The organism is Pseudomonas sp. IT-P2 (assembly GCF_949767575.1).
In the GTDB taxonomy this organism is placed as follows: Bacteria; Pseudomonadota; Gammaproteobacteria; order Pseudomonadales; family Pseudomonadaceae; genus Aquipseudomonas; species Aquipseudomonas pharyngis.
Window position 1 is genome coordinate 228,698 of record NZ_CATKQA010000022.1, and the last position, 57,671, is coordinate 286,368.

The following is a 57,671-nucleotide window of genomic DNA, read 5'->3' on the forward strand; positions in this document are numbered from 1 at the left end:
TCTGTGCCAGTTGATGGAAAAACTCCACGGGGAACTGGCTGAACGGTTTGAACAACGACCAGGTGCCGTCCGGACCAAGCGTGTAATACCCACTGCCGCCGGGATGGGCGACGACCCAGTCCAGATGGCCATCACCCGTGAGGTCGGTGAGGATCTGCACCAGCGGTTTGTTGCTGTCGGCGTTCGGAATCAGCGGCAGCAGGGTCCAGGGGCCGTAGACGATTTCGTCCGTGCCGGGAGTGCCACGCAGGGGTTCGCGGTAGTACCAGGCGTTGTCGTATTGGCAGAGAAAACCGGGCAGGCCTTCGCCGTAAAGATCGACGCAATGGTAAGGCTGACCGTCATTGAGGCCTGGCATGTGGTCGAGTGCCAGAAAGGCCTGGGGGAACGTGTTGAGTTCGAATGCGTTGTAGCAGTACTCGATTGGAGGGGAGTGTTTGACGCGGCCCTTATCGTCGTAACTCATGTAATGCGCCGCTGCCAGGTGGTTGTATCGATGCGATGTCGGTTTATGTTCCAGCAATAGACGATTGACCAGCACCCGCTTGGAGCCAATGTTGTTGAACAACAGAGTTTGCTTGCACAGGCGCCGGGTGCCGACTGGAAAACCGTAGCGATGCATGCGAAACGGATCACTGCGCAGCGGCCATTTTTTTCCGTCTGGTTCGTCAAACGGTGGTACGTCATCCAGTTCGACGGAACGTTCGCCATAGTCAATGATCAGGTGAAAAAACCAATCCAGAGTCTCTGGTTTTTCATGTTTGAGGCACAACAGTTCGTCACTGGCGGTCTTGTTGCCATAACAGACCTGACACAGGTAACGCTGGGCCGAATAGTCGAATCGCGGATCAGGGTCTTTATCGTCAGGCTTGTACTTGTAAAAGATGTGCTCACCCAGGGCATTCATGATTTCCACCAGTAACCACACGGCAATGTGGGTCGGGGCGTCAGGATCGTGAATGCACGAATCCAGAGTGTTGCCGTAGCAGTGCTGTGAGCCGTCGGCGTGCAGGACTATCCAGAAGGCGTGGCCGTCGTCACCGGTCCAGAGCTCGTAGCGGGCGAAGGTACTTTCCAGACGAGGGATATAGCGCACCACCGAAAACTTTCTGGCCTGCCGGCCTTTGCCGCGTGTACGGCGGGTCGACTTGATCTTGCCGCGCGTCGTCCGTTCGGGCTGCAGGTCGGTGCCGTCAGCATGCATGACGTCGCCGTCCGTATATTCAGGTACGCCCTTGCTGGTCTTGTGCGAGATGACTGCATACGGCAGATCCCAGCCAAGTCCGTACGTGCTGTTGCCCCCATTGCCGTCATAAACCAGTTGCAACTCGGGAACCAGCGTGCGGCCGGGGGCAGACAGTGATGGCAGCGGCAAGGTGTGAGAGCGCTGCCCGGTCTCACCCATCTCACTCCAACTGCGCCCATTCGTTGCAATGGACGCTGTCTTGGCGATGGACGGAGGAGTGACGAGCGCATCTGCATCAAGGGCCATGGCACCGCAACCTGTAAACGTCGAGGTTCCACGCTAACAGAGGGCATAGGGCGTGACACCTGTCAGATCTGACAGGTGCCGACTGACGGCAGGCGAAAAAAAACCGGGCGGTCATCGCTGACCGCCCGGTTTTTTACAAGCAGATGAAGCGCTTACTGCACTTCCACCGCCAGGCTTTCGCTGATCTTCTGTTGCCAGATCGCAGGACCGGTGATGTGTACCGATTCACCTTTGCTGTCCACCGCTACGGTGACCGGCATGTCCTTGACCTCGAACTCGTAGATCGCTTCCATGCCCAGCTCGGCGAACGCCAGAACCTTGGACTTCTTGATCGCCTGCGCCACCAGGTAAGCGGCACCGCCGACGGCCATCAGGTACACAGCCTTGTTGTCCTTGATCGCGTCGATCGCGGTAGGGCCGCGCTCGGACTTGCCGATCATGCCCAACAGGCCGGTCTGCTCGAGGATCTGACGGGTGAACTTGTCCATCCGCGTGGCGGTGGTCGGGCCCGCCGGGCCAACCACTTCGTCACCGACCGGATCAACCGGGCCGACGTAGTAGATGAAGCGACCTTTCAGATCAACCGGCAGGGTTTCGCCCTTGTTCAGCATCTCGACCATGCGCTTGTGCGCGGCGTCGCGACCGGTGAGCATCTTGCCGTTGAGCAGGACGGTTTCGCCCGGCTTCCAGCTCTGCACGTCTTCCGGGGTCAGAGTGTCGAGGTTGACGCGACGGGCCGACGGGCCGGCTTCCCAGACGATTTCCGGGTAGGCGTCCAGCGGTGGCGCTTCCAGCGAGGCCGGGCCGGAACCGTCGAGCACGAAGTGCGCGTGACGGGTGGCGGCGCAGTTCGGGATCATGCACACCGGCAAGGAGGCGGCGTGGGTCGGGTAATCCATGATCTTCACGTCGAGCACGGTGGTCAGGCCACCGAGACCCTGGGCGCCGATGCCCAGCTGGTTGACCTTCTCGAACAGCTCCAGACGCATTTCTTCGATGCGGTTCTGCGGGCCACGGGCTTTGAGCTCGTGAATGTCGATGGATTCCATCAACACTTCTTTCGCCATGACGGCGGCTTTCTCGGCGGTGCCGCCGATGCCGATGCCCAGCATGCCCGGCGGGCACCAGCCGGCGCCCATGGTCGGAACGGTCTTGAGTACCCAGTCGACGATCGAGTCGGACGGGTTGAGCATGGCCATTTTCGACTTGTTCTCGGAACCGCCGCCCTTGGCCGCCACGTCCACTTCCACGGTGTTACCCGGAACGATGGAGTAGTGGATGACCGCCGGGGTGTTGTCCTTGGTGTTCTTGCGCGCACCGGCCGGGTCGGCCAGGATCGAAGCACGCAGGACGTTTTCCGGCAGGTTGTAGGCGCGGCGCACGCCTTCGTTGATCATGTCGTCCAGGCTCATGGTCGCGCCATCCCAACGCACGTCCATGCCCACCCGCACGAACACGGTCACGATGCCGGTGTCCTGGCAGATCGGCCGGTGGCCGGTGGCGCACATGCGCGAGTTGATCAGGATCTGCGCCATCGAGTCACGGGCCGCTGGCGATTCTTCGCGCAGGTAGGCTTCGTGCATCGCCTGGATGAAGTCCACGGGGTGGTAATAGGAAATGAACTGCAGGGCGTCGGCAACGCTCTGAATCAGGTCGTCTTGCTTGATCACGGTCATGAGTCGCGCTCCTCTAAAAGACGGGAACATTCTTTAAGGGCAGCTGAAAGTCGCGAGCTTCGAGCGGCAAGCTGAAGCAGTGTGTACTGCTTTGAACTTGCCGCTCGAAGCTCGGAGCTCGAAGCTGCCCTTCAGGGTCGGCACGCCGGGGCTGCTGGCGCGACGCTAAAAAGGCGCGGCAGTATACCGCGCCTCGGTGGCGGGCACATCTGCCGGGAGTTATTCGTTGGTCGCATGGCTGCAGGTTTTTGACGCCAAATACCCGGCCCGAAAATCAATGGTCATTTATCGACTACGCCACTAAAGTGGCAGCCGGTCTGTGGAGTAGGACACTCGGTCAGCCTCTTATCGCACGGTGAGTCAACGATTGACCCATAACGCCATTCAACGTCTTTTGCTCAAACGCTTCGCCCTCGCTGCAGCCACCTATGGATTGGCTTTGCTGCTGCTGTGGCTGGCGTATTTCACCGGTCACTACAACGACTCGCTGGCCGGTGTCGCCGTCGGCAGTGCGCTGGTGGTGATCAGCCAGGCGATCCTGTTCGCCCTGTTCTTTTCCGGCTGCAACCTGCGCTTTTCCGACCCTAGCCTGACCGAAGCACAAGTGCTGCTGGGCCTTGGCTGGCAGACGTGGCTGATTGCTCATCTGGAAGAAGCCCGGGGCGAGTTTCTGGTGTTCTATGTGCTGGTCCTGCTGTTCGGCCTGTTCCATCTGTCACAGCGGGCGTTCGTGCGCTGCGCCATGCTGGTGTTCTTCAGCTTCTGCGCCATCACACTGTGGGACGGTTACCACTTGCGGCTGCACGATCCGGCGCTGTCCGCGTTGCAGGCGTGCATTCTGCTGATCGTGCTGGCCTGGCTGGTGATCTACGCGCGCTTCGTCCAGACCTCCCGGCAACGCATGCGCCAGCGGCGGTTTGCCTTGCAGGCGCATCAGGACACTCTGCGCGGGATGATGCGCCAGCTCGAAGACCTGGTGGCCACCGACGAACTGACCGGGCTGTTCAATCGCCGGCATTTCCTGCGCCTGGCCACCCGCGAGCTGAATGCGATGGAGGCCGACGTGGTGCACGGACTGGCGCTGATCGACCTCGACCACTTCAAACGCATCAATGACATTCACGGCCACGCCGCTGGCGATCAGGTATTGCAGGCTTTCGCCGGCGTCGCCGGGGCCTGTCTGCGCGACGGCGACGTGCTGGCGCGTTATGGTGGTGAAGAGTTCGTGGTGCTGCTGCCCGATTGCAACGCCGAGCGCCTGACCGCCTGTTGCGAACGCCTGCGCATCGCCTTCACCGACGTTGAACTGGTGGGCCTGAATGTGAAAAACCTGAGTCTGTCTGCCGGCATGACCCTGCTGGAACTGGGCGATGATCTGGACGAGGCCTTGCAGCGTGCCGATCAGGCGCTGTACCGGGCCAAGCGCGACGGCCGCAATCGCTGCGCGGCGGCGTGGGAGAACGTCGATGCCTGAACTGCGGGTCGGTGATCGACAGTGGTCGGTGGCGGCGGGCAGCAACCTGCTTGATGCCCTCAATCAGAACGGCGTGGCGGTGCCTTATAGCTGTCGCGCCGGCAGTTGCCATGCGTGTCTGGTGCAATGCGTGCAAGGCTTGCCTGCTGACAGTCGCCCCGATGCCCTGAGCGCCGAACAGCGTGATCAGGGCTGGCGGTTGGCCTGTCAGTGCCAGGTGATTGAGGATTTGCAGGTGCATACTTTCGATCCCGTCACCGATGGTCGCCCGGCCACGGTCGAAGCGCTGGACTGGCTCGGCGACAGTGTGTTGCGTCTGCGCCTGACACCCCAGCGGCCGTTGCGCTACAGCGCCGGTCAGCATCTGGTGCTGTGGGCCGGCCACGTTGCGCGGCCGTATTCGCTGGCGAGCCTGCCGGAAGAAGACCGTTTTCTTGAATTCCATCTCGATTGCCGCCAGCCCGGCGAATTCAGCGATGCCGCGCGACGCTTGCAGATCGGCGACCCGATCCGTCTCGGTGAACTGCGTGGCGGCGCCTTGCATTACGACCCGGACTGGCACGACCGGCCGCTGTGGCTGCTGGCTGCCGGCACCGGGCTCGGCCCGTTGTTCGGCGTGTTGCGCGAAGCCTTGCGGCACGATCATCGGGGCGCCATTCGCGTCATTCACCTGGCCCATGATGCCGAAGGGCATTACCTGGCCAAACCCCTTGAGGCACTGGCCGCACAGCGGGACAACCTCAGCGTCGAAGGGTGGACGGCGGCCGAGTTGCCGGCCGCTTTGGCGCAACTGCGCCTTGTCTCCCGGCAAACCCTGGCCTTAGTCTGCGGCTCGACGGCCAGCGTCGACGCGTTTGCCAAGCGTCTGTTCCTGGCCGGACTGCCGCGCAATCAACTGCTGGCCGATGTCTTCCTGAGCCGTGGTTGAACGCTGATTCTTCAGACGCGAGACACACCATGACCGACGCCATCCTGCTGCACCGCGAACGCGGTTTGCTGACCCTGCGCCTCAACCGCCCGGACAAGAAAAACGCCCTGACCCGCGCCATGTACAGCCAGTTGGCCGACGCGCTGAAACAGGCTGACAGCGACCCCGAAATCAACGCCGTGCTGATTACCGGCAGCGCCGAGTGTTTCACCGCCGGCAATGACATCGCCGACTTCATCCAGCAACCGCCGAGCGACCTCGACAGCCCGGTGTTTCACTTCATGCTCAATTTGCTGGAGTGCCGCAAACCGGTAGTCGCCGCCGTGGCCGGGGCGGCGGTGGGGATTGGCACGACGCTGTTGCTGCATTGCGATCTGGTGTACGTGGCGCGGGATGCGCGGCTGCGTATGCCGTTCGTCAATCTCGGTTTGTGCCCGGAGTTCGGTTCCAGCCTGATCCTGCCGCGTTTGCTCGGGCAGGCCAAAGCGTCGGAGTTGCTGCTGCTCGGTGAGGGCTTTACCGGTGAGCAGGCGGCGCAATGGGGGATCGCAACCGAGGCGCTGGGCAGTGGCGAAGCCGCGTTGGCCAAGGCGCGGGAGATGGCGTTGCGGTTTGACGAGTTGCCGGCTGAAGCGGTGCGCATCAGCAAGCAGCTGATGCGCGCGCCGGATCGCGAATTGATTCGCAAGGTGATCGAGGAGGAGGGCGCACTGTTCACCCAGCGGCTGCGCTCGCCGGAGGCGTTGGCGGCGTTGACCGGGTTCATCAAACGCCATTGAGATATCCGCCGACCGCTCCGCGCATCGAACGCGGCCACACTGCGCGCACGGACCGCCGCCGCACTCCGCGCACCGATCGTTCCCACGCTCCGCGCACCGATCGTTCCCACGCTCCGCGTGGGAATGCAGTCCGGGACGCTCCGCGTCCCATGCCGAAGCGGACGCGGAGCGTCCATTGAGGCATTCCCACGCAGAGCGTGGGAACGATCAACAACGATCAGTCTGAAATGAAAAAGCCCCGCCATTCACATGGCGGGGCTTTTCGTTTTCAGCAGCCGGTCACTCAGACCTGCGGGTCGCCCACGTGCAGGATCTTCATGCCATTGGTGCCGCCGGTGGTGTGGTAGCTGTCGCCCTTGGTCAGGATGACCCAGTCGCCTTTCTCCACTACGCCGCGCTTGACCAGTTCGTCGATGGCCTTCTGGCTGACTTCGTGCGGTTCCAGCGAAGCCGGGTCGAACGGTACGGTGTACACGCCACGGAACATTGCTGCGCGAGCCTGGGCTTCACGGTGCGGGGTGAAGCAGTAGATCGGCACCGAGGAGCGGATACGCGACATGATCAGCGGGGTGTAGCCGCTTTCGGTCAGCGCGATGATCGCCTTGACGCCCGGGAAGTGGTTGGCGGTGTACATGGTCGCCAGCGCGATGCTCTCGTCGCAGCGCTCGAATTCCTTGCCGATGCGGTGGCTGGAAGTTTTGCTGGTCGGGTGCTTTTCAGCGCCGACGCAGATGCGCGCCATCGCCTGCACGGCTTCCAGCGGATAAGCGCCGGCAGCGGATTCGGCAGACAGCATCACGGCGTCGGTGTAGTCGAGCACGGCGTTGGCCACGTCGGATACTTCGGCGCGGGTCGGCATCGGGTTCTGGATCATCGACTCCATCATCTGGGTCGCCACGATCACCGCCTTGTTGTGGCGGCGTGCGTGCAGAATGATTTTCTTCTGGATGCCCACCAGTTCAGCGTCGCCGATTTCCACACCCAGGTCACCACGGGCAACCATCACAGCGTCGGAAGCCTTGATCAGACCGTCGAGGGTTTCGTCGTCGGCCACGGCTTCGGCGCGTTCGATCTTCGCCACCAGCCAGGCGGTGCCGCCGGCTTCGTCGCGCAGTTGACGGGCGTAGTTCATGTCGGCAGCGTCACGCGGGAAGGACACGGCGAGGTAGTCGACTTCCATTTCAGCGGCGAGCTTGATGTCGGCCTTGTCTTTTTCAGTCAGGGCCGGAGCGGTCAGGCCACCACCGCGACGGTTGATGCCTTTGTGGTCGGACAGCGGGCCGCCGATGGTCACGACGCAGTTCAGCTCGGTCGCGGTGGCGGTTTCAACGCGCATGACCACGCGGCCGTCGTCGAGCAGCAGCTCGTCGCCCACGCCGCAGTCCTTGACCAGGTCCGGGTAGTCGATGCCGACCACTTGCTGGTTGCCTTCGGTCAGCGGATGGCTGGTGGAGAAGGTGAACTGGTCACCGATCTTCAGCTCGATGCGCTTGTTGGCGAATTTGGCGATACGGATTTTCGGGCCTTGCAGGTCACCCAGCAGGGCGACGAAGCGGCCGTGCTTGGCAGCGAGGTCACGCACCAGCTTCGCGCGAGCCTTGTGCTCGTCGGGGGTGCCGTGGGAGAAGTTCAGACGGGCGACGTCCAGGCCAGCCAGAATCAGCTGTTCGAGAACTTCCGGCGAGTTACTGGCCGGGCCAAGGGTAGCGACGATTTTGGTACGACGGACGGACATGCAAAGACTCCTCAGGTTCAAGCGCCAGCGAAGGCTACTATGCTCGAAGGGTGTAGTCATTGTTCGTTTGCACTACTTATTGGTTTCTTTATTGAAACGAACATTTTTGAACATTCGGCCGGCGTAGGCCTACCGCTCGTCGAGACTGTTATTTCTAACAGGTGGCGTGCATTTTTCGGATCGATATAAGAAGACCGAACTCGTCAATGGTTGACGAGCCCATGAGGTGATGGATATGAGCGCAGCCAACAGTTCACCGGTAACACCGGTGGTAGATGTTCCGCAAGATGGCAGCAAAACGGGGCTCTTCGTTAGATTCGAAGGCACGGGAACTCCTGGAAACTCTGTGCGTGTTTACAGCACGAAGGATTCCTTGAATCCATTATTTTCACAGGTAGTCAGCCCGTTGGGTTCGTGGCTGAACCATCAGGACTTTTCCTCATTGAGTTTTTATGCGGTCGAAGTGTCAGCTGACGGAAAGGATATTTCGCCTCCCTCACCCATCGTGAACATCTCGCTGACGTAAATCTCGTTGAGCACCCAACATGGCGCCGAGCCTCAGCCCTCGGCGACCATTACACTGCAATGGTGATTGAAGATTTTGTGCAAGGGGTCGATACAGAGCACAAGACAGGAGAACCCCCATGCGATTCGTGCCCATTGCCGCCCTTGCCCTCAGCGTCCTCGCCGCTTCGGGCTGCACCCGTTGGTCGATGAACCATCATTTGAACAACGCCTACAGCGCCTATGACCGGGGCAATTGCGAGCAGGTGATGCTTGAACTGTCCAAGGTCGAACGCGCCAGCCGCGCCCGCCCTTATGTGTGGCCGGAAGTGTCGATGATGCGCGGCCAGTGCCTCGAGCGGCAGAAAATGTTCGTCGATGCGGCGCAGACCTATCAGTTCATCATCGCCTCGTACCCTGACAGCGAATACGCCTACCGCGCCCGCGCACGTCTGGAAACCCTGCAGAGCCTGGGTCACTACCCGACTCGCAGTGCCGCCGCCGTGGTGCGTCCAACCCGGTTCTGATGGCGGTCGTCATACAAAGTCTGGCTGGTTGTACAAGGTGAGCTATAGTCCAAGGACACCGGTTTAGAGCCAGAACTCCAGATCGGCGCAACACCTGCGACTGGCATGTGAAGTACGTGGCAAGCGCCACACCGGGAGCGGGGAGAGCGGGCCTGAAGATCAGGTTCGTTCCGAAGCACAATGCGGCCCGGGCATCGGGCCATGCATGGCGATACGTTCATGTTTACCGACCGTCGAATCGAACGGCACCAGCTGCCGTATTTTCTGCGAGTGTTCAACAGCGTCACCGATAAACCCGTCGGGTTTCTGGGCAACGTCTCTGAAGACGGTTTGATGCTTATCAGCCAGTTGCCGATGATGATCGGTGCGGAATTCAATCTGCGCCTGAAAATTCCCCTGGGGGAGGGCCGCCAGCAGGTCATCGACCTGACGGCGTGCTGTCTGTGGTGCCACGAAGACGCGACCCCTCAGCATTACGACGCCGGCTTCAGCCTGTACCGCACGCCGCCCGAGTATGGGCAACTGGTCGAAGCGTTGAAGCAGTACTTCAGCTTTCAGCCGCTGCCGGCCTCGGCCTGACTCGAAACCTTCAAAAACATCGTCGGAACGCCGCCCGGAGCAAGCCCGCTCCCACAGTTCCTGCGGCAGTCACAATTTTTTGTGAATGACACGAAACCCTGTGGGAGCGGGCTTGCCCGCGAAGGCGCCAGTACTGACACCGTCTATTTGACGGCTGGCTAGCCGATAGCAATCGCCCGCTCGTTATCCAGCGTCCTCTCCGCCAGCAGCAATCCCATCTCGCTCAACTGATAGATCGCCATCGCCAGGTGCCGCGGCTTGTCGTCCAGGCTGTCCGCCAGATCCAGCAGCAGGATGCTGACCGAGGAAAAGGTCTCGTAGGTCTGGATGGCAATCGCTTCGGGGTTGATCTCGGGATCGACCTTGAACATCTGCATGCCGCGATCGACGGAGTTGCGTGGTTTTTCAGGTTTGGGATTGAGGTAGAAGTCGAGAGCCTTGTGGGCGGCGTCGTGGAGTTTTTTCGAGTCGTTGGAGGTGTAGGGGGAGACCGGGTCGGATTGATCGGTCGGGTCCTTTGGATCGGTGTCCAGCGGTGGATTTGGAGTTGCTTTGAACATGCCTAACTTCCTTTTAAGTTGGGCCGCCACCTCGTCGCGACTAAACGAGGGGGTGGCAGCTGTAAGCAGGTTAGTCGACCGGGGAAGTAAGGCTTTTTCCGGCGCGTCCGAGGACGCCCTGCTCACAGCCACCATCGAGTGCGGGGATAGGGAGTACCCGACTTTATGGCGCGTTTGCAAACCTTACCTTACCCCGGGCGACTAAACCCGGCCGCTGATTGGCAGCGACGGGAGTCAAGTTACGGGGCAACGCCAAGGCGCACAAGCCGGCGGATTCTGAGGGATTTGTAGGCAATGGCACAAGGTGTCGTAGCCCGCTGTTACGACTTGCAGGACGCTGCCGGACCGGGTTGTGGGAAGAGTTACCGTTTGTCGGGACTGTCAGATCTGTCAGGTGTGGGAGTACAAAAAGTTGCCATTAATGAGTGAGCCAATTTTTCGCATGCACCGGCACCTTCCTGAACCGTGTTGGAGAAGATCATGGATACCGACGACGAAAAAGATGTTCCTGACAGCGGGGTGGAACCAAAGAGCAAGGACGACGATGATTTCGAATCCTCGGGACCCGATGAAAACCGACTGTTTGTCGCCAAAACGTTGAGGGCCGAGAAGTCAGGACTCTGGGCAGAGCTTAAAGTCGAATATTTTTGGAATGCCAATGGCACCTCGTTTGATTGCCGAGCAAAACAATATCGTGCCAAGAACGGCGGTACTAGCGGCAGGCTTTGGTTTTCTCTCTACCAGAGCCCTCCAGGATCGACTGAAGGTTACTCAACGAATCAGAATGCTTCACAGAATGGCAGCTGGATGAATTTGAACTTGGGAGCCGATATACCCATTAGCACACGGAAAGCGCGAATAGGTTTTACTTTTACTTATCGGGATACATCGTCCGGGATTGAAATTCCAGTCGATTTGGAAACTGCCGAATATATTACTTGGACACCTCCAACTCCACCCCCGACACCGGTGATTGGCTCCCGGAACTTCGCTAATTCAACATTTGATGTCACTGGAACGCAAGGTCTTGCCGGGGCCCTTATGGTACTTGATCACGGAGGTGGAACGTTGGCAGCGCGCGTTCAGCCAACCGGCGGAGAATGGTTAGTGCCGCTGACTGTTGCGGACAACAGAAACTCTCAGAAGATGGTGGCGTATCAGCAAGTTGAAGGTGTAAATTCGCCTCGTAGTGAGTTGACATACATGTATCGAGCAAAACTGACCTACCCAACGGCTGGAGCCGTGGTGCCAATGAAGGACCTTGTCTATAAAGCCATCGGTGCACCAGGGTCGGCAATGCTCGCATTGAATGCTTCGAATATTTATGAAAGTTGGGCAAATCGAGATCTAATTGATCCGTCCGGATTATGGGCAGGCCCCTCTATCAAAGTCTTGCCCTCTGGCGACGCAGTGGTAAAAGTCCGTTTCTACGACGATCCAGCCAACAATCGCTATGGCTACACCGAGTCAGTTGCATTCAAAGTACTGGGCTATCCGCGAATTACTCTCCCCACAGCGGCTTCGACTCAGAACCCAAACTTTGATCTCAGTGGCGATAATGGTTTGGCTCAAAGTAAGGTCGCTGCCTATTACGATCTGACGAACGATTCTGTCGGTGAAAGTCAGGTGAGAAGTGACGGTACCTGGACCATACCTGTGACAGTCAGATCGGGTCCGGTTTCATTGGTGGTCGAACAATCTTTTGGAGGCAAGAGTTCCGGACGCGGTAATTTGCGCACGTTCAAGATACCCCCTCCAACACCGACCAAACTGACGGTACAGGTCGATGCCCAAAGCAATGTGACCCTCGGAGGTGTCGGATATATCGGGGCGACGTTCCATCTCTACGTTCAGAGCAACATGACGGCTTTCCACTCTTTTCCCGTAACAACTTCGCCCTGGACGGTTCTCTTTCCTGATTGGTTGCCGGGTGATTCGCTGATCGGCGGTCGACAAAGTCTGCTCGACACTACAGGGCAGCCGATCTATTCGGATTGGGCGCCGGAGAACACCCGGGTCGTGGTGCCTGTTCCCCCTCCGACCTTGACTTTCAGCGTCAGCCCGGACGGCATTCCCAGGTTCTCCGGTACGGGCAGGAACTGGTCCGATCAACCGCGCTCCCTTGTAGAGGTCCGGTTGGTAGGCGGCAGTTCTGCGAACGTGCCAATCGCCGAGGTTGGCACGGATACGCGATGGTCCGCCACGGCAACCGCACGCTGGGCTCCCGGTACGTATGCGATTACGGCCATTCAGTGTTTCAAGGCGCTGCAATCAGAACCGGTTTATCCTGTTTCCGTGGTCATCCCCGCGCCCCTTGCCGTTATCGAAAAAGTGATCCCGAAGGGTTTGTTTGCAGAGGTCGTTGGCCAATGCTGGCGGGGAGCCGAGTTGACGATCACGTTCAGCGACAATCCTGCCTTACATACGGTTGTGGATACGGACGAAAACGGGCAGTGGGAGTTCCAGCGCTCCACGGCGTTTCGCCCCGGCAGGCACACGGTCTCAGTCAAGCAGACTTTCGGTGGGGAAACCTCCAACCCGGTGTCCATGCCCTTCGAGATAGCGGTGAGCGTACCGGTAATCAATCCGCCACCCGGTGGGCAGACGGATCATTTGCCGGTGTTGCACGGCACCGGCGGGATCGACGGTTTCACGATCATGGTTTTCGATTACGTGACTCGAGAGCCGCTGGGAGAGGCGATCGCAACAGGGGATGTCTGGTCGGTACCGCTCAAGGAACTCGACTATCTGACATACGCCGTTTTCGCCATACAGGTGCAGGGTGACCTGCGATCGCCACCCAGTAATCCGGTCGATTTCACAGTGGTGTTGTTTGCACCAAGGATCACCTTTCCAGAAACAGGCAAATCGGTCCCCCAGACATTTACGGTAGAAGGCTCTGCCAGAGCGGGAAATGGATTCGACCGGACTGAGGTCAATGTGTACGTCGACGGCGTTCCCCATCCTGTTTATCCGCATTTTGACGATGGATATTTCAACAAGGTTTTCACACTGCCTTTGGGGTCATGCGTACTGAACGCCAAGCAGTACTTCAAGGATCAGGAGTCGCCGCTTGGCCAGGATGTAGTTGTCACTGTTGTTCCTGACATGGCACTCATTGAAACACCAGGCACCGATGAGGGTGTCGGACAGATTGTGGTGGTCTGTGGATTCGGATATCCGGGATATATAGTCGTGGTTGCCTTGCCTGATGGTACGGAGTTGGGGCAGACCGAGGTTCAGGAGGACGGGACGTGGTGCTGTCAGGTCGAGCTTCCTGGAACCGGCACCGAGTTTTCAATCGTTACCGAGCAGCGCCAGGGCGAATTCCGCTCGGGTTGGTCTGATCCCAGATCCGTGCAGCGACTTGAGGCCGCACCCACATTCAATGAACCGTCAGAGGGCGAATGGAAGAGCGCAACACCCGAATTTGCGGGCGGTGCTCGGGCGGGCTCGAAGGTTGATGTGGTCGCCTGGTACGACCCCGACAAGAAACATGTCAACGCTCTTGTGACCGACGGTGAACATTGGGCCGGTGTATCCGAGCGAAATCTGCCTGGCGGCCCGCACTGGGCACGTGCCGTGCAGGTCGTGGGTGGAAAACGCTCCATGCCCGCTGACAGCAAACGATTCGAAATATCTGACGAGCCGTCAAGCCTTCATCCGAACCCCGAGTGATCCGACCAATGGTCGCGTCTACTGTCAGTTCTGACAGTAGACGCCGCCCGTGCGATGGCGCCAAATCCGTTGCAGGCACTATGCGAAATGCGCCGTTCCTTCACTGGAAACGGTTCGGACCCAGGAGCATTAACATGAACCGTTCTCCCGCTCAGATCGCTCAGAAGATGTTCACGCAAGCGGTCGGTAAACCCAAACGCTCGTCCACGACGGCACTGACACGTTTTTTCAAGGCGGGGGGATCGGTCGCCGTACTGGCGCAGAAAGGCGTCGACGGGTTGATGCACGACTATGGCCTGACCCGGCAACAGGCCGGCGAGTTCCAGCAGCGCCTCAATGTGCTGTCGACCGCGGTATTGCGGCAATTCATCGAGCACCAATTGACCGCGAAAGACTCCCGGCCCGCTGCGCGCAAGGGGCTCAATAACGGTCCGACTTACGCCTTGTTGTTCAATCCGAACTTCGACGACTTGTGCCCGCCGGGAGCGATCGAAGCCATTCACTCGCCTGCGGCGTATCTGACAACCCTGTTGCATTGGGCGTTGCATCGACTGGGCATGACCGATGGCACGGACTTTCCGCTCGTTGGCCGGCGTACGGACCTCGAAAATCTGTTGATCGATGTCAAGGCCGTCCATGGTGTAGTGTCGTCGGTGGAAGTGATCAGCCACATCATGGAGCGCTTCATCACCGCCACGCTGGGGTCTATTCAAAACCTCGACGAGGCGTTGAGCCAGAAGGCATTTCCCCGTGAGCTGCCCTTTCACTGGCCCTGGGTCAACCTCGATCATGTACTGAAGGGGCATGGCGAATCGGTGGGCAGCGTGGTGCGTCTGTGCGATTTGCAGTATCCGTACTTGCTTCGTTCGACACCGTGGAGCGACAAGTCGGATGACGCCCTCGTTCAAGCTTCACGGTTGAGTCCATCACAGCGGACAATCCTGACCGAGGCGAGTCATTTTCCAGACGGGGCAGACGAGTTCTACCTGAAATACCTCGGTCTCAAGGACATTTCGGTGGGCAATCTAAGGCTCGTCGCCGTTTTCAACGAACGAATGAAACTGGGTACGCCGGCGCTTGAGGCATTGCTTTCGATTGAAGGTTTTGCTCCCGCCCTGTCCGAAAATGCGCCGCGTTCCCCGATGAGCCCTGGCCCATACCCTGTAACAGGCCGGGATCATGGGTCTGTGTTCATACATGAGGCCAAGTCCCCTCACATCAGCATCGTCAATACCGGCGTGGACCTGCTCAACCGTTTCGAGGATATGGAGCCCGACCGAGTTGACCGTGCCAATCGTATAGTGCGACTGACTGACTGGTTGCAGTTGGCCAGTCACGAAACCGATCGACTGATCGTTGCGGCAATGCTCGCCGAGGAGCCCTCGCCGTCCCCCTCTCGCTATTGGATTACTGCCAATACGCTGCGAGCTCTCGGGCTGTTCCAGGAACTTCGGGAGATTTTTGGATGCCCCGCAGAAGACTTCGCCGCCTTTCTCGGGCCGCTTTCCGTTTTCGGGCGCGGTACGGAGCGTGCCCAATACGATCGAATTTTCAACAGTGGTGCCGCCAGTTCTCGTCCTTTGGTACTGGATGACCGATCCTTCCCGGTGATTCCCGAGACCGCTGCCGACCTGCTTACGGTCAAGCAACTGTGCGCAGGCCTGGGCATTGATCTGGAAACCTATTTTTACCTTGCCAACCTGATTGCCGCCGCTCACGGTCTGACGGATCTCCAATGCAGCTTGCCGATCGTCTCCAGTTTTCATCGCATGGTCCGGCTGCCCCGGTTATTGGGGATCACTCCGATCGAGGCGGTCCTGTTGTTGAACCTGATGGGAGGGCAGGCGTGGGTGAACACGCTGGCCGGCGTGCCGCAGATCAACAACCAACAATCAGCCGAGACGCCGGACGTACTGAGTGTGATGCATGCCCTGATGGATTGCGTGCAATGGGCGCAAACCGCAGAGTTGCCGGTGCACTGGGTGGTGCAACAAGCATCGGTCTGGCCACCGAGTCGCCCCGATGAAAGACAACTCGCGCTGTTCGATCAATTGCGTCGGCAGGTCCCGGTGGCTCGGGTGACGGAAGAAGTACTGAAAATGGCCGGTATCGAACCTTTGTCGAACAATCGCCAGTGGTTGCGGGCGCTGGCGGCGTTGGTTGACGAACAGGGACTGATTCGTGATTTTGTTGAATCAGCGGATAAGAGCTACGAAGACCATGCCCGGGAAATGACGGAGCGGGCCGTGGTGTCGGAGACGGGAAGCCTCGATACAGGTCTGGTGGAGCTGATTCTGGCGGTCGTGCTGCGTTGCCGAGCCAGTCAGAACAGCATGGTGCAGGAAGGGTTGGCTGCGTATAGCGGTCTGAAGCCGGATATGGTTCTGCAGGTGCTTGGCTGGTCCGGTGCAAATGTGCATTTTGTATTGGCTCAAGTGCTCGCATTGCCGGAAGCTTTCGAGGACAGCGGCACTATGCTGCGGCGGGAAGACCCGCCGAGCGATCCTGTTCTGCAGGTGTTGGCCGAGTTCTCGAGACGTAGTGCCGTGGTCGCGAGGCTGGAACTCAGCAGTGAATTCCTGAATCACTTCATCGCGACCGGGTATCGCGAATGGTTCGGTCTCAATTCGGTCGACGCATTCGACCTTTCAGCGCTGTATTACCTGACAGTCTACAAACGTGCCCTGGGCATGAGCGATCAGCCGGAAACGAGGCTGGTTGACTATCTGCACCGCATAAACGCGTTACCGGCCAACCTCAGCAATCACGGTCTTGAGCTGGTTCAGGAGCGTGCCGCGAAGAGGCTCGCCGAGCTGTTCAACTGGAGCGTGGATGAAGTGCGCATCTGCGCCGCCCATGTGAACCCGTCGAAAGGCCTGGTCGTGACCCTGCAACAACTCGATGTGCTGACACGCATTCGCTTGTTGGCCAAAAAGACCGGTCAGAGTGCCAGGACACTCCTCGAGCTCGCGACGCTGTCACCGGACAGCAAATATGCCGACTATGAGCACGCCGCAGACCTTTTCAGAGCCAGCCTGACGACCACGACCGAACCGACTTATGCTGACGACGTCATGGCCGTGGAACTGGACGTGATCGTGCGCTGGACGACGGAGCCCGATCCCGTCAGGTTGATCGCCAACAAACCGGACGAATTTGCCGAATTTACCGTAACGGTAAAGAACCGCGAAGACCAGGCGCGATTGAACGTCAATGTTCATTGCGCCACCACGCTGGGCCGGTTTGAAACCTCAATGATCACCACCGACAGTAACGGCACGGCGAAAGTGAAGTTTTTCCCGGGCAGCCGGATGGGCAGCGTCACTCCCGTTTTCTGGCTGGATCTGGGTGAGCAAACGGCCGCAGCGAGGGTCGAGATCGGGCCGGATATGGCCTCACTCCATTTGAAATCCCAAAACTCTTTCCCCGTGCCCGACAGCACGGTGCTGATCGGAACGCCGGTGACCTACCGCGCCATCGCTCTGGACGACTACGACAACCCCATCGCAGGCACATTGGTGGCCTGGATACTCGATCCACCGACGAAGGGTGTGATCAAAACTGTTACTGACCAGCAAGGACGCACCGAGTTGACGTTCACCAGAGGCGAGCCGCTTACCGTGGGGGTTAAAGCGAAGGCTGAAAACTCGACGACCGTTACGTTCCGCGATGTGACGTTTGTCGCAGCCCTTCCCGCGCGCCGACGAGTACCGGCGCCCCGCAAACAACGCAAACAGTGACAGGAGACGGTGATGCTCAATAAAATTTCAGGTGAGCTGTCAGCCCTGCGTCGCAATGCGTTGATTGATTTCTGTCTTCACGCAAAGCATGACAAGGCCAATCATCCCTTTCCGATGAATACCCAATCGGCGGATGATCTCTGGGAATGGCTGCGCTCCGACCCGCTGGACAGCGATGAGATTGAAACCTCATGGGTAGCGGAGGCCGTGAGCTGTTTGCAGGCTTACATTCATGCGGTGTTCCAGAAACTCGAACCGGGGTACGACGGGCGGGAGTTCGAGCCCACCCTTCTGGAAGAGTGGGAGCTGGCCGGCAGTTACGGGTCGTGGTCTGCAATGATGCTGCTGTTGTGCACACCTGAGGATTACATCACGCCCTATGTGCGCATCCGTAAAACCGAGTTGTTCAGAGCTCTTGAAAGTCATGTGAATCAGACCTCGATCACTGACGACTCGGTGCTCAAGGGCGCACAGCGCTATTTACGCAGCTTCGAAGAAACCTGCAATCTGAACGTACTGAGCGGATATCTGGATGGTGCCAATCCGCTGGACACACGTTATTACCTGGTGGGCAGGGAACGCGTTGCACCTTATGGCTGGTTCTGGCGTGAGGCCAATATCAAACTCGCGGTCGACTCGCCATCGGTCAACCCGACTGACTGGCGAGAATGGAAATCTGCCGACATTCCCACCGATGACACCGTGCTGGACTGTCGGATGGTCTTTTGGGAGGGCCGGTCATGCATGGTCTGGCTTCAATGGCGCCCGGGTCTTTTCGATAAAACAGGTGAGATGCAGCGCCCCCATGAGCTGGAACTCAGGGTGGCGTTTATCGCGCTGGACGACAGCTGGTCGCCACCCATTCGCTTGCATCTGCTGCAGACGGACAAGGACGTGTCGAAGGGGTGCCGGTTGGTCGCGGTGATCTTGCGCGACGAGATCGATACCTCGTATCCCAAGGGCAGGCTGGCGGTGCATGTGACCAATGCCCAGCCCAAGGCACTGACGTCGTCAGCGCGGTCTGTCGCGATTTATGAAACCCGTGACTCGCTGTTTCGCAAAGTGAAGGATGAAACGGCGGTCATGGATTACCTGGCCAATCACCTGTTTGTCGATCCCCATACGCTTCAGCAAAAGATGCAGCCGAAGCTGTTTCCTTCCGTTGACAGCCAGATCACCAAACCCGGCACGCTGGCCGAGTACCTTGGGATCAAGGCTTATATCGTGCGTAACAGCCCTACCGGGTACTCGCTCTGGGTTCAGGGCTATTGTGCTCATGTCTCATATGGCGATGGCACTGGGATAGATTTCACGCTGACCGTCAAGGGTTCCACCGGTGATGACCCGGAGCTGCCTACCGACAAGTATCCGTCCTCCGGCGGATGGGCAACGAAATGGCTGGAAATCAAACGGACGGCGTTCAACAGCAGCACGATCACCGTGACGCTGACAGGCGCCGCAGACAATGGTGAGCGAACCCTCGTCCTGAGGGTCCCCGCCAAGCTCGGTGAGCATGGACCTCTGCCGTATATCCATGACACCGATGCGCAGGGCGCCCAGTTTCTGGCCTTCAATCAACCGTCGAGTGTTCTCAAGCTGAAATACGTCCGGCTCAATACGTTGATCGGGCACGAACTGGTGCTGCAATCCAGTGTATCGATCGGGGCGTTGCTGGACTGGGCGACGCAGTTTCCGAAGGAGCCGCCTTTGCCCGAGGGCCAGGTCGAGCCGAACGGTCCGTTCGATGGCGCCAACGGTCTGTTTTTCTGGGAGCTGTTTTTTCACTTTCCGCACCTGATTGCCGCCCGGCTGCGTGACGAGAACCGTTTTGAAGCGGCCCAGCGATGGCTGCATTACATATTCGACCCTCAGTCGCCTGCGAAACCGGCGGACGGTCATGTCCCGCCAAAACCACCATACTGGAATTGCCGGCCTCTGGACGCGGAAAAGCCCGACATCGCCTGTGAAGTCTTCGCACCGGGGGATCCGGATGCTATCGCCTATTCATCGCCCTGGCATTACCAGGTCGTGATTTTCCTCGACTACGTGAACAACCTCATAGCCTGGGGCGACTGGCTCTTTCGCCAGATGACGCGAGACAGCCTGACGGCTGCCAAGCTGCAGTATGTTCGGGCCAGATCGCTGATGGGGGCCAGGCCGGATACCCGTAGCGTCAATCGCTGGTTTGCAAAGGAGCTTGGTGAACTTGTGGGAGAGATGCAGACCCGACCGGCCCTCGCGGATTTTGAAAAGACACTGCAGCTGCGAGCAGAGGATTTACCTGTCAGGGCTGCGCGTACTCAGCATTTGGGTGTCTACGGCACGCGTTCTTTCAAGATGCCGGTCAGCCCGCGCTTGCTGACGTTCTTTGACCTGCCTGATCAGCGTATCGCCAACATTCGTCATGGTCGGACAATTGACGGCAAGCTTGCATCCATCCCTCTTTTTACCGCCATGGATCCAAGGGAGTTGTTGAGCCGCCTGGCAGCCGGTAACGCGGGACCGGTGCGACCGATGGGTGGGCAGTTACGAGTGGCAGTCTATCGCTGGAACGTACTGTTCGATGCAGCGTTGCAGATGGTGCAGCACTTGCAGGAGCTGGGGAACGAAGTGCAGCGCCTGCTTGAACAGCAGGATCGTGTCCAGCAGGAGACGATGCAGCAACGCCACTTGACTGAGTTGGGCGAATTCGCTCGTCGGGCACAGGAAGAATCCATCGCACGTGAGGTCGAGAGTCTTACGGCGCTGCAGCACAGTAGAGCCATGGCCGAGGAGCGTGAACTGCATTACGCCGATCTGTACGACAAGCACATTTCTCCCGATGAGTTCAAAGTCATGGAGCATGTTGAAGCTGCTTCGGGCTTGGCTTCTCTGGCCACCGGCTTTCAGATGGGGGCGGCGGTTATCCATGCGTTCCCCAACATTTTCGGAGTGGGCGCCAATGGCGGTCATCAGCCAGGTCACCTGGTAAGCGCCGTGGGGTTTGGTTTCCAGATCGCTGCAGACGTGCAGCGCGCCAATGCCGACAAGACGGCTACCTCCGAAAGCTATCGTCGCCGCCGAGAGGAATGGCAGTTGCTGCGCAATCAGGCGATTACTGAAAAAAATGCGATCAGTGCCCAGATTGCGGGCCAGGAACGGGCGATCAATGCAGCAAGGATCAATCTGGAACACACCCTGGCCGTGAATAGTCAGGCGCTCAAACTGTTCGAGTTCCTGCAGACCCGGGCGACCAACCTGGAGCTCTACCAGTGGCTGATGGGGCAACTGCAGACCCTGCACTTTCAGGCGTATGACGCCGCTGTTGCACTGTGCCTGAGCGCTCAGACAGCCTTGCGAGCGGAAACCTGTGAGTTCGATGCCTATCAACTGGACACCTATGTCTGGCGCGACCAGCGGCGCGGCTTGACGGCTGGCGCGACATTGCAGTCCGGACTGTTGCGAATGCGGTCGGAATATTTGCAACGCCATGAGCGACGCCAGGAGATCGTCAAGACCGTTTCGCTGCAACGGTTGTTCGACGATCCGGCGACCCGGCCCAAGGGTTATGACAACTGGACTGATGCGCTGGGGCAATTGGTGGATAAGGGCATACTGGATTTCGAGCTGATTCAGCTGCTGTTCGACCGCGATTACCACGATCATTACTGCCGCCAGATTTTACGCGTTGAAGTCACTCTGCCGGTGCTCACGGGGCCGTTCGAAAATGTGGTGGCGAACCTGATGCAGGTCGGCAGCTATATCGCCACAAAACCGACGACCGAATCGCTGGAGTATCTGCACTCCGGTGAGGGCGTTGCGCCTGTCGACGTGCTGATCAATCTGAGCAGTGGGCAGCAGGTTTCCCTGTCCTCTGGTTTGGACGACATGGGCATTGTCTCTCTGAGAGCTGACGAAGGCATGACGCTGCCGTTTGAAAACACTGGTGCCGTCTCGCGCTGGCGGATCGTGTTTCCCTGGCATTTGAAGCAAAAGCCGATGCTGTTATCGCTGACCGATATCGTGCTCAAGGTGTTTTACACCGCCAAGGTCGGGGATCTGGCGTTCTCCAGAAAAGTACAGGAACTGGTTAACGAAGCTGAGCGCAAGGTCGAGACCAAGGGAACGCAATCATGAGCGAAAGAGATATCGACACGGAATATAACTTCGTTAAGAACGGCGACATGACTCAGGGCTATGCCCACTGGGTCGATGTGGTCAATCCGGGAGGTGTTGGTATTCGGGAAGACACATGGGGAGACGACATCGTATCGATCATGACGCTCACCCACCGCGCTGCGGTTCGGCAAAGGATGATCGTGCCGATCGGACAGCAGGAGGAGGCCCGGTATAGCCTGCGTTTTCTCTACGAGAACACCTATTCGTCATCGCCCGGGCTAGTGGTGCTCAATAAAAGAGGGAGTGTAGAAAAGTTTGAAATCGAATTGCCGGTGAAGGCGAGGGTGCAGGATGCCGATCCTTTGGCGGTTGATCTGACCGAGATGCGCGAGGATTTGCCGGACAGCCTGGGTTTACAAGCGGGTGATGAGCTGGAGATCAATTTGAGCAGCCCGGCAAGGGGTGTGGGCGAACCCAGCTCTGTGGAAATTCGTCTGACCGGGATAGAGGTAAAGCTGATTCTTCCGGCGCTGGCGTTGGAGGCAGTCATCAATGATGGCAAACGTTTCGTCGCGGGCAGCGTCCTGCCGATCTGCCTGGGGGCTACCGGGGATCAGCGTCACAGGGTTTCTTTTGAGGTTGACCCGCAGAGTGTCTGGAAAAATCTCGAGGCCAGCCTGTGGCTTGAGGGCAACCCGCAAGAGGCCATTACCGCTGAGCCCGAGTTGGGAAAAGCTCAGCCCATCAGTCTGGACTGGCTGCTGGATTGTCCGGAGCCGTCAGGCAAAGAACCTCATGAACTGAAAGCGAAGATCTACAGCAAATACTCGGCGCCACCTTGTACGCTGTTGGTTTCCTGGGGGCATCATCTGTTGGAGCTGCTCGCGCTCAAAGAGGCCGAGACGTACCCGGTCGTCGAGTACAACCAATCGGTGGAACTGCAGGTTCGGGTCAGATCTCTCTATACCCAAGACCCGGTTGCGAGTGAGGTGGTCTGGCGAGTAGAGGGTGAGGCGGGGAAGGTTCTGCACCGGGCACCCACCGATGCTCAAGGCCGTGCGACGTATCTTTACACTCCAACCGAGGAGGGGGTGAGCAGGGTTACCGCCTCGGTTGCCAGTCTTTTGTCCGACGATGGTGAAGCGACGCATGCCTTCGAGGTTCGGGCGTTTGCCACTGATCCATTCAAAACCTTGCAGGCCCGGTTCAATGGAGGGACTCCGGCCGTCTGGGGAGCGCAAACCCGCTATCCGGAGCGCGGCGAGCGCTTCCTCGTCAATCTGGACATGCCTGCGGAGCATCCTTTGAGCGCTGCCCGGTTTTTTCTGATCTGGGCAAAAGGTGATTCTCAAGCGGACGTGGGGGCAACCGCTCAACCGGACTTCGGGGCGCCAGCGCCTGTTGTTGACGGTACAGTCCTCTGGACAACGACCTTCGAGGACAAGCGCGACGGCCAATTTGACTGGGCCCTCGGTTGTTCCAGGTTGCAGCATTTATCGCCAGGCAATGCCCTGTCGCTGGCGTACAACAGAGTCAAGATCGGCGGGATCTGGGGACCGAACAAGTCGCCGGTGGTGGACGAAGGCGACATCGTCACCTGTATGGTGAAAGTGCAAAGGAGTGATGGACTACCGATCGGCAATGTCGAGGTCGAGTTTAATACACAGACCGGGACGGTCAGATCACTGACGGGCGTGGATGGTTGGGCAAGTGTGGATCACCAGCCAATCGATTCCAATGACTACTCAATTACTGCGCGGATACAGCGCCACGAAGACGCGCCAGTGGAAGAACATTCATTCGCCGTCAAGCCTCTGCTCACCAACGCATGGAAAGGGCAGGTCAACGTGTTTTTGGACGGGAAGCCGGTCGATCCACTGATTCAGGGCGTGGTCTGTTGGCGTGGCAGAGCGCGCAAGCTGCGTATTGATCCCGTTGCGAACAGCAGCTTTATTGGCAAGCCGATTTTACTGGCGTGGAATGGGAATACGCCCCCTTTGCCGGGACTCCAACTGAGTCCGGAAGCCGGTGTCGCTCGAGTGATGAGCGCTGACGGTCTTGAGTGGGACATCATTGCTGACCCGGACAAGAGTGGACTCTCGACCCTGGCGTTCCGCAGTTCCCATTTGCAGGAAGAGTACGAGTTTCCCGTTCGGCTGCTGGACAACAATCTCGCCACTGAGATCCAGGCGATGCTCGACCATGTTCCAGCTGAATCGGGTAAGGACACGTTGTATCCCTGCCTGGGGGCGACTCACCAGTCGATACTCATGCCGCGTGGGCTCAGCGCTTTACATGGATTGCCAGTGAAGTCGGCTATCACACCATTGGCACCGGGAATGGTGGTCAAGCCGCCACTGATTGACGATGTCTTTATGACGGCGGGGGGCGCGGAAAGGCAACTGGACTTCACCAGTAGTGCCGTCGGTGTCGAGATGACTCAGACCACTACCATCGTGATCGATGGAGAGTCGCTGACGACAAGGACTCAATTGAAACTGGGCCATAACAAACTCAAGATTCTTGCCAGGCGCGGTCCGGCGGTTTATCCCGTCATGAGCAAAGGCGAGCGTGCCCGGATCGAGGTTCGGCTGGGTTCGTCGTTCAATGATCAGCCGGTCGAGGGTGCAGAAATCGTGATGCAGATCGGGAGTTCCGAGCCGGTTTTCTTACGGACAGACACCGATGGCTGGGCGCGGCATGATGCCCTGCCGAATCAGGCGGGTGTAAGTCGTGTCACCGCTGTCGTCACAAACCCTTACGATGGTTCAACGGCCCAAACCAGTGCTGAACTCAATGCCTTGGCAACGGATCCTTGGCGGGATCTCTTGATAGCCATCAACGATTCAGAGCAGCATGCGTGGGCCGGAAGGTCACTCTTTCCAAGGCGCGGTGAAGAGTTCGGTTTTCGCCTTCTTGCCAATGATGGCAGCCCTTTGCGCGATCAAATGTTGGCGCTCGGTCTGGTCAAACCCGGCAGGAGTGAGCTCGGGCTTGAATTCAACCGGCCGTTGGGTGAGTTCCACCCGTTGAGTGAGTCGGGGCTGGAGTTTCGGTTCAAGGATGGAGATGTGAAGGATGCCAGTGTGTCTTTTCAGTTGGCAGCCTCTTGCTTGCTGGAACGATCTTCTGTTCAGCACCTGTCTTTGGGAAATCGAGCCTTTGTCGCCCGGATTACCGCGACCAGTAGTGTTCATGAGGTCGTTGATTGGGGAGCAGCAGTGAAGGCTGAAGTCACCGTAAAGCATGCGTTGACCGGAAAGGCCATGAGAGGTTTACCGATCCGGTGGGAGTTGTCGGAGCAGGAATCGCGGGTAACTTCCACCAACTATTGGGGTGTCGCTCGGATCAGCTTTGTTCCCGAAGTAGCAGGGGCCGGTTTCATCACCGCTACGGTTGCGGGCGGCGCTGATTCGGCGTCAGTCAACTTTCGTTATTCAATGAGCGAACCGTGCCGGATTAAAGAGTTGGTCGTTGATTCGCCAAGTGGTCATCCCGGGCAATCAGTGTCGGCGCATGTATTGGTGGTTTCGGCCCTCAGTGAGAAGGCGCTGTCGGGAATCGAAGTGAGGTGGCAACACGGCGGTCAAACATTGCCTTCGACGTTCACCGATGCGCAAGGCAAGGCAACGATCGAGTTCTGGAGGGTGCCAGGTGAAACCCGATTGATCGCATCGGTTCAAAGCGGTTTGGTCGGTAGCAATGTGAAGTCGTTGATGGTGTCTGCTCCGCAGGATGAATTGGTCGTAGCAGAGTTGACCAGTGAAAAAACCAGTTTTTGGCTGGGAGATACCATGACAGCACAAGCCCTGGTGCACTATGAGCAACACGGGGGAGTCGCACCCGGCGTACCGGTGGTTTGGCACTTTCCGCATTTGCAGTCGCGCACGTCCATGACCAATGAAAACGGGCTGGCAAAGGTGGAGGTGACTGCTGCGCATGTTGGCTTGCATCAGTTGGCTGCCCATGTCCGCGAAGGTGCCGCCGGATCGAAGACTCTGGGTTATGAGGTTCTGGATCCACTTGATTCTCCTGATCATGCGGATATCGAGTCAGTGACTGCTTCGATCAGTCCGGTACTTATTAACACATACACCACAATGACCGCGCTGATCGTGGGAACGAAGTCCCGACAACCCATGGCCAACAGGAAAATTTTCGTTTCCAGAAATGGGCAAGCAAGCCAGGAAGCGCGCACTGACAGTCAGGGCAACTTCTCGCATTCCTGGTCGCCGACTTCAACCTCCGAGCAGGTTTCTCTCTGGGTAACCCTGGAAAACCCCGGCGGTAGTTCGGTCAGCAAGGGGGTGACTGTGCCTGTTGTGGAACGTTGATCCGGCAGTCACAAGACTTCGCTTTTTTTCCAGGCCAGATATCGCGCCACCAACTCGGCGCCCAGTTCCGAGGGTCGGGCATTGATGATCGGTACTCCGTGAGTCCTCAACTGCTCGTGGAGTCTTGCCGTGCCGTTCAAGTAATCCACCGTTGCACAATAGGCCAGCGCATCCGTCAGCGATTGAACCGGAGTCAGCCGCACGTCTTCGAGCCTTTCTTCGTACAGGCTGGCGATGAGTACGCGGTGTTGCTTGCCCAGTTGTGTCATGGCACTCAGCAGTTCTTCATTGCTCTCATCCCGCACATTCGTCACCAGCACCACCAGCGCCCGACGCTTTTGCCTTATCAGTAACTGATTCACCGCCGCCGTATAATCCGCAGAACGTCGTGTGCTATCCAGATCGTAAACACCGTTGAGCAACACCTTGAGCTGCCCCGCACCTTTGACCGGTGCAATAAACCGCGACTGCTCGCTGGCGAAGGTGTACAAGCCCACCGCATCCCCCTGCCGCAACGCCACATAACTCAACAGCAGGCACGCATTCAACGCATGATCAAAATGCGACAGTTCGCCGTCCTGACTGCGCATCTGTCGCCCGCAATCGAGCATGAAAATGATCTGTTGATCGCGCTCGTCTTCGTACTCCCGGGCAATCGGTGTGCGATGGCGGGCGGTGGCTTTCCAGTCGATCTGGCGCAGGCTGTCGCCTTCGCGAAATTCCCTGAGCTGATGGAATTCCATTCCCAGGCCACGACGCTGGCGCTGACGCACACCGAGCTGGCTGAGCCAGTTGTCGACCGCCAGCAACTGGCCGCCGTAGAGACGGGCGAAGTCGGGATAGACGCGGGTGTGGTCGGTGATGGTCAGCAGGCGTTTGCCGGACCACAGGCCGAAGGGGCTCGGCAGGTTGAGTTCGCAGGTTTCGAAGGTGTAGTGGCCGCGTTTAAGCGGGCGCAGGCGATAGCCGATCAGGCTGCGCTGGCCGGGTTGCAGCTCGGTGGAAAGCGGCAGGTTTTCGTGGCTGAGGCCATCGGGTGCATGGTCGAAGAGTTGAATGGTCAGTGGCTGGTCGAAATCGTGTTCGACTTCCAGCCGGATTTCGCTCCAGCGACCGAGGGCCAGGCTGCCGGGCATGTGTCGTTGCACGCGGGGCGAGGGCAGGCGCTTGAGGCGCAGCGCGTCCAGCAGGCTCAGCGCAAACAGCGCCAGCAACAATCCCCAGTTGATCGAGAGCAGGCTGGCGGGTACGTCGAAGTTCAGCGCCTGCAACGTGCCCAGCACTATGCTGATGGTCAGCAGGATCGCCAGCCAGATCAACAACAGGCGCGAGGGTTTCACAGGCGCGGCGCCGGGATCTGGTCAAGCAGTTGCTGAAGGACTTGATCGACTTGCAGGCCTTCGATGTCCAGCTCCGGTGCAAGGCGTACGCGATGGCGCAACACCGCCAGTGCGCAGCCCTTGATGTCGTCCGGAATCACGAATTCACCGCCGCGCAACAGGGCCCGGGCGCGGGCACAGCGCACCAGTGCAATGGAGGCGCGTGGCCCGGCGCCGAGGGTCAGTCCTGGCCAGGTGCGGGTGCTGCGCGCCAGACGCACGGCGTAATCGAGCACCTGATCGTCCAGCGGCAAATCGCTGGCGATGCGCTGCAGGGCTTGCACGTCCTTGGCCTGCAACACGGTGCGCAGCGGTTGCACGTCGAGCATGTCGGCGCGGGTCGAGCGGCTGACCTGACGCACCATGTCCAGCTCCTGATCGGCGTCGGGGTAGTCCATGCGCACCTTGAGCATGAAGCGATCGAGCTCGGCTTCCGGCAGGGGATAGGTGCCTTCCTGTTCGATCGGGTTTTGCGTGGCGAGCACCATGAATGGCTGGGCAATCGGCAAGGCCCGGCCTTCGAGGGTCACCTGACGTTCCTGCATCGCTTCGAGCAGGGCGGCTTGGGTCTTGGCCGGGGCGCGGTTGATCTCGTCGGCCAGCAACAGGTTGGTGAACAGCGGGCCCTTGCGCAGTTTGAACTGCTCGGTCTGCAGGTCGTAGACCGCGTGGCCGGTGACGTCGCTGGGCATCAGGTCCGGGGTGAACTGGATGCGCGCGAACTCGCCGCCGAAGCACTTCGCCAGGGCGCGTACCAACAAGGTTTTGCCGAGGCCGGGAACGCCTTCGAGCAGCACGTGGCCGCCGGCGATCAGCGCGGTCAGCACGTCGTCGATCACCGGGTTCTGGCCGATCAGCGCTTTTTGCAATTCGCCGCGCACGGCCTGGGCCAACTGGCTGGCGCGCTGGCGTTGCTGGGCCACGTGGCTGGGCGAGCCGGGTTCGATGTGTTCGGTCATAGCGTGTTCCTCAAGGCTTGCAGGTGGGCGACCTGACGGCAGAATTCGGCGCTGGACAGGCGCCGCTTCGATGCCGGGCTCAGGGCCTGGCTGATGGCACGGGTCGGTTGGCGGGTCAGGCGCGACAGCACCAGCCATTGTTCGGCGACATTCAGTTGGTCGAAACCGGGATGTCGATGACGGGCGCGGCGCAGAACGTCCTGCTGCAACGCTTGCAGCAAGGTCTGCTGGCCGTTGTGACGCAGGATGAAATCGCCACTGGCGCGCAGGTGTTCCATCAACTGTCGACGACCACTCGGAGACGGCGCCTGCACCGGGCCGTGACGCACGCCGACATGCCACAGCCACAGACCTATCAACGCCAGCAGGGCGACGATGGCTTGCGGGAAATAGCGCCAGAGCAGGGTCAGCAGACTGTCGTGTTCAGTGTTGTACAACAAGGTCACGGCCGTGTCGGCGCTGAGGTACCAGAGCAGCCAGGCATTGTCGTGTTGCGCAATGGCCGGGGTTTTCCACAGATCGGCATCGGTGACCACGGTGATCGTGCCGAGGCCGAAAGCCAGTTGCATCATGTGCGTGGCTTTCGCGCTGTTGGCCCAGGCCTGGGCGAGGTTTTTCGGGTCCTCGAGATGGAAGGCGGTGTCGAATCCGGCGTAGGCGGGTGCGTCCTCGTCTTCCAGATAGAGTTTAGTCAGATTCGGGAACGGGTCTTCGGCGTCATCCGGCGGCGGATCCTTGAGATCCTTGCTGAAGAGTTGATGCAGTTGCACGCGGTCGAGCAGCAGGTCGTTGCTCTGGCCGGTCTTTTCATCCCAGATCGACTCGGCGACAAACACCAGCCTTCCGCCGGCCCGGGCCCAGTTCAGAACCTGATCGACCTGGCGTGGAGTCATTTTCGAGCGATCGTTGAACATCAGCAGCGTGTGCTGGCGCGGATCGATGTCGGGCAACACGGCAAGGCTTTCGGCATGACTGACGTCGATCCCGCGCTCGCGCAGAAACATCTCCGCTGCCAGATAAGGATTGGCTTGCGCAGCGGGGGACGGGCCGTGATCGACTTCGGCCTGGTACGGCGTGGCCTTGAGGTACAGATAAATGCCCAGCGCACCGAGCAGCGCGACGATCAACGCGCCGCCCAAAAGCCAGAGTGCGCGCCGGTTCAACGGGCAACTCCGTGGCCGAACAGGGACCGCCAGCCATCACACAATTCCTGTTGCAGATGCGCCGCCGGCACGCGGTGCCCGTAGGCCATGTTCTGCCAGTGGCCTGTGAGGTGACGGCTGTAGGCGAGCAAGTCGGGACGCTGCAACTGTTCGATCCGGGCCAGCACTTCACTTTCGGTGTCGGCGGGTTTCAGGGTCAGGTTGAAGTCGTGCAGCAGATGACTGAGCAGCGCCCGATAAAGCAGACCCAAGGCTGCGCGCGGCTCGGTTTGCCAGAGCTGTTCCGCGTGGCTGGCGATGTCATCGGGCAGGCTTTGCTTTTGCAGGTCCAGACCGAAGGCCTGTTGCGGCAAGGGTCTTTTGTTCGGTTCGGGCAAGCGCGGACGACGGCCGACGAAGGTTTGCAGAAGATCTCGATAACGCCAGACCAGCCAGCCGAGCCCGGCGATCACCGCGCCCCACAGCACGACTTCGATCGCCTTGGCCAGGCCGTCGAGGTGTCGGCCGTCCAGCCAGCCAAGCAGGGTTTTCAACCATTGCGGTGCCTCGCCTTCCTTGGGTTTTTCGGCAGCAGCGGGATCTTCGCCAAAGCGATAACGGGTAACGGTTTCCTTGTTCTTGAACGGCGGTTGTTCGAGCAAGGCCTTGATGCTGTCGCGTGATGCCTCGCTGGTCAGCGGCTGGTTCAACAGACGCGGTGCATCTGGAGCCGTGGCAGGTTCGGCAGCCCAGGCTGAGGGCAACCCCGGCAACAGCAGACACACCACCAGCAGCAAGCCGATTGCGCTGCTGTTCAAACGCTGGCGCAAGCGGCGGAACACCAGTTCGATGTCCCAGGCTTCGAGGACGGTGCGGCGGTTCAGATACAGGCTGAATCCGCAGGCGACATATACCGGCTCCCAGATCACCAGAATCAGCGCATAGAACGCGTTGGTCAGATGCTCCAGCCAGCGCCATTCGTAGTCGGCCGCGAAGATCAGGCTTTGCCAGTCCCAATCGGTTTCGACCTGTTGCGGCAGCAGCAGGTAGAACAACACCATCAGGCCGATCCACAGCGCCGTTTCCAGATGCACACCGATGATCGTCAGCCATTGCGCGGCGCCGGCATTGCGTTGCAGCAGCACCTGTAAACGCTGTTGGCGAGCGGTGCCGTCGAGCCCTTCGAGTTGCAGCACGGGCAGCAGGAAGCTGCGGCTCAGGCTGAAGCGACGCCAGGTCAGGCTGGCGAGCAGTTGCGGCTTGAGCAGGCGCGGCCATTGGCGCAACGCCTGTTTCAAGGTGGGTGTTTCGCCGAACAGTGCCTTGGACAGGATGTACAGCGGCAAGCGTTCGTAGGCCGGTTTCAGCCACCAGAAGATAAACACGGCAAGTGACGGTGAATCCCACAGCAACAGGCTGAGTATTGCAAACAGCGGCAGGGTGACGATCGCCCAACTGGTCATCAGCAGGCGCCGGTGCTGCTGACTCATGAGCACGCCCAGGTCCATGGCTTCCCAGGTGGTACGTGGACGGATCGCCACGGTTGCGTCACTCAGGCGCATGGCGGGACCTTCCGGCGAATAGCAGATAGAGCGCCACGCAGAGCCAGAGCCCGGCGCCGACCAGGTATTTGGTCTGCGGCGAGACTCCGGTGCGCGACGACCAGTAGGCTTCGATAAACGCGGCGATCAACAGAAACAGCATCACGCCGCAGATCAGCAGGATGCTCTGACGCGCCGCAATCTGCAGGGCTTCGATTCGTGTCAGGCGTCCCGGCGCGATCAACGCCCACCCCAGTTTCAATCCTGCCGCGCCGGCCAGAGCAATGGCGCTGAGTTCGAACGCACCGTGTCCGATCACGAACGACCAGAAGGTCTGGCCGAAGCCGATCTCACTGAGGTGCCCGGCCACCGCGCCGATGATCAGGCCGTTGTAGAACAGGAAAAACGCGCTGCCCACTCCCAGCAGCAAACCGCTGGCGAAGGTCTGAAAGGCGATGCCGATGTTGTGCATGATGTAATAACCGAACATCACCCAGTCTTCGCTCGCCGCGCGCTCGGCCGAACGCCCGAGATGGCCGGCGGCGGGGTCGTACATGCTCTGCATCTCGCGCACCTGATCGGCGGGGATCAGGTTGTAGACCAGCTCCGGAAACAGGAATACCAGCAAACCGAAACCGGCCAGGCTGCCGAAGAACAGCAGGGCGGCGGCCAGCACGAAGCGCCATTCGGCGCGCACCAACCGTGGAAATCCGGCGAGGATGAAACCCAGTACGTTAGCGCCGAGCTGGCTGCGATGGCGGTAAAGCTGTTGATGGCCGCGCAGCACTTGCTGTTGCAGCGAGTCGACCAGAAAACTGCTGTAGCCACGTTCCTGCGCCAGCGCCAGATGCTGGCAGAGTCGCCGATAAGCCTTGGGAAATTCCGCGACCTGCGAGGTGTCCTTGCCCCGTTCCAGACGTTCGAGGGCGAGGCTGAAACGCTCCCATTCGGCCTTGTGGCGGGATTCGAAAAGGCTTTGCTTCATGTCGGACCCAACAGGCCACGAGCGATGCCGTTGAGTTCACCAACGGCTTTCGGTGCGCTGATGTGCAGTGGCTGAGCAAGCAATGCAGCGAGTTCGTTGACCCGCGCCGTCGACAGTTCACCCTGGCGTTCGGCGAAGGCGAGCAGGGCGCGTTGTTCAGTCAGGGTCAGCGGGATCGGCGAGCGGCGGGGTTCGGCCTCGGGCAACTGTGGACGCATGAGCGGGCGTTCGCTGTAGATCACCAGCGTGCCGGCCGCGATGTCGCCGAGGCGTTTGAAGGTCGGGTGTTGCAGGCAACTGATCGCACCGAGGAAATAGCCGAACGGCATCAGGTCGACAAAACGCAGCAGGTTGCGCAACAGCGAGGCCGACCAGCCGACCGGCGTGCCGTCGTCGTGCACCACCCGCAGGCCCATCCATTGCTTGCCCGGCGAACGGCCTTGACGCAGCACTTCGAACAGCACCATGTACCACCAGCTCACCACGAACAGCAGCAGTGAGCCGAGGCCGATGCCGAGTTTGCCGAGCAGCGCCAGCACCATGAGCAGCAGGCCGAGGATCAGCCCGCGCAAACCCAGATCGATGGTGAACGCCACGGCGCGCACCATCAGGCCGGCGGGACGCAGCGGCAGGTCGATGCCTTCCGGCGTTTCGACCTGGTGCCGCGTGTCCAGTGGCGGGGCCAGCGGTGCTTTCCTTGGCGGTGCTGTGGTCTCGAGCATGGGCTACCTGATGTTGCCGGATCGGGATGCAAGTGCGTCCGATGCTAGCAGTCTCTCGGGGGGAAACGACATAACTATGTCATACACATCTTTCAACCAAAGGTGACTGAATGATGCGGTGCTGGCCGCGACAGCAGTCGAACGCCTAGACTTTGCCGATCTTCAGTTCAGGAACCGCCCGTGACTTCCATTTTCTGGTACGACTACGAAACCACCGGCATCAATCCCCGATGCGACCGCCCGTTGCAGGTGGCCGGGATCCGCACCGACCACGAACTCAACGAAATCGATGCGCCGGTCAATCTCTACTGCCAGCCCAGCGAAGATATCCTGCCGCACCCGGCGGCGTGCGCAATCACCGGCATCACCCCGAGTCGCCTCGCCGAGCAAGGTTTGAGCGAAGCCGACTTCATGACCCGGGTCCACGCCCAGCTCGCGGCTCCCGGTACCTGCGGCGCGGGTTACAACACCTTGCGCTTCGACGACGAGATGACCCGCTACAGCCTGTACCGCAACTTTTTCGATCCCTACGCCCGTGAATGGCAGGGCGGCAACAGTCGCTGGGATCTGATCGATGTGGTGCGCGCCGCCTACGCATTGCGCCCGGACGGGCTGGTCTGGCCGACCGACGACGAAGGCAAGGTGACGCTCAAGCTCGAACGTCTGACCGCCGCCAACAACATCGACCACGGCAATGCTCACGAAGCGTTGTCGGACGTACGCGCCACCATCGCCCTGGCCCGGTTGATCCGCGAGAAGCAGCCGAAGCTGTATGACTGGCTGTTCCAGCTGCGCAGCAAACAGAAGGTCATGGACCAGATTCGCCTGTTGCAGCCGATGGTGCACATTTCCGGACGCTTCTCCGCTGTGCGCAGTTATGTCGGCGTGGTGCTGCCGCTGGCCTGGCATCCGCGCAACAAGAACGCGCTGATCGTGTGTGATCTGCACCTGGATCCGCAGGGTCTGCTCGACCTGGATGCTGAAACATTGCGTCAGCGCCTGCATACCCGCCGTGACGATCTGGCCGAAGGCGAGTTGCCGGTGCCGCTCAAACTCATCCACATCAACAAGTGCCCGGTGGTGGCGCCGTTGGCGGTGCTGCGTGCTGAAGATCAACAGCGTCTGGGTCTGGACATGGCGTTGTATCAGGCACGTGCCTTGCGACTAAGTGACGCACAACAAGTTTGGAAAGATAAAGTCTCGGCGATTTATGCCAGCGAAGATTTCACCTCGAGTGAAGATCCCGAACAACAGTTGTACAACGGATTTATCGGTGATCGCGATCGTCGTTTATGTGAGCAAGTGAGGGCGACCGATCCTGCTCAATTGGCGCGAGAGCAATGGCCGTTCGATGACGAACGTTTGCCCGAATTGTTGTTTCGATATCGAGCACGTAACTTTCCCGATACGTTGAATTTCGAAGAGCAAGAACGCTGGAAAATCTTTTGCCGGCAACGCTTGTCCGCGCCGGAGTGGGGCGCTCCTAATACCTTGCAATCTTTTGCCGAGGCCATGGAGCAATGGCTGCTTAGTGCTGCGCCGATGCAGGCCGAGGTGTTGGTTGAATGGCAGAACTATGTCCAGGCATTGCGCAAACGTTTGGATCTTTGAAATCGAACATGTCCGGCGCTTGAATGCCGGGCATAAAAAAACGCCAGCATTCGCTGGCGTTTTTTTGTGTCACAGAAGCGCTCTGCGACAAGGGTTGCGGCTTAGCCCAGCAGGGTAGCCCAGCCTTCAACCACGTCACCGCCCCACTTGGCTTTCCACTCTTTCAGAGTTTTGTGGTTGCCACCTTTGGTTTCGATGACTTCGCCGTTGTGCGGGTTTTTGTATTGTTTAACTTTGCGAGCACGCTTGGTGCCGGTAGTTTTGGCTGCGCCGCCACGTGGAGCCTTGGTTTTGGACTCTGGATCCAGCAGCGCGATGATGTCGCGCAGGGATTTGGAATATTCGCCCATCAGTGTGCGCAGTTTGCCTTCGAATTCCAGCTCGGCTTGCAGTTTGTCGTCTTGCGACAGGTTCTTCAAACGGGCTTGCAGCTCTTTGATAGCTTCTTCGGTGGCACGATATTCGTTGATCAAGGACATGATTACTACCTTATGTGGGAGTGCGCGATGGCAGGGGACAGTGCGGCAATAATAGTCAGGCTGTTTCATCAAGTAAACATTTAACCGGGGTTTTTATTTGAATTAGTTACGTTGAAAAGCCCTGAATTGAATGTTCAGTTAAATAATGTGATGGAGTCTTCACAGATATTCACATCAGTCTGTTCATGCATGGCTATTGCTGCGCCATCATTCTGGCGTTTACCAGCGTCAAAAAAGCTGCGACGGGCTGCCGTGAGCCTCCGAGGGTCATCAATACTGCAGTTTTCCCGCGCAGTCGCTAGAATGGCCGCCTTTGCGAAGTTCTGGAGTTTCCCCCTCATGCGCACTTTTCGGCTGGTGATTTCTTGCCCGGACCGCGTTGGCATCGTTGCCAAAGTCAGTAACTTTCTGGCGGCCCACAATGGCTGGATCACCGAAGCGAGCCACCACTCGGATAACCAGGTCGGCTGGTTCTTCATGCGTCACGAAATCCGTGCCGATTCCCTGCCTTTCGGTATCGAGGTGTTGCGCGAGAAGTTTGCACCGATCGCCGAAGAGTTCTCGATGGACTGGCGCATCACCGACACCGAGCAGAAAAAACGCGTGGTGCTGATGGCCAGCCGCGAATCCCACTGCCTGGCCGACCTGCTGCACCGCTGGCACAGCGACGAGCTGGATTGCGAGATCTCCTGCGTGATTTCCAACCACGACGACCTGCGCAGCATGGTCGAGTGGCACGGCATTCCTTATTACCACGTGCCGGTCAATCCGCAGGACAAGCAACCGGCCTTCGACGAAGTGTCGCGTCTGGTCAAGCAGCACGACGCCGAAGTGGTGGTGCTGGCGCGTTACATGCAGATCCTGCCGCCGGACATGTGCCGCGAATACGCGCACAAGGTCATCAACATTCACCACAGCTTCCTGCCGTCGTTCGTCGGTGCCAAGCCGTACCACCAGGCTTCGATGCGCGGCGTGAAGCTGATCGGTGCGACCTGCCACTACGTGACCGAAGAGCTGGACGCCGGCCCGATCATCGAGCAGGACGTGGTCCGCGTCAGCCACAGCGACAGTATCGAAGACATGGTGCGTTTCGGCCGTGACGTCGAGAAGATGGTGCTGGCCCGTGGCCTGCGCTATCACCTGGAAGACCGCGTGCTGGTGCACGGCAACAAGACCGTGGTGTTCTGATTCAAGTTCGCTCCCACGCAGAGCGTGGGAGCGATCCATGGACCGTGAGGAATGACCGATGAGCGATCCACTGGACAAAGCCACTTCCAAGGCACCCGCCACCTTGGGCGAAGGCTGCTTGAGCCGCTATGACCCGGATGACCTGAGCCCGGAGGACGGCACGGAGTTTCCCGGTGCTGCCGAACTGTGGGAACAACTCAAGGACGAAGAGGATGACCTCAAGAAGCCTGTCTGACGCTCAGCAGTTTTTTCAGCAATGGCCGGCCCAGCATCAATAGAAACACCGGGCCACCGACCAGAAGATAGAAGTAATACGTCACCACCCGCCAGATCAGGATCGCCGCCGCCGCGGTCGATTTGCCGACCATTGGCGCCAGCAGCGCCGCCGAGGTCAATTCCGCTGCACCGGCACCGCCCGGCAACAGGCTGAATTGCCCCGCCCCCAGCGAAAGCATCTGGATCAGAAACGTCCAGGCCCACTGCACATCCGCCCCCAGACCGCGCAACGCCAGATACAGCACGCTGTAACGCAGCGACCAATGCACGCAGGTCAGGACGAACACCTTGATCAATGTCTGCCACGGCAACTTCAGCGCATCGGTGAAAGCGGCCAGAAAGTGCAGCAACTGCCGCGCCCAGCGCCGTCGAGTTCGCGGTTCGATGTTCATCCCGGCCAGCAGTCGTCCGCTCAAGCGGATCAAACGGCGGTGAAAGCGCGCGACCAATATGCAGCTCAGCAAGCCCCCGGATAATGACACGGCGCTGACAATCAGCAGCCATTCCATACGATCGCTCAGATGCTGGAACAGCGCGTAGATCAGAATTCCGCTCAGGGCGCAGAGAAAAAACAGCAGATCGCTCAACTGATCCATCGCAAACACGGCGCTGCCCCGGGCCGGGCGCACGCCGCTGCGGGCCAGCAGCGCCATGATCGTCAACGGCCCTCCGCTGCCGCCGGGCGTGGCGCACCAGGCAAATTCGGCGGCCATCACCACCCCGAGGCTTTTGATGGGTGTGACGCGGTCACGCTGATCGCCGAGCAACAGCCGCAGGCGCAAGGTGTTGATGCCCCAGCACAGCAGCACCATGGCGAACATGATCAACAGCCAATTCAGCGGAAAAGCCTGCAAGCGCTCCCAAGTCTCGCCGCCGCCGAGCAGGACGGGCACCGCCACGGCCACCAACAGGCCGATCAGCAACAGAATGCCGCGACTCAAGCGGCACGCTCGGCTTGAGTGCGCTGGCGTGTCAGCCAGTCGATTTTGGTCATGGGCACGCGTTCGTCCGCCAGCAGTCGTTCAAGGGTGCGCCACCAGTAATCCCGTGAAGAGCGGTGGCGCATGTCCACCGGGTGCAAGCCTAGACGAATCACCGGCGCCTGACGCCAGCGCTGCTCACGCTGTTCGCTGACGATCTTCGACACCCCGCGACGCCAGGCACTGCGCGCGCTCCAGACCAGTCCCGGGGCCTCGACCGCCGCGAAATCCGGCAAGTGATAAAGATGCTGCGGATCGCTGGTGTAGCGCAGCGGCAATTCGCGCAGTGCCTCGCGCGTGCCGGCGCTCATCAACCAGGCCGGGGCGACGAAACCGTGCAGTGGCCAGCCGTGGCGTCGGAACAGATCGATGCCCGGGCGCAGTCGGGCGAGGGCGGCTTCACGGGACAACTGATAGAACTCGCCTTCATGGGTGTAGACCCGCCGCATGAACCAGTCGCGAGCGGTGCGCGGGCCGGGCTCGGTGTCCTCATGAAAGTGGCCGTGCAGGGCCAGTTCATCGCCGCGGGCGACGCGCTCGTCGAGCATGCGACAGAACTCCGGGTGGGCCTCAAGGGCATCGTGGCGATGGAAGTCCGGGACCACCAGCCACGTCATCGGGACGTTGCCCAACCGGTCAACGGCTTCGACAAACTCTCGATAATCGGCCCACGTGGAGGGTGCCACGTCATGCAGCACCAGCATTACCGCCGGGCGCTCGTGTGATTCAGCCATTGGCCACCCGAGGAACCGAATCGCCGAGTACCGCGTGGTAATGGCTCAGCAGGCTGTCGACCACCGTGTCCCAGGCGTAATGCCGTTCGACATGTTGGCGTGCCTGTCGACCGATTACGTCAGTCCCGCGACTGAACAGTTCGCGCACGGCATTGGCCATGGCTTGCGAATTGTTCGGCGCGCAGAGCAGCCCGCAGCATTCGCTGACGATTTCCTCGAACGCCCCGGCTGCCACCGCCACCACCGGAATGCCACAAGCCATGGCCTCCAGGATCACCAGACCGAAGGTTTCCTGATCGCCGGCATGGATCAGCGCGTCGGCACTGGCCATCAACCGCGCGACCTGTACGGCAGGGCAGAACCGGTCGATCACGCTGACATTGTCCGGGACGGACGCCGGCATCGACGAGCCGACCAGCAACAAGTGATAACGCGGGCCCAGACGTTTCATGCAGTCGAGCAGCACCGGCAGGTTTTTCTCCTTGGAACCGCGACCGGCAAAGATCAGCAGGCGCGTGTCCTCGGCGATCCCCAGCTCGGCGCGTAATCCAGCGTCGCGGGCATCCGGGTGGAAGGTCTGAAGGTCAACGCCCAGTGGCTGCACATATACGTTGCGTACCCCAAGCCTGCTGAGCTTGTCGGCCATGACCTGGCTGGGGGCCAGCACCCGGTCGAAATTGCCGTACAACTTGCGCACATACGCATCGACATTCGGCGTGACCCAATGGCCCATGCGGTTGCCCACCAGCAGCGGCAGGTCGGAGTGATAGAAGCCGATCACCGGCACGTCCAGCTGCCGACGCGCATCGAGCGCAGCCCAGGCAGTGAGGTACGGATCACCGACTTCGATCAGATCGGGTTGCAGATCCTGCAGGACGTTTCGCCAAGGGGCCAGGCGCAGGGGGAAACGATAGCCCTTGCCGAAGGGCAGGGCAGGGGCGGGAACCGTATAAACGCCGTCAGACTCACCAAAATCCGCCCCGGGGATCAGCAGGCTGTGGCGGATGCCGGGCTTGACCCCCAGCCGACGGTGCTTGGCATCCAGATAGGTGCGCACGCCGCCGCTGGCCGGGGCGTAGAACATGGTGATGTCAGCGATATGCACGGTGAACGTCCCTCCGCAGTGATCTCCCTTGGTTGACCTTTATCAAGAATAGATGTTCGGTCGGGGTTTCGCGGTGGGGGGCGGCAGGAGGATTTGTGCTGGGGTTGAGGGCGTCAGGCCCTCACCCTAACCCTCTCCCAGGGGGAGAGGGGACTGACCGAGGTGTTTGGTCGTGATACATCGACCTGAAAGTTTCGCGCCGAGCTCAGGACCTGAAAACCCTGAAGATCTGCTCCCTTTCCCCCTCGCCCCCTTGGGGGTGAGGGGGTAGGCTTTTGATCTTGATCTTAGATCCGGAAACTACCCACCAACTGCTTCAGTCTCGAAGCCTGCTGCTCCAGATCCGAACAGGCACGCAACGTCGCCTGCAAGTTCTCGACGCCTTCCTGGTTCAGCGTGTTGATCTCGGTGATATCCACGTTGATCGACTCGACCACCGCCGTCTGCTCTTCCGTCGCGGTCGCCACCGACTGGTTCATGCCGTCGATTTCACCAATGCGCTGGGTCACGCTGTTCAGGCGCTCGCCGGCGAGGTTGGCGATGTCCACGCTGTCCTGGCTGTGTCGCTGGCTGTCGCTCATGGTGCTGACGGATTCGCGGGCGCCGACTTGCAGTTCCTCGATCATGGTCTGCACCTGTTGCGCCGATTCCTGGGTGCGGTGGGCGAGGTTGCGCACCTCGTCCGCCACCACCGCAAATCCGCGACCGGCTTCCCCGGCACGCGCTGCTTCGATGGCCGCGTTGAGCGCCAGCAGGTTGGTCTGCTGGGAAATGCTGGTGATCACTTCCAGGATCTGGCCGATGTTCACGGTCTTGCTGTTCAGCGATTCGATGTTGCTGCTGGAGGCGCTGAGCATGCTCGACAGTTGATTCATCGCCTTGATGCTGCGCTCCACCACTTGCTGGCCGTCTTCGGCCAGGCCACGGGCGTCGCTGGCCTGGGTCGAGGCTTGTGCGGCGTTGCGGGCGATTTCCTGGGCGGCGGCGCCGAGCTGGTTGATCGCCGCCGCCACGCTGTTGGTGCGCGAGGCTTGCTGGTCGGAGTTGTACATCGACGAGTTCGAGGCGGCGACTACCCGCAAAGCGACTTCGTTGACCTGGCCGGTGGCCGACGACACTTCGCGAATCGAGCCGTGAATACGCTCGACGAAACGGTTGAACGCCGTACCGAGCACGCCGAATTCGTCCTGGTTCTGAATGGTCAGGCGCTTGGTCAGGTCGCCTTCGCCGTCGGCGATGTCTTCCATGGCGCGGGTCATGACATGCAGCGGCTGGATCAGGATGCGGATCAGCATACCGAGCAGGGCAATGATGATCGCCACTGCAATCACGGTCGCGATCACGGCCGAGGTGCGGAATTCGCTGAGCATCGAGAAGGCTTTGTCTTTGTCCACAGACAGGCCGATGTACCAGTTCACCGACGGCAGGCCTTTGATCGGGGTGAAGTTGACGATGCGGGTCTGGCCGTCGACGGTGACTTCAGTGAAGTCACTGCTGATGCGCGGGGTGTCCTGCGGATAGGCTTCCTTCAGGGACTTCATCACCAGGGCCTTGTCCGGGTGCACCAGGATCTTGCCGTCGGCGCTGACCAGGAACGCGTAGCCCATGCCGGAAAAATCTCGGGCGCTGAGGGTGTCGATCAGGGTTTGCAGGCTCAGGTCGCCGCCCACCACGCCCACGCTCTGGCCGGCCTTTTTCGCGGCGGTGGCGATGGAAATGATGGTCTGGCCGGTGGCCGCGTCGATGTACGGTTCGGTCAGGGTCGAGGTGCTGCTGCTTTCCGCACCTTTATACCAGGGGCGAACCCGTGGATCGAAACCGTCCGGCATCTTCGCATCCGGGCGGATGGTGAAGTGCCCGGTGGCATCGCCCAGGTAGGACGCCATGAAGGTCGACGTCAGGGCTTTCTGTTCCAGCAGGCTGGCGACGGCGGCAGGCTCGGGATTGATGGCGATGTTCTGTGCCGCGTTCTCGATCAGCAGGATGCGCCCGCTGAGCCAGGTCTGGATGTTGTCGGCGGTGACCTCGCCCATCTCGTTGAGGTAATTGTCCAGGTCATCGCGGATCGCATTGCGCTGCAACCAGTCGTTGTACAGCGTGAACGAGGCGAAGGCGGCGATGACGATGAGGGCGGCGGCAAGCAAAATTTTATGGCTGAAACGCAGATTTTTGTTCATGGCTTGGGGTTCCGCTAAGGTCTTATTATTCAGGGCGTGCTTCTATAGATGCTCGCTAGGTGGGCTTGATGAGTACAAGCAGGTATTTCCGCTTCTCCTTAGGGAAATCTCCGATGCGGATGTCAGTCGCATCTGTCACCTTTAGCTATCGGCCATGCTCGACAAAGATTAACCATTGGGTGACCAAATGCCTGACTCCTTGCAACTCGTAATCGGCGCCGACCTCGCCGGGCAACCGATCGCCCAGGCCATGCGCCTGGCCAACCGTCACGGGCTGGTGGCCGGGGCCACCGGTACCGGCAAGACCGTCACCTTGCAGCGCCTGGCCGAGGCGTTCAGTGACGCCGGCGTCGCGGTGTTCGCCGCCGACGTCAAGGGCGACCTGTGCGGCCTCGGTGCTGCCGGCAATCCCCAGGGCAAGATTGCCGAGCGCATCGCCGGCATGCCGTGGCTCAATCACAAGCCTCAGGCGTATCCCGTGACCTTGTGGGACATTCATGGTCAGTCCGGTCATCCGTTGCGCACCACGTTGAGCGAAATGGGCCCGCTGCTGATCGGCGCCCTGCTGGAGCTGACCGACAGCCAGCAATCGGCGTTGTACGCCGCTTTCAAGGTGGCGGATCGCGAAGGCCTGTTGCTGCTGGATCTCAAAGACCTGAAAGCGCTGCTCAATCACCTCAAGGACAATCCGCAGCTGTTGGGCGAAGACGCGGCGCTGTTCACCACCGGCTCCAGCCAGGCGCTGTTGCGGCGTCTGGCGACGCTGGAGCAGCAGGGTGCCGAGGCGTTGTTCGGCGAGCCGGCGCTGCAACTGGAGGACATTCTGCAGCCGACCGCCGATGGTCGCGGACGCATTCATCTGCTCGACGCCAGTCGTCTGGTACATGAGGCGCCGAAGGTCTACGCGACCTTCCTGTTGTGGCTGCTGGCCGAGCTGTTCGAGCAACTGCCTGAACGCGGCGATGCCGACAAACCGTTGCTGGCGCTGTTTTTCGATGAGGCACATTTGTTGTTCGGTGACACGCCCAAGGCGTTGCAGGAACGCTTGGAGCAAGTGGTGCGGCTGATCCGTTCCAAAGGTGTGGGCGTGTATTTCGTCACTCAGTCGCCGGGCGATCTGCCGGACGACGTGCTGGCGCAACTGGGGCTGCGGATTCAGCACGGCCTGCGCGCGTTCACCGCCAAGGAGCAGAAATCCCTGCGGGCGGTAGCGGATGGCTTCCGGCCGAATCCGGCGTTCGATGCATTGTCGGTACTCACCGAGCTCGGGATTGGCGAGGCTCTGGTCGGCACCTTGCAAGAGAAGGGCACGCCGGAAATGGTGCAGCGGGTGCTGGTGGCGCCGCCGCAATCGCGGATCGGGCCGTTGACCGAGACCGAGCGCACGATGCTGATCGCCGGTTCGCCGTTCAAGGGCCGTTATGACAAGCCGATCGATCGCGAGTCGGCCTATGAAATCCTGATGGGTCGCAAAGGACTGGCGCCGGAGGCGGAAGCGGCACCGGGCAAACCGGCCGCTGAAGAGCCGAGCCTGGCGGACAAGGCTGGAGAATTCCTCGGGACGGCGGCGGGGCAGGCGCTCAAGTCGGCGATGCGTCAGGCGGCGAATTCGCTGGGTAAACAGTTGGTGCGTGGTCTGATGGGGTCATTGCTCGGGGGCAGCAAACGCCGCTGATCAACAAGGCTCAGGTTTGGGTTTGGCGTGGGCGGCCAGTCGTTCCAGTGCCGCTCGCAGATTCGGATCGCTGATCCCGTCGGCGGTGGCCTGGATGGTCGCCGCCGCATCCGTCGACAGGTCGATCGTCGGCCCGTTCGCCTCGCGCTGGAGGGTCGGTGGGCGCACGGCGAACCTGATCCGCGTCAGATTGGCGAACTCGTCGAACATCTGCAGTTGCCGTTGCAGGCGTTTCTGCTGATAGCGCAGGCGCGTAGCCCAATGGCCGTCGGTGACGATCAGTAGCAGTTCGCCTTCGCGCCACTTGGCCACGTGGCAGTGCTCACGGGCGGCGGGTTGCAGCTGGCTTTCGAGCAGACGTTGCAGGTGGGCCAGGCGCTGGGCATGACCGAGGATGGCTTTCAACGGCCTGGCTTCGCGTAGCAGAACGGCGGGCGCTCTGGCTGTGAGAGGGCGAAATGCCATGATCTAGGACCTGAAGTGACAGAGCCGCCATGGTAGCAGATGGCACCCGTTTCACTCGCCCATTGCTTTTGTCCCTGCTTTGCCCATTAAATCAACGACTAACTTCTTCCCTGTACGGCTTGAAGTTGAGCAAAACGCCCCTATTTTAAGTGAGCCCCGTCAAAGCGCAGTGCCAGCATCGTGGAATATCCCCACTTTCCTCACCACCGTTTCCGGGTAGAATGCTCGTTCGCATGCGGCCATGAGGGCTGCACGGGCGACTCACGGGGCCGCCCTCCATCCCTTTAGTGTGGAAGATCCTGCCGATATGTTTGCGCCTTTGTTAAAGAAACTTTTTGGAAGCAAGAACGAGCGTGAAGTCAAACGCATGCTCAAGACGGTGCAGCTCGTCAATGCCTTCGAAGAGAAGATGGTCGCCCTCTCGGACGATCAACTGCGCGCCAAGACCGCAGAGTTCAAGGACCGCATTGCCAAGGGGGAGACCCTCGACAAGCTGTTGCCGGAAGCCTTTGCGGTCGCCCGCGAAGCCGGCAAGCGTGTCATGGGCATGCGCCACTTCGACGTCCAACTGATCGGCGGCATGACCCTGCACGAAGGCAAGATTGCCGAAATGCGCACCGGTGAAGGCAAGACCCTGGTGGGTACCCTGGGCGTTTACCTCAACGCGCTGTCCGGCAAGGGCGTGCACGTTGTGACCGTGAACGATTATCTGGCCCGCCGCGACGCCAACTGGATGCGTCCGCTGTATGAATTCCTCGGTCTGAGCGTCGGTATCGTGACGCCGTTCCAGCCGCCGGAAGAGAAGCGCGCCGCCTACGCTGCCGACATCACCTACGGCACCAACAACGAATTCGGGTTCGACTACCTGCGCGACAACATGGCGTTCAGCATGGAAGAGAAATTCCAGCGCGAACTCAACTTTGCCGTGATCGACGAAGTCGACTCCATCCTCATCGACGAAGCGCGTACCCCGCTGATCATTTCCGGTCAGGCCGAGGACAGCTCCAAGCTGTACATCGAGATCAACAAGCTGATCCCGAAACTCAAGCTGCACGTCGAAGAAGTCGAAGGCGAAGTCACCCAGGAAGGCCATTACACCGTCGACGAGAAGACCCGTCAGGTCGAACTCAACGAAGCCGGTCACCAGTTCATCGAAGACCAACTGACCAGCATCGGCCTGCTGGCCGAGGGCGAGAGCCTGTACTCGGCGCACAACCTGAGCCTGCTGACTCACGTCTATGCCGGTCTGCGTGCGCACAAGCTGTTCCATCGCAACGTCGAATACATCGTGCAGGACGGTCAGGTCGTGCTGGTCGACGAACATACCGGTCGTACCATGCCCGGCCGTCGTCTGTCCGAAGGCCTGCACCAGGCCATCGAGGCCAAGGAAAACCTGAACATCCAGGCCGAGAGCCAGACCCTGGCATCGACCACATTCCAGAACTACTTCCGCCTCTACGAAAAGCTGTCCGGCATGACCGGTACCGCCGACACCGAAGCGTTCGAATTCCATCAGATCTATGGCCTGCAGGTCATCGTGATCCCGACCAACAAACCGTTGGCCCGTAAGGACTACAACGACCTGGTGTTCCTGACGGCCGAAGAGAAATACGCGGCGATCGTCAACGACATCAAGGAAAGCATGGCCGCCGGCCGTCCGGTGCTGGTGGGTACTGCCACCATCGAAACCTCCGAGCACATGTCCGCATTGCTCGAGAAGGAAGGCATCGAACACAAGGTTCTGAACGCCAAGTTCCACGAAAAAGAAGCTGAAATCATCGCGCAGGCCGGTCGTCCGGGCGCCCTGACCATCGCTACCAACATGGCCGGTCGTGGTACCGACATCCTGTTGGGCGGCAACTGGGAAGTTGAAGTCGCGTCGCTGGAAAACCCGACCCCTGAACAGATCGCCCAGATCAAGGCCGACTGGCAGAAGCGTCACCAGCAAGTGCTGGAGTCCGGCGGTCTGCAGGTGATCGCGTCCGAGCGTCACGAATCCCGTCGTATCGACAACCAGCTGCGTGGCCGTGCCGGCCGTCAGGGTGACGCCGGTTCCAGCCGCTTCTACCTGTCGCTGGAAGACAGCCTGATGCGCATCTTCGCCTCCGACCGGGTGAAGAACTTCATGAAAGCCCTGGGCATGCAGCCTGGCGAAGCGATCGAGCACCGTATGGTGACCAACGCCATCGAGAAGGCGCAGCGCAAGGTTGAAGGCCGCAACTTCGACATTCGCAAGCAGCTGCTCGAGTTCGACGACGTCAACAACGAACAGCGTAAAGTGATTTATCACATGCGTAACACGTTGCTGGCTGCGGACAACATCGGCGAAACCATCGCTGACTTCCGCCAGGACGTGCTGAACGCCACCGTCAGCGCGCACATTCCACCACAATCGCTGCCAGAGCAGTGGGACGTGGCCGGTCTGGAAGCGTCGATCGCCAGCGACTTCGGCGTGAAGCTGCCGATCCAGCAATGGCTCGACGAAGACGATCACCTGTACGAAGAAACCCTGCGCGAAAAGCTGATGAACGAGCTGATCGCCGCGTACAACGAAAAAGAAGACCAGGCTGGCGCCGAGGCCCTGCGCTCGTTCGAGAAGCAGATCGTGCTGCGCGTTCTGGACGACCTGTGGAAAGACCACCTGTCGACCATGGATCACCTGCGTCACGGCATCCACCTGCGTGGTTATGCGCAGAAAAACCCGAAACAGGAATACAAGCGCGAGTCCTTCACGCTGTTCTCCGAGCTGCTGGATTCGATCAAGCGCGACTCGATCCGTGTGCTGTCGCACGTTCAGGTTCGCCGCGAAGATCCGGCCGAGGAAGAGCAACGCCTGCGTCAGGAAGCCGAAGCACTGGCCGCCCGCATGCAGTTCGAACATGCTGAAGCGCCAGGTCTGGATCAACCGGAAGCACTGGTCGGTGAAGAGGTCGACGTGGCCCTTGCCACCGCCCCGGTGCGCAACGAGCAGAAGCTGGGCCGCAACGAACTGTGCTACTGCGGTTCGGGCAAGAAATTCAAGCACTGCCACGGGCAGATCCAGTAAAACCCGTTTCAATCGCTGAAATACCCGCGCCGCGACCGGCACCAGCCGTCGCGGCGTTTTGCCATTTACACCACCGTCACTACGCTTGGCGGTGCTGACATCATTGAGTAAGGAGCGCATTCATGGCTGTTGGTCTTGGTCCTTTGCCAACGTTGCACCCGGTTGCCGGTTTTGAACTCGGTATCGCTTCGGCCGGCATCAAGCGCCCGGGGCGCAAGGATGTCGTCGTGATGCGTTGCGCCGAAGGTTCCACCGTGGCGGGCGTGTTTACGTTGAACGCTTTCTGTGCAGCGCCGGTGATCCTGGCCAAGAAACGCGTGCAGAACGCTGTGCGCTACCTGTTGACCAACACCGGCAATGCCAACGCCGGCACCGGCGAACCGGGCCTGGCTGCCGCCGAGCGCACCACCGCCAAACTGGCTGAACTGACCGGCGTGGATGCCAGCCAGATCCTGCCGTATTCCACTGGCGTGATCGGCGAGCCGCTGCCGGTCGAGAAGATCGAAGGCGCCCTGCAGGCCGCGCTGGACGACCTGTCGGAAAACAACTGGGAAGCCGCCGCCACCGGGATCATGACCACCGACACGCTGCCGAAAGGCGCCAGCCGTCAGTTCCAGCATGACGGCGTGACCATCACCGTCACCGGCATCAGCAAGGGCGCGGGCATGATCCGTCCGAACATGGCGACCATGCTCGGTTACATCGCCACCGACGCCAAAGTCTCCCGCGACGTGCTGCACAACCTGATCCTGGACGGCGCCAACAAGTCGTTCAACCGCATCACCATCGACGGCGATACCTCGACCAACGACTGCTGCATGCTGATCGCTACCGGCAAGGCTGCGCTGCCGGAAATCACCCGTGCCGAAGGCGAGCTGTTCACCAAGCTGAAACAGGCCGTGTTCGAGGTGTGCATGGATGTGGCCCAGGCCATCGTGCGTGACGGCGAAGGTGCGACCAAATTCGTGACCGTTGAAGTCAACGGCGGCGGCAATCACCAGGAGTGCCTGGACGTTGGCTACACCGTGGCCCACTCGCCGCTGATCAAGACCGCGCTGTTCGCCTCCGACCCGAACTGGGGCCGAATCCTCGCTGCCGTTGGTCGTGCCGGCGTGCCGGATCTGGACGTGAGCAAGATCGACGTATTCCTCGGCGAAGTGTGCATCGCCAGCCGTGGCGCCCGCGCCGCGACCTACACCGAAGCCCAGGGCTCGGCGGTGATGCAGCAGGAAGAAATCACCATCCGTATCGAACTGGGTCGCGGCGATTGCAGCGAAACCATCTGGACCACCGACCTGTCCCACGAGTACGTGAAGATCAACGCCGAATACCGCACCTGATCCCTGCCGAAGAGGGAGGTCTGCGGACCTCCTTTTCTTCTGTCCCATGAAAGGACCCGAACATGAGCCTTCACCTGATCATCGGCGACAAACTGCTTTCCTCCTGGTCCCTGCGCGCGGCACTGGCGCTTGAACTGACCGGCGCACCCTACACCGAAGAACTGGTCAAACTCGGCAAGCCCGACACCCGCGAGCGGTTGCTTACCCATTCGCCGACCGCCAAGGTGCCGCTGCTGAAAACCGCCCGCGGCACCATTGCCGATTCGCTGGCGATTGCCGAATACCTGGCCGAACAGTTTCCTTCCGAGCAACTCTGGCCGACCGATATCTTCGCCCGAGCCCAGGCGCGATCCGCCTGCGCGCAGATGCACAGCGGCTTTTTCGCCATGCGCAACCACATGCCGTTCAATCTGAGCCACGACGCGCCGCTCAACCCGGTGCCGCCGGAAGTGAAGGTCGACATCGAACGCATGCTCGCGTTGTGGGCCGAATGCCGTGCTGCCGCGACCGAGCCTGGCCCTTACCTGTTTGGTCGGGTGTCGCTGGCCGATGCATTCTTCGCCCCGATTGCCGTGCGTCTGCGCACCTATCAGGTGAAGCTGCCGGCCGACGATCAAGCCTATGTTGAAACCGTCTACCAATGGCCAGCCTTCAAGGCCTGGCAAAAGGCCGGACTGGAGGAATTGCAGTCGTGAAACGTGTACACGTCGCCGCCGCCGTCATTCGTGACGACAGCGGCAAGATTCTGATCGCCCGGCGTGCCGATACCCAGCATCAGGGCGGCCTCTGGGAATTTCCCGGTGGCAAGGTCGAAGCCGACGAGTCGGTGCAAACCGCGCTGGCTCGGGAGCTGCACGAAGAGTTGGGCATCGTCGTCGGCGCCGCTCGGCCGCTGATCAAGGTGCGTCATGACTACCCGGACAAGCAGGTGTTGCTGGATGTCTGGGAAGTGTCGAGCTTCACCGGCGAACCTCATGGTGTCGAAGGCCAGCCTTTGGCCTGGGTTTCCGCCAGAGAGCTGACGGATTACGAATTCCCGGCGGCCAACCAGCCGATCGTCGCGGCGGCGCGTCTGCCAGCCGAATACCTGATCACCCCGGAAGACCTGGAAACCCCGGCCTTGCTGCGCGGTATCCAGAAGGCGATTGCCGGCGGTATCAAGCTGATCCAGCTGCGTGCGCCCAATGGTTATGACCCGAAGTACCGCGATCTGGCGGTGGATGCGGTCGGCCTGTGCGCCGGCAAGGCGCAGTTGATGATCAAGGGCCCGTTCGAGTGGCTGGGCGATTTCCCGGCGACCGGCTGGCACATCACTTCTGCGCAGTTGCGCAAATACGCGGCGGCGGGGCGCCCGCTGCCGGCGGAGCGCTGGTTGGCGGCGTCCTGCCATAACGCTGAAGAACTGGCACTGGCCGAGCAGATGGGCGTGGATTTCGTCACCCTGTCGCCGGTGCAGCCGACCCTGACTCACCCGGATGCGCAGCCGTTGGGCTGGGAGCAGGCATCGACGCTGATCGAAGGTTTCAGCAAGCCGGTATTTCTGCTGGGCGGAGTCGGTCCGGCTGAACGCGAAAAAGCATGGGATGCCGGAGCTCAGGGTGTGGCGGGGATTCGGGCGTTCTGGCCTGAGGCTCTATAAGAGGCTCAGGCCTCATCGCTGGCTTGCCAGCGATGACTGACTTAGAGGCGCTACACCTCTGTGGGTTTCGCCGCCGGTTGCCACAGAATCTCGGCAATACCCTGGCGCCGGGCGATCAGCCTGGCCGCCACAAACAACAGATCCGACAAGCGATTGATGTACGCCAGACCAACTCCGGCCAACGGTTCGATCGCATTCAAATGCTGGCAACGCCGTTCGGCACTGCGCGCCAGGCTGCGACAGACATGGGCCTGGGCAATCAGCATCGAACCGCCCGGCAGAATGAAATTCTCCAGCGGCCCCAATTCCTCGTTCCATACATCAATGGCGGCTTCCAGCCGTTCGATTTCCGCCGTGTTCAGCGCCTGATATTCCGGCATCGCCAGTTCACCGCCTAAGTCGAACAACCGATGCTGGCAGGGCGCCAACACGTCGATCAGTTCATTCAGTCCGGGGCAGGTTTCGCGCTCGGCGATCAACCCGGCCAGTAGCACACCGACCTGACTGTTCAGCGTATCGACCTCGCCAATGGCCTCGATGCGCGGGTGATCCTTGGGCACCCGGCGGCCGTCGCCGAGTCCGGTTTCGCCCTTGTCGCCGGTGCGGGTGTAGATCTTCGACAAGCGAAAGCCCATGGTTTACCTCGGTAGTTGATTGGTTTCGGCGGCGATGGGCGCCGGTTGCGCCAGCGGCAGACGCAGGGTGAAGCAGGTGCCTTGCCCCGGCGCCGACTGTACTTCCATCTGGCCTTTGTGGTTGTTGGTGATGATGAAGTACGACACCGACAGCCCGAGGCCCGTGCCCTGGCCGATTTCCTTGGTGGTGAAGAACGGCTCGAAGGTGCGCTTGCGTACGTTCTCGCTCATGCCGATGCCGTTGTCCTCGACCTGAATCTCGGCCCATGGCGGATTGAGCCGGGTGCGCAGGGTGATTCGCCCTGGTTCGCTGTCATCTTCGCGCTGGTGGATCGCCTGCGCGGCGTTTTTCAGCAGGTTCAGCAGCACCTGTTCGAGTTCGTTGGCAGTGCCGGGCACCGGGCCCAGCGCCGGGTCGAACTGGCGAATGATCGCCTGACCCTTGAAGTCGAAGCCGATGGCCAGGTCGAAGTCGTTGCCGGCGATCTCCACGGCTTGATCGATCAGGGCCGGCAAGTCGCACGGCGCCATCTGGCGGTTGCTGCGACGGCTGAAACTGAGCATGTGCGTGACAATTTTCGCCGCCCGGGCACCGGCCTGCTGGATGCCGTCGAGCAGTTGCGGGACTTCCCGACCTTGCAGGTAACGGTTCACGGTATCGAGTTCGATGCCCAGTTGCTCGGCCTGCTCGAGGTTCTTCGGCAGGTCTGGCGACAGGCGTCGACGGATGTTCTGCACGTTGTGCAGGATCGCCCCCAGCGGGTTGTTGATCTCGTGGGCCATGCCGGCGGCGAGGCCACCGACCGACAGCATTTTCTCCGACTGCACCATCATTTCTTCCAGCGACAGGCGCTGGGTAATGTCGTCGATCCGGATCACCACGCCACGCCCGGCACCGCCCATCAACGGGTAGAAGGTGAGGGCGTAGTGTTTGGGCTCGTCGTCCTTGAACCACGTCACCCGTTCGATTTTCGCCACCGTGTGTTGCTCTACGGTCTGCTTGAGTTGCGGGAGGAACGGCTTGAGCGGCTCGAAGGCGAGGAAGATCGGCTGGTTCAGCGCTTCGTCCAGTCGTGTGCCGGAAAGCGCGCTGGCCTCCTGGTTCCATTGGGTGACGTAGAGCTGTTCGTCGAGGGCGATCAGCGCCGAGGGCATGGAGTCGATGATGCTGTTGAGGTAGTTCTGGAACCCGGTGAGTTTTTTCTCGATCTTGCTGCGCACCTGGACTTCCAGCTCCAGCTTGCGGTTGGTGTGGCGGGTTTCTTCAGCCAGACCCTGGGCCTGATCGTAGGCCGCCTGGGAGTCGTCGCGGGCGCGCTTGAGTTGCTGTTCCCGGGCCTCGATGCGCGAGAGCATGGTGTTGAACGCTTCGGCCAGACTGCCGATTTCGTCATGGTTACCCCGGGAGGCGCGCAAGGCGTAGTTCTCTTCGCGGGTGACCTGGCGGGACAGTTCTTCGAGCTGATGGATCGGCCGGGTGATCAGGCGTTTGATTTGCCGGGCGATGACCAGCCACAGCAGCACACTGAAAATCAGAATCCCCAGACTCGCCGTGAGGGTGCCGGTGTAGAACGCCACCGGCAGCTCGCTGCTGGCCACCAGTAACAGATGGCCTGGCGCAGTGCCGGGGCGGGGCAGGGTGATGAGTTGGTTGCTGCGAAACTCGGTCAGTTGCCAGGCTTCGATGTGCCGGTAGCGTTCCGGCAGGTTGAGTTTGTCGCCATGCTGCAACTGCGCCAGACGTTCGCCTTTGCCGTCGTACAGAGCCGCGGCGCGCAGCGGGGAATAGCTGTCGAGTTCCTTGAGCAGACGTTCGGCGCTTTGTGGCGACTGTAAGGCGTCGGCCACCAGGCTCGGGTTCGACACCAGCCGGCCGATGGTCTGCAACGCCTGGGGCGCCATGCTTTCCTGGGAAATGTAATAGGCGGCGCTGATAAAGGTCAGGTTGGCGACCAGCAACACAGTGGTCAACAGCACCAGCAGGGCGGCCAGCAGTTTCTGGCCGACCGGCAGGTTTTCAAGACGCTGGCGCAATGGCATCAGGTTTATCGCAGCAAAGGAACAAGTGGCCAGCGTAGCCGCTGCTCAGTCGACGGGCAATCCGAGACTGTGCAGATGAGCGCTCAGGCGCTCCTGCAATTGCTTCAGATGCGGAAGGTTTAACTGATGACGTTCTGCAACCTTGCAGGCATGCCCAAGCAGATAGCTGATCTCGGTGCGGCGCTTGCTGGCCACGTCCTGATACATGGACGAGAAATTCGCCGCCGTGGCCTGGATCACCCGTTCGACTTCCTGTTGCAGATTGTCCGCCGCGGCCGGTTGCCCGCAGCGTTCGAGCAGTTCGGTCAGTTCGCCGCACAGGGTGGCGACTTCGCAGTGATGTTGCTGCAAGCCGCCATTGCGGCAGTCGTGCAGCACCGTCAGCGGATTGATTGCACAGTTGAGTGCCAGCTTGCGCCACAGACGGGTGAGGATGTCGGCGCTCCATTCATGGGGGATTTTCGCCGCCTCGAGATCGTCCAGCCAGATCGGTGCTACCGGATGACCGGCGTCCCCTAGCCAGGTGTAGCCATGGCCGGCGAACACCACGCGCCAGTCGCCGTCGCGGAAAGCGCCTTCGGTGCTGGAGGCGCTGATACAGCGGGCTTGCGGGACTCGCGCGGCGACCGCTTCCTGGCTGCCGAGGCCGTTCTGCAAAAGGATCAGTTCGGCGTCCGCTGCCAGACGGTGGGCAAGTCCGGCCACAGCCGCTTCGGCGTCGTAGGCCTTGCAGGCCACCAGCAGGCGGCGGATGGGGCCGGGACTGTCCGGGGTTTCGCCGGGGATGGCGTAGCTGCTGGCCACGCCTTGTTCGACGAGAGTCAGGCCGCCTGCTGTTGCATAGTCGTGCAAGCGGTCAATGTCGCGCAGGATCAACCGAACCGGCAGGCCGGCACGGGCCAGGCGTGTGGCCCAGAGCGTGCCGAGACTTCCGGCGCCGAGGACGTGCCAGGGTGTGGACATCAGTTTTTCACTCGGTAAGGTACAGGCATGCAAGGCTCGCCGTGTCGGTGGGAAAAGACCCGTTATAATGAGCCCGATTTTAACCGCAAGCCAAGCGCGCCGCGTCCCGTACGAGCGCGCCTTTTTATTGGAGAACTTACATGCCGTCGTTCGACGTGGTATCCGAACTGGACAAACACGAACTCACCAACGCGGTCGAGAACGCCGTGAAGGAACTCGATCGTCGTTATGACCTGAAAGGCAAGGGCAGCTTCGAATACAAGGAAAAGGACTTGACCGTCCACCTGACCGCTGAAGCCGATTTCCAGCTGGAAGCGATGATCGAGATTCTCAAGCTGGCCCTGGTCAAGCGCAAGATCGACGTGCAGTGCCTGGAAGTCAAAGACTCCTTCGCCTCGGGCAAGCTGATGAAGCAGGACGCCGTCCTCAAGGAAGGCATCGACAAGGAACTGGCGAAGAAAATCGTCGGCCACATCAAGGAAGCCAAGCTCAAGGTGCAGGCCGCCATCCAGGGCGAGCAGGTGCGTGTGACCGGCAAGAAGCGTGACGACCTGCAGGAAGCCATCGCGGCCCTGCGTGCCAAGGAATTCGGCATGCCACTGCAGTTCAACAACTTCCGCGACTAAGCTTTTCGGTCGGGAACCTCTCGGCGTTTAATGCGTCCGAGGCCCAAGCAACGGCAGAAACGATTGAGCCCTGTTCGGTTCGGTCTTTCTGCCGCTGGTTTTTACAGCCCGGGAAGCCGGCAATCAGGAGATAAAACATGGATTTGAATGCTGAGGTGGACAACCTGGTCAAGGCATCCCAGGCGTGGATTCCGATGATCATGGAATACGGCAGCCGTGTGCTGCTGGCGGTGATCACCCTGGCCATCGGCTGGTGGCTGATCAACAAGGTCACGCAAAAGCTCGGCGGCCTGCTGGCCCTGCGCAATGCCGACCTGGCGCTGCAAGGTTTCATCAGCAGCCTGGCCAACATCATTCTCAAGGTGCTGCTGATCGTCAGCGTGGCGTCGATGATCGGCGTCGAGACTACCTCGTTCGTCGCGGCAATCGGTGCGGCCGGCCTGGCCATCGGTCTGGCGTTGCAGGGCAGCCTGGCGAACTTCGCCGGCGGCGTGCTGATTCTGTTGTTCCGTCCGTTCCGCATCGGTGACTGGATCGAAGCTCAGGGTGTGGCGGGTACCGTCGACAGCATCCAGATTTTCCACACCGTGCTGCGCACTGGCGACAACAAGACCATCATCGTCCCGAACGGCAACCTGTCGAACGGCATCATCACCAACACCAACCGTCAGCCGACCCGCAAGGTTGTGTTCGACGTAGGTGTGGATTACGAAGCCGATCTGCAAAAGGCCCGTCAGGTGCTGCTGGATCTGGCCAAGGATGATCGCGTTCTGCAGGATCCGGCACCTCAGGCCGTTATTTCGACACTGGGTGACAGTTCGATCACTGTTTCCCTGCGGGTATGGGTTAAAACTGCGGATTACTGGGATGTGATGTTCATGTTTAACGAACAATCCCGTGATCGTTTAAAAACTGCCGGAATTGATATCCCGTTTCCGCAGCGAGTGATTCGTGTGGTTCAGGAATCGGCAGTGTAATGATAGGTTGCTAATTGATTGCCTGACTTGTTGGTCAGGCGTTTATTACAAGTGACAGATAACAAAAAGGCCCATCCGAAGATGGGCCTTTTTTTATGCTACCAAACTAACCACTGACGATTACAAGATGTTCAGTGGGTACTCGGTGATCAGACGGAACTCGTTGATATCACCTTCAGCCTGGTCGGTGTTACCACGGTGCCATGCCTGACGAATACGGAAGGACAGATCTTTGGCCGGGCCGGACTGAACTACGTACTTGGCTTCAAGGTTGGTTTCGTGATGTTTGCCATCTTCACCGTAACCGTACGAGCGGTAAGGGCTGTCAGCATCCATTTTAGTACCGTCGATATCCCAGCCTTTTACATAACGGGCCATGAAGCTCAGGCCAGGTACGCCGTACTCGGCCATTTTCAGGTCATAACGAATCTGTGCAGATTTCTCGTTAGGACCGTTGAAGTCGGAGTACTGGATGGAGTTGGCGAGGAAGATCGAGTCGCCACCGCGGTTGTTGTCACCTACGCCGACGTAGTCGAACGGGGTGTCGCCGTCGACTTTCTGGAAGGCCAGAGTCACGGTGTGTGCTTTCAGGAACGACAGTGCGGTTGCCAGGGAGAACGTGGTGTTGCTGATGTCGCCGGCTTTGGCGCTACCGGTGTCGTTGGTGCGGTAGATGTTGAAGTCGGTGTTCAGCGAAGTGTCACCACTGATCGGGGTGGTGAGGTTCACGTTAGCGTAGTACTGGTTCCAGATGTCCTTGAACTTCGAACCGTAGAGCGACACGCTCAGGTTGTCGGTGATGCCGTATTTACCACCGGCGAAGTCCATGGTTTTGCCAGTGACAGGGTTATCGGTGGTGCTGGAGTACTGCGAATGCAGCTCACCGTCGCTGTTCATCTCGTCCTGGCTGGAGGCCGAGTAGAAGTGACCTGCTTCCAGATCCAGGTTCTGGATTTCGCTGCTTTGCAGTTGGAAACCGGTAGCGGTCTGAGGAATCAGACGGGAGCCGCCGACAGCAAATACTGGAGAGGTACTTGGCTGGAACTCACCGAACTTCAGCTCGGTTTTGGAGATGCGAGCTTTGATCGCTGCGCCTGCTTTGCCCATGCTGTCCTTGACGTGGCCCTGGGAGTCGACGCTCGTGTTGCCCGAACTGGCAGTACCGTCACCGCCATCCAGTTTGATGCCCAGGTAACCGAATGCATCAACACCAACCCCGACAGTACCTTGGGTGTAGCCGGAGCTGAAGTTGCCCAGGAAACCCTGTGTCCAGTCGATTTGATCGTTGGAACCGCCTTTGCGGTCGCGGTTGAAGTAGTAGTTCTTCAACGTCTCGGTGAGTTGTGCGTCTTCAACAAAACCTTTGGCTTCAGCCTGGTCACTTACAAACGGTGCGGCCGTAGCCACTTGAGTACTGGCTGCTGCAGCAACTGCCAGTGCGATCATGCTCCACTTCATCACGCGCATCGTGATTTGCTCCTTTGGTTTTAGAAGAGTACTGCCGTCCCACCTGTTTTATTATCTGGGCGGCTCTTTCTTTTTGTGTCGGCGCAAACTTATATCACGCCGACCATGTTGGCGATACTTGCGAATCCAACCTTTCAGCTTCTTTACGAGCGTGTCGCAAACGGCTTGGTAGATGTCGCAAATTTACAGTCCAAATGCAATGGGACTGACAACTTCAGCGCTGTTTTACAGGGCTTGAGCATCGGTAAAAAAGAGTCCCTTGGCAAAACGCTTGAATCTCCATCGGGCAACCCTGCCACTGTTTTTATGGGGCTCAAGGCATCCACTTCTTGTGGTGCGCTTATAGTCCATATGGGTATGAATGCAACAAGCGTGCACAAACCGCTGAATTGTTCCGGTTTTTTTCAAGGTGCTCGTCTGATGCTGTAAAAACCTCATAAAACCGGGGGCTTCGAGGGTCTTTCGAACAGGCTTGACGCCATCCTTCGCATGGTGTTGCTCCCTGAAAGTCGCAGCGCGACAACCAAAAACGTTACCGGTTCACCCCGTCGGTGAGTATTCGGCGGATGCCCGACGCACTGAGCGTAGACGTGCTGTGCGGTTTTGGTGCAAAAAATTTTATTGGCTGTACTGAATTCATACAGTTGAGCCGTCGATGGTTCGTAAACGTTGCTTTCTGAACCGGTCATTTCCCGCGTTCGAATACAGTGCTGGTTCTGTTCTGGTGCGCTCGTGCCACAAATGTCACTTTGCAGGGCGCGTAAGATTCCTTGCCGTGGCGCATTCGCAGTGAAGGGCACGTCAATCGCAGGTATGCTGCCCTCCAGTCGTTTGGCGCGCTGCTTTCAGGGTGGGGCGCTAAGCTGAAAACAGGTCATTTCGCCGGGAGTGCGCGCAGTGTTTGCTTTAGATTCACGACTTCAACAGGACACCCTGACCATCGGTGACTTCCCGCTGTGCCGACTGCTGTTGTCCAACGATGCCAACTACCCGTGGTTCATCCTGGTGCCACGCCGCGACGATATCAGCGAGTTGTTTCAGTTGGATGTCGCCGACCAGCAGCGCTTGTGGCAGGAAACCACAGCCCTGGCCGAGGTACTCAAGGACTCCTTCGACGCCGACAAGATGAATGTCGCGACCCTGGGTAATGTTGTCAGCCAACTGCATATGCATGTCATCGTGCGTAAACGGGACGATGCCGCCTGGCCGGCGCCGGTCTGGGGCAAGCACCCCGCCAGGCCTTACAGTGCCGAGCAAGTGGCTGCGATCCGCGAGCGCCTGCGTCTGGTGCTGGACGAAGATTTCACCTTTCTGGAGGGCTGAGTGATGAGCCTCGAACAACGTGTTACCGAGCTGGAAAGTCGCCTGGCGTTTCAGGATGACACCATTCAGGCATTGAACGATGTGCTGGTGGAG

Annotated in this window: 43 protein-coding genes and 1 pseudogene (2 of these 44 running past the window's edge); 23 read left to right on the plus strand and 21 right to left on the minus strand. The window is 59.8% G+C overall.

The window, feature by feature from the left end:
• Positions 1–1,405, minus strand: partial view of a SpvB/TcaC N-terminal domain-containing protein gene (locus ACM6JM_RS13670; protein WP_414882067.1) — the 5' portion only. The gene continues 2,957 nt to the left of window position 1, outside the view; only the first 1,405 of its 4,362 coding nucleotides appear in the window; its start codon is at positions 1,403–1,405; the stop codon falls past the left edge of the window.
• 239 nt (positions 1,406–1,644) lie between these two features.
• The gene (locus ACM6JM_RS13675) at positions 1,645–3,168 is read right to left on the minus strand and encodes a fumarate hydratase (RefSeq protein WP_007960181.1); all 1,524 of its coding nucleotides are present in this window, start codon (positions 3,166–3,168) and stop codon (positions 1,645–1,647) included.
• A gap of 367 nt (positions 3,169–3,535) precedes the next feature.
• Here ACM6JM_RS13675 and ACM6JM_RS13680 point away from each other — a divergent pair, with 367 nt between their 5' ends.
• From ACM6JM_RS13680 to ACM6JM_RS13690, 3 genes are read left to right on the plus strand one after another with little or no spacing between them, the layout of a single operon-like run.
• Positions 3,536–4,642: a sensor domain-containing diguanylate cyclase gene (locus ACM6JM_RS13680; RefSeq protein WP_039765933.1), complete on the plus strand. Its 1,107-nt coding sequence runs from the start codon at positions 3,536–3,538 to the stop codon at positions 4,640–4,642.
• Positions 4,635–5,570: an iron-sulfur-binding ferredoxin reductase gene (locus ACM6JM_RS13685; RefSeq protein ID WP_414882068.1), complete on the plus strand. Its 936-nt coding sequence runs from the start codon at positions 4,635–4,637 to the stop codon at positions 5,568–5,570. Before ACM6JM_RS13680 ends, ACM6JM_RS13685 begins: the two co-directional genes overlap by 8 nt.
• A 29-nt stretch (positions 5,571–5,599) precedes the next feature.
• The gene (locus tag ACM6JM_RS13690; protein WP_039765938.1) at positions 5,600–6,349 is read left to right on the plus strand and encodes an enoyl-CoA hydratase-related protein; all 750 of its coding nucleotides are present in this window, start codon (positions 5,600–5,602) and stop codon (positions 6,347–6,349) included.
• Between the two features lie 283 nt (positions 6,350–6,632).
• Here the strand turns inward: ACM6JM_RS13690 and pyk are convergent, their stop codons facing one another.
• Entirely contained in the window at positions 6,633–8,084 is a 1,452-nt protein-coding gene (gene pyk, locus ACM6JM_RS13695; RefSeq protein WP_039765940.1) for a pyruvate kinase, read from the minus strand.
• Between the two features lie 235 nt (positions 8,085–8,319).
• Between pyk and ACM6JM_RS13700 the strand changes: the two genes are divergently transcribed.
• The 3 genes from ACM6JM_RS13700 to ACM6JM_RS13710 all read left to right on the plus strand — a co-directional run bounded on the left by ACM6JM_RS13700 (position 8,320) and on the right by ACM6JM_RS13710 (position 9,694).
• Positions 8,320–8,610 (plus strand): hypothetical protein, encoded by a 291-nt coding sequence (locus tag ACM6JM_RS13700; RefSeq protein ID WP_134334336.1) that lies wholly within the window; start codon positions 8,320–8,322, stop codon positions 8,608–8,610.
• Positions 8,611–8,728: 118 nt separating this feature from the next.
• Positions 8,729–9,115, plus strand: a complete 387-nt coding sequence (locus ACM6JM_RS13705; RefSeq protein ID WP_039765946.1) for a tetratricopeptide repeat protein — start codon at positions 8,729–8,731, stop codon at positions 9,113–9,115.
• Positions 9,116–9,334: 219 nt separating this feature from the next.
• Positions 9,335–9,694: a PilZ domain-containing protein gene (locus ACM6JM_RS13710; RefSeq protein ID WP_039766204.1), complete on the plus strand. Its 360-nt coding sequence runs from the start codon at positions 9,335–9,337 to the stop codon at positions 9,692–9,694.
• Positions 9,695–9,852: 158 nt separating this feature from the next.
• Here the strand turns inward: ACM6JM_RS13710 and ACM6JM_RS13715 are convergent, their stop codons facing one another.
• Positions 9,853–10,254, minus strand: coding sequence for a DUF6124 family protein (locus ACM6JM_RS13715; protein ID WP_074688389.1), 402 nt, complete (start codon positions 10,252–10,254; stop codon positions 9,853–9,855).
• 480 nt (positions 10,255–10,734) lie between these two features.
• On the opposite strand from ACM6JM_RS13715, the gene ACM6JM_RS13720 reads away from it, so the two are divergent.
• From ACM6JM_RS13720 to ACM6JM_RS13735, 4 genes are all read left to right on the plus strand, one after another.
• Positions 10,735–13,932: a hypothetical protein gene (locus tag ACM6JM_RS13720; RefSeq protein ID WP_146040498.1), complete on the plus strand. Its 3,198-nt coding sequence runs from the start codon at positions 10,735–10,737 to the stop codon at positions 13,930–13,932.
• A 134-nt stretch (positions 13,933–14,066) separates the two neighbouring features.
• Entirely contained in the window at positions 14,067–17,672 is a 3,606-nt protein-coding gene (locus ACM6JM_RS13725; RefSeq protein ID WP_158248870.1) for a Tc toxin subunit A, read from the plus strand.
• Positions 17,673–17,684: 12 nt separating this feature from the next.
• A complete protein-coding gene (locus ACM6JM_RS13730; protein WP_103387205.1) occupies positions 17,685–21,788 on the plus strand; it encodes a neuraminidase-like domain-containing protein in 4,104 nt (1,367 codons plus the stop codon).
• Positions 21,785–26,104, plus strand: coding sequence for a hypothetical protein (locus tag ACM6JM_RS13735; RefSeq protein WP_414882069.1), 4,320 nt, complete (start codon positions 21,785–21,787; stop codon positions 26,102–26,104). The genes ACM6JM_RS13730 and ACM6JM_RS13735 overlap by 4 nt, the downstream gene beginning before the upstream one ends.
• Before the next feature lie 8 nt (positions 26,105–26,112).
• Here ACM6JM_RS13735 and ACM6JM_RS13740 read toward each other — a convergent pair whose 3' ends face one another.
• Genes ACM6JM_RS13740 through ACM6JM_RS13765 form a run of 6 tightly spaced genes read right to left on the minus strand, consistent with a single transcriptional unit; the run spans position 26,113 to position 32,832 of the window.
• Entirely contained in the window at positions 26,113–27,444 is a 1,332-nt protein-coding gene (locus ACM6JM_RS13740; RefSeq protein WP_414882070.1) for a DUF58 domain-containing protein, read from the minus strand.
• Positions 27,441–28,442 (minus strand): AAA family ATPase, encoded by a 1,002-nt coding sequence (locus ACM6JM_RS13745; RefSeq protein ID WP_414882071.1) that lies wholly within the window; start codon positions 28,440–28,442, stop codon positions 27,441–27,443. Before ACM6JM_RS13745 ends, ACM6JM_RS13740 begins: the two co-directional genes overlap by 4 nt.
• On the minus strand, positions 28,439–29,605 hold the full coding sequence (locus ACM6JM_RS13750) for a DUF4350 domain-containing protein (RefSeq protein ID WP_039765959.1): 1,167 nt from the start codon (positions 29,603–29,605) through the stop codon (positions 28,439–28,441). Before ACM6JM_RS13750 ends, ACM6JM_RS13745 begins: the two co-directional genes overlap by 4 nt.
• Entirely contained in the window at positions 29,602–31,146 is a 1,545-nt protein-coding gene (locus tag ACM6JM_RS13755) for a DUF4129 domain-containing protein (protein ID WP_414882072.1), read from the minus strand. Before ACM6JM_RS13755 ends, ACM6JM_RS13750 begins: the two co-directional genes overlap by 4 nt.
• On the minus strand, positions 31,133–32,110 hold the full coding sequence (locus ACM6JM_RS13760) for a stage II sporulation protein M (RefSeq protein ID WP_414882073.1): 978 nt from the start codon (positions 32,108–32,110) through the stop codon (positions 31,133–31,135). Before ACM6JM_RS13760 ends, ACM6JM_RS13755 begins: the two co-directional genes overlap by 14 nt.
• Complete coding sequence (locus ACM6JM_RS13765) at positions 32,107–32,832, minus strand: RDD family protein (RefSeq protein WP_414882074.1); 726 nt, start codon at positions 32,830–32,832, stop codon at positions 32,107–32,109. Before ACM6JM_RS13765 ends, ACM6JM_RS13760 begins: the two co-directional genes overlap by 4 nt.
• A 180-nt stretch (positions 32,833–33,012) precedes the next feature.
• Here ACM6JM_RS13765 and sbcB point away from each other — a divergent pair, with 180 nt between their 5' ends.
• Positions 33,013–34,443, plus strand: coding sequence for an exodeoxyribonuclease I (gene sbcB / locus ACM6JM_RS13770; RefSeq protein WP_414882075.1), 1,431 nt, complete (start codon positions 33,013–33,015; stop codon positions 34,441–34,443).
• A 101-nt stretch (positions 34,444–34,544) separates the two neighbouring features.
• Here the strand turns inward: sbcB and mvaT are convergent, their stop codons facing one another.
• Positions 34,545–34,922: a histone-like nucleoid-structuring protein MvaT gene (gene mvaT, locus ACM6JM_RS13775; RefSeq protein WP_007951234.1), complete on the minus strand. Its 378-nt coding sequence runs from the start codon at positions 34,920–34,922 to the stop codon at positions 34,545–34,547.
• A gap of 339 nt (positions 34,923–35,261) precedes the next feature.
• Between mvaT and purU the strand changes: the two genes are divergently transcribed.
• Entirely contained in the window at positions 35,262–36,110 is an 849-nt protein-coding gene (gene purU / locus ACM6JM_RS13780; protein WP_011335666.1) for a formyltetrahydrofolate deformylase, read from the plus strand.
• A gap of 58 nt (positions 36,111–36,168) precedes the next feature.
• Positions 36,169–36,345 carry a hypothetical protein gene (locus ACM6JM_RS13785; RefSeq protein ID WP_007951232.1) on the plus strand — a complete coding sequence of 59 codons (177 nt, stop codon included), beginning with the start codon at positions 36,169–36,171 and terminating at the stop codon, positions 36,343–36,345.
• Here the strand turns inward: ACM6JM_RS13785 and ACM6JM_RS13790 are convergent.
• The 5 genes and pseudogenes from ACM6JM_RS13790 to ACM6JM_RS13810 all read right to left on the minus strand — a co-directional run.
• A complete protein-coding gene (locus ACM6JM_RS13790) occupies positions 36,329–37,327 on the minus strand; it encodes a lysylphosphatidylglycerol synthase transmembrane domain-containing protein (protein WP_414882076.1) in 999 nt (332 codons plus the stop codon). The two genes, ACM6JM_RS13785 and ACM6JM_RS13790, sit on opposite strands and share 17 nt — an antisense overlap.
• Positions 37,324–38,100, minus strand: a complete 777-nt coding sequence (locus tag ACM6JM_RS13795) for a DUF2334 domain-containing protein (protein ID WP_414882077.1) — start codon at positions 38,098–38,100, stop codon at positions 37,324–37,326. Before ACM6JM_RS13795 ends, ACM6JM_RS13790 begins: the two co-directional genes overlap by 4 nt.
• Complete coding sequence (locus ACM6JM_RS13800; protein WP_085667949.1) at positions 38,093–39,205, minus strand: glycosyltransferase family 4 protein; 1,113 nt, start codon at positions 39,203–39,205, stop codon at positions 38,093–38,095. Before ACM6JM_RS13800 ends, ACM6JM_RS13795 begins: the two co-directional genes overlap by 8 nt.
• Before the next feature lie 287 nt (positions 39,206–39,492).
• The gene (locus tag ACM6JM_RS13805) at positions 39,493–40,257 is read right to left on the minus strand and encodes a methyl-accepting chemotaxis protein (protein WP_371855245.1); all 765 of its coding nucleotides are present in this window, start codon (positions 40,255–40,257) and stop codon (positions 39,493–39,495) included.
• A 93-nt stretch (positions 40,258–40,350) separates the two neighbouring features.
• Positions 40,351–41,382 (minus strand): annotated as a pseudogene (locus ACM6JM_RS13810) (cache domain-containing protein); the annotation flags it as partial.
• Between the two features lie 187 nt (positions 41,383–41,569).
• On the opposite strand from ACM6JM_RS13810, the gene ACM6JM_RS13815 reads away from it, so the two are divergent.
• Positions 41,570–43,057, plus strand: coding sequence for a helicase HerA-like domain-containing protein (locus tag ACM6JM_RS13815; RefSeq protein WP_039766209.1), 1,488 nt, complete (start codon positions 41,570–41,572; stop codon positions 43,055–43,057).
• Here ACM6JM_RS13815 and ACM6JM_RS13820 read toward each other — a convergent pair whose 3' ends face one another.
• Entirely contained in the window at positions 43,058–43,522 is a 465-nt protein-coding gene (locus ACM6JM_RS13820; protein ID WP_210710777.1) for a DUF721 domain-containing protein, read from the minus strand. It abuts the gene before it with no gap.
• 307 nt (positions 43,523–43,829) lie between these two features.
• Between ACM6JM_RS13820 and secA the strand changes: the two genes are divergently transcribed.
• The 4 genes from secA (at position 43,830) to ACM6JM_RS13840 (ending at position 49,547) form a co-directional block, all read left to right on the plus strand.
• Positions 43,830–46,568 carry a preprotein translocase subunit SecA gene (secA, locus tag ACM6JM_RS13825; RefSeq protein WP_039765979.1) on the plus strand — a complete coding sequence of 913 codons (2,739 nt, stop codon included), beginning with the start codon at positions 43,830–43,832 and terminating at the stop codon, positions 46,566–46,568.
• Positions 46,569–46,690: 122 nt separating this feature from the next.
• On the plus strand, positions 46,691–47,908 hold the full coding sequence (gene argJ, locus ACM6JM_RS13830; RefSeq protein WP_039765981.1) for a bifunctional glutamate N-acetyltransferase/amino-acid acetyltransferase ArgJ: 1,218 nt from the start codon (positions 46,691–46,693) through the stop codon (positions 47,906–47,908).
• A 62-nt stretch (positions 47,909–47,970) separates the two neighbouring features.
• Positions 47,971–48,603 (plus strand): glutathione S-transferase family protein, encoded by a 633-nt coding sequence (locus ACM6JM_RS13835; protein WP_039765983.1) that lies wholly within the window; start codon positions 47,971–47,973, stop codon positions 48,601–48,603.
• Complete coding sequence (locus ACM6JM_RS13840) at positions 48,600–49,547, plus strand: Nudix family hydrolase (protein ID WP_414882078.1); 948 nt, start codon at positions 48,600–48,602, stop codon at positions 49,545–49,547. The genes ACM6JM_RS13835 and ACM6JM_RS13840 overlap by 4 nt, the downstream gene beginning before the upstream one ends.
• 50 nt (positions 49,548–49,597) lie before the next feature.
• Here ACM6JM_RS13840 and ACM6JM_RS13845 read toward each other — a convergent pair whose 3' ends face one another.
• Genes ACM6JM_RS13845 through ACM6JM_RS13855 form a run of 3 tightly spaced genes read right to left on the minus strand, consistent with a single transcriptional unit; the run spans position 49,598 to position 53,185 of the window.
• Positions 49,598–50,182 carry a cob(I)yrinic acid a,c-diamide adenosyltransferase gene (locus tag ACM6JM_RS13845; protein ID WP_039765988.1) on the minus strand — a complete coding sequence of 195 codons (585 nt, stop codon included), beginning with the start codon at positions 50,180–50,182 and terminating at the stop codon, positions 49,598–49,600.
• 3 nt (positions 50,183–50,185) lie between these two features.
• Complete coding sequence (locus ACM6JM_RS13850; RefSeq protein WP_039765991.1) at positions 50,186–52,222, minus strand: HAMP domain-containing sensor histidine kinase; 2,037 nt, start codon at positions 52,220–52,222, stop codon at positions 50,186–50,188.
• A 45-nt stretch (positions 52,223–52,267) separates the two neighbouring features.
• Complete coding sequence (locus ACM6JM_RS13855; RefSeq protein WP_085667951.1) at positions 52,268–53,185, minus strand: putative 2-dehydropantoate 2-reductase; 918 nt, start codon at positions 53,183–53,185, stop codon at positions 52,268–52,270.
• 140 nt (positions 53,186–53,325) lie between these two features.
• Between ACM6JM_RS13855 and ACM6JM_RS13860 the strand changes: the two genes are divergently transcribed.
• Positions 53,326–53,811, plus strand: a complete 486-nt coding sequence (locus ACM6JM_RS13860) for a YajQ family cyclic di-GMP-binding protein (protein ID WP_011335651.1) — start codon at positions 53,326–53,328, stop codon at positions 53,809–53,811.
• Positions 53,812–53,948: 137 nt separating this feature from the next.
• A complete protein-coding gene (locus ACM6JM_RS13865) occupies positions 53,949–54,788 on the plus strand; it encodes a mechanosensitive ion channel family protein (RefSeq protein ID WP_007951217.1) in 840 nt (279 codons plus the stop codon).
• Positions 54,789–54,908: 120 nt separating this feature from the next.
• On the opposite strand, the gene ACM6JM_RS13870 is transcribed toward ACM6JM_RS13865, so the two are convergent.
• Positions 54,909–56,255 carry an OprD family porin gene (locus ACM6JM_RS13870; RefSeq protein ID WP_108563082.1) on the minus strand — a complete coding sequence of 449 codons (1,347 nt, stop codon included), beginning with the start codon at positions 56,253–56,255 and terminating at the stop codon, positions 54,909–54,911.
• Between the two features lie 105 nt (positions 56,256–56,360).
• On the opposite strand from ACM6JM_RS13870, the gene ACM6JM_RS13875 reads away from it, so the two are divergent.
• The 3 genes from ACM6JM_RS13875 to ACM6JM_RS13885 form a co-directional block, all read left to right on the plus strand.
• On the plus strand, positions 56,361–56,684 hold the full coding sequence (locus ACM6JM_RS13875; protein ID WP_414882079.1) for a hypothetical protein: 324 nt from the start codon (positions 56,361–56,363) through the stop codon (positions 56,682–56,684).
• 468 nt (positions 56,685–57,152) lie between these two features.
• Positions 57,153–57,578 carry an HIT family protein gene (locus ACM6JM_RS13880; protein ID WP_210710774.1) on the plus strand — a complete coding sequence of 142 codons (426 nt, stop codon included), beginning with the start codon at positions 57,153–57,155 and terminating at the stop codon, positions 57,576–57,578.
• A 3-nt stretch (positions 57,579–57,581) separates the two neighbouring features.
• Positions 57,582–57,671, plus strand: the start of a protein-coding gene (locus ACM6JM_RS13885; RefSeq protein WP_039766003.1) for a SlyX family protein. 117 nt of this gene lie beyond the right edge of the window; 90 of the gene's 207 nt are visible here — the first part of the coding sequence; its start codon is at positions 57,582–57,584; its stop codon lies beyond the right edge, outside the window.

What these genes read in the sequence shown, in the direction of transcription:
- ACM6JM_RS13675 (WP_007960181.1), bottom strand. Translation starts at nt 3,168, where the DNA reads ATGACCGTGATCAAGCAAGACGACCTGATTCAGAGCGTTGCCGACGCC.
- ACM6JM_RS13685 (WP_414882068.1), top strand. Translation starts at nt 4,635, where the DNA reads ATGCCTGAACTGCGGGTCGGTGATCGACAGTGGTCGGTGGCGGCGGGC.
- ACM6JM_RS13690 (WP_039765938.1), top strand. Translation starts at nt 5,600, where the DNA reads ATGACCGACGCCATCCTGCTGCACCGCGAACGCGGTTTGCTGACCCTG.
- pyk (WP_039765940.1), bottom strand. Translation starts at nt 8,084, where the DNA reads ATGTCCGTCCGTCGTACCAAAATCGTCGCTACCCTTGGCCCGGCCAGT.
- ACM6JM_RS13700 (WP_134334336.1), top strand. Translation starts at nt 8,320, where the DNA reads ATGAGCGCAGCCAACAGTTCACCGGTAACACCGGTGGTAGATGTTCCG.
- ACM6JM_RS13705 (WP_039765946.1), top strand. Translation starts at nt 8,729, where the DNA reads ATGCGATTCGTGCCCATTGCCGCCCTTGCCCTCAGCGTCCTCGCCGCT.
- ACM6JM_RS13710 (WP_039766204.1), top strand. Translation starts at nt 9,335, where the DNA reads ATGTTTACCGACCGTCGAATCGAACGGCACCAGCTGCCGTATTTTCTG.
- ACM6JM_RS13715 (WP_074688389.1), bottom strand. Translation starts at nt 10,254, where the DNA reads ATGTTCAAAGCAACTCCAAATCCACCGCTGGACACCGATCCAAAGGAC.
- ACM6JM_RS13720 (WP_146040498.1), top strand. Translation starts at nt 10,735, where the DNA reads ATGGATACCGACGACGAAAAAGATGTTCCTGACAGCGGGGTGGAACCA.
- ACM6JM_RS13725 (WP_158248870.1), top strand. Translation starts at nt 14,067, where the DNA reads ATGAACCGTTCTCCCGCTCAGATCGCTCAGAAGATGTTCACGCAAGCG.
- ACM6JM_RS13730 (WP_103387205.1), top strand. Translation starts at nt 17,685, where the DNA reads ATGCTCAATAAAATTTCAGGTGAGCTGTCAGCCCTGCGTCGCAATGCG.
- ACM6JM_RS13735 (WP_414882069.1), top strand. Translation starts at nt 21,785, where the DNA reads ATGAGCGAAAGAGATATCGACACGGAATATAACTTCGTTAAGAACGGC.
- ACM6JM_RS13745 (WP_414882071.1), bottom strand. Translation starts at nt 28,442, where the DNA reads ATGACCGAACACATCGAACCCGGCTCGCCCAGCCACGTGGCCCAGCAA.
- ACM6JM_RS13755 (WP_414882072.1), bottom strand. Translation starts at nt 31,146, where the DNA reads ATGCGCCTGAGTGACGCAACCGTGGCGATCCGTCCACGTACCACCTGG.
- ACM6JM_RS13760 (WP_414882073.1), bottom strand. Translation starts at nt 32,110, where the DNA reads ATGAAGCAAAGCCTTTTCGAATCCCGCCACAAGGCCGAATGGGAGCGT.
- ACM6JM_RS13765 (WP_414882074.1), bottom strand. Translation starts at nt 32,832, where the DNA reads ATGCTCGAGACCACAGCACCGCCAAGGAAAGCACCGCTGGCCCCGCCA.
- mvaT (WP_007951234.1), bottom strand. Translation starts at nt 34,922, where the DNA reads ATGTCCTTGATCAACGAATATCGTGCCACCGAAGAAGCTATCAAAGAG.
- purU (WP_011335666.1), top strand. Translation starts at nt 35,262, where the DNA reads ATGCGCACTTTTCGGCTGGTGATTTCTTGCCCGGACCGCGTTGGCATC.
- ACM6JM_RS13785 (WP_007951232.1), top strand. Translation starts at nt 36,169, where the DNA reads ATGAGCGATCCACTGGACAAAGCCACTTCCAAGGCACCCGCCACCTTG.
- ACM6JM_RS13795 (WP_414882077.1), bottom strand. Translation starts at nt 38,100, where the DNA reads ATGGCTGAATCACACGAGCGCCCGGCGGTAATGCTGGTGCTGCATGAC.
- ACM6JM_RS13805 (WP_371855245.1), bottom strand. Translation starts at nt 40,257, where the DNA reads ATGTACAACTCCGACCAGCAAGCCTCGCGCACCAACAGCGTGGCGGCG.
- ACM6JM_RS13815 (WP_039766209.1), top strand. Translation starts at nt 41,570, where the DNA reads ATGCCTGACTCCTTGCAACTCGTAATCGGCGCCGACCTCGCCGGGCAA.
- ACM6JM_RS13820 (WP_210710777.1), bottom strand. Translation starts at nt 43,522, where the DNA reads ATGGCATTTCGCCCTCTCACAGCCAGAGCGCCCGCCGTTCTGCTACGC.
- secA (WP_039765979.1), top strand. Translation starts at nt 43,830, where the DNA reads ATGTTTGCGCCTTTGTTAAAGAAACTTTTTGGAAGCAAGAACGAGCGT.
- argJ (WP_039765981.1), top strand. Translation starts at nt 46,691, where the DNA reads ATGGCTGTTGGTCTTGGTCCTTTGCCAACGTTGCACCCGGTTGCCGGT.
- ACM6JM_RS13835 (WP_039765983.1), top strand. Translation starts at nt 47,971, where the DNA reads ATGAGCCTTCACCTGATCATCGGCGACAAACTGCTTTCCTCCTGGTCC.
- ACM6JM_RS13845 (WP_039765988.1), bottom strand. Translation starts at nt 50,182, where the DNA reads ATGGGCTTTCGCTTGTCGAAGATCTACACCCGCACCGGCGACAAGGGC.
- ACM6JM_RS13850 (WP_039765991.1), bottom strand. Translation starts at nt 52,222, where the DNA reads ATGCCATTGCGCCAGCGTCTTGAAAACCTGCCGGTCGGCCAGAAACTG.
- ACM6JM_RS13855 (WP_085667951.1), bottom strand. Translation starts at nt 53,185, where the DNA reads ATGTCCACACCCTGGCACGTCCTCGGCGCCGGAAGTCTCGGCACGCTC.
- ACM6JM_RS13860 (WP_011335651.1), top strand. Translation starts at nt 53,326, where the DNA reads ATGCCGTCGTTCGACGTGGTATCCGAACTGGACAAACACGAACTCACC.
- ACM6JM_RS13865 (WP_007951217.1), top strand. Translation starts at nt 53,949, where the DNA reads ATGGATTTGAATGCTGAGGTGGACAACCTGGTCAAGGCATCCCAGGCG.
- ACM6JM_RS13870 (WP_108563082.1), bottom strand. Translation starts at nt 56,255, where the DNA reads ATGCGCGTGATGAAGTGGAGCATGATCGCACTGGCAGTTGCTGCAGCA.
- ACM6JM_RS13875 (WP_414882079.1), top strand. Translation starts at nt 56,361, where the DNA reads ATGTTGGCGATACTTGCGAATCCAACCTTTCAGCTTCTTTACGAGCGT.